We start from the raw sequence: 55,966 nt of genomic DNA on the forward strand, positions 1-55,966 counted from the left end.
CTGAAATAGATCCTTCCCCTATTACACTGCAGTTTTCCAAAGTTATTCCATATGCATTACCAACAAAAGCACCCATGTTATTTTTACCATTTGAAACAATGTTAATATTTTCAATGGTTAGATTTTTAATAACTGAATCTTTAGCAATTGAAAATAACCCTCTAGATTCATGGGTATTTCCTGTGATCTTGAGGTTTTTAATAGAATGATCATTTCCATCAAGTGTACCTGTAAATGGAGTAGTGCTACTGCCTATCGGCATCCATTCTTCATTTTCTAAGTCAATATCTTTCAATAATATATAAGATGCACTTAAATTGTTTTTTATATTTTTCAAATCCTCTTTAGTTATAATTGGTATTATACGAGACATTTTTTCCCTCCTTTTATTTTTAGAAAGTAGCTTGTCAAAACTACTTTTATATGCGTACTATTTAAAATTTGTAGTTTTAAGGCTCAAGCATTTAATTCTATATTTTATTTTATAAACAATATCGTCTTATAAAATATGAATATCTTTGCTCCAAGCATTTTAACTTTTTACACAACATTTTTATGCTTTGTCTATGTTCTTCAAGATCATAAATTAAATGATTTATAACATCTTGATTAGATGAACTCTTTATAGCAAAGTTATGTTCATCTTCCTTTTCTCTTAATGTGACGATTTGTCGCATTGTGCGTAATATAGATTGTTTTAGATAGTCATCTGTATAATCTTTACCGTATATATTTAGTAAATTTTTAATACAGTGATAATCATTTCTACAGGTATACACCTCCATAAAAAACCTCCTAAACAATTTAACTATTTTCTTTAAAAGAAGAGTTATTCTCTTTCAACTTATTTAAGCTAGTCGTAATAAATCTAGGCATAGGAACACCTAAGATAGTCAAATTTTCAGTAATGGATATACCTTCATTAGCAATATAAAAATAACACACCATTGTTCTTAATATGGGTGTGTCTTTAACAAAGATATAATCAAGTTGATTAGCTAAAATAACTACTACAAAAATCGCACCTTTTTTTAATATACCAATAAAACCTACTTGACTATCTAATTGTTTTAGTTTTATAGATCTCATTACTCCTGACATATAGTCTAAAATAATAAAAATAGCTAATATATTAATTACATAATCCCACCCTCCTATTAGACAAGTAAAACTTGTACATAATACTGTCATTAAAGTCATAAAAAAACTTTTTAACTCCATACTCTATCTCCTTTTTCTCATATCCCAAAAATCATATTTTCTTCCTGCCTTATTTACTAATGTTTCTCTAACATCTAAGTGCGTAAAGGTTTCATAAATGCCTATGCCTGTAAAACCTAGTAATATACCTGCTGATGCTACTTTTTCAGGTGATATTCCTGGTACAGTAATATCTACGGCCTTCCCTAATAGATGTTGACTTTTGGAACTCCCATCAATTTTTTTATTATACGATGGACTACGATAAGCTGAATTAATAATCACTTGCTTATTAAAATAATCTCTTAGTTTTTGTAGCGTATCTAATAATTTTTCATCAATGACTACTTCATTCTTTCCTTCTTTACAAACAAATTCACTAAGTTTAAAATTTTTGCATACTTTAAAATCCTTAAATACTTGAATCATTTTATTCCCTCCCTTCTTTAAGTAAAATATAGTCGATTGTAAAATTCATAAACCACTATTATCAAGGATTCCAGAATGATATGTTGAAATTTCACCTCTTCTCGTTGATAAGTTTTTAATATTTTTTTATTCAAAACCTTGCTATTACTATGGTCTATTTATACAATTCTACAATCGTCTATTAAGTAACATATATAAAAACTAGGTATTAAACCTAGTTTTATTTATAGCTGAAATTTTTTTAACCTATCTTTTTCTTTGTACTTCTTCTACTAACATTAAGTACACTTATCATTTTATCTAATGCCCTATTTTTGATGTCTCTACATTGCCTTTCTTCTATATTTACTTCACAAACAATAATTCTCCAAATTTTTTCATCAATATATTTTCTAGTTACTATTTGTTTTTCTAGCTCTGTTAAACTATTCAAAGCATTGTAAATTCTTTTTATAACTCTTTCTAAAATTCTTTTTTCAAGCTCTAATGTTTTTATCGTTTCTTTTATTTCTAAATTTTTCAACATGTGATTTTCTGTTTTCGAAAAAAGATTCGAATTTTTTATAATTTTTACATAACTAGCTCCACTTCCTCCAAATTGTTGCAAATCTTCAAGTTCTTCAATCTCGAATTCCATTTCTTTAATTTGGGAGTTGATTTCTTTTAAATTTTTAAATATGATTTCTAATTTTTTTCTATTTAAATTGAAGCCTTCCAAGTAAGTTGTTAAACACGGTATATGACCTTTATACATATTTTCACCTCGTATGCAAAATATAAATTTTTGTGTTAGAACTTTTTGTTCAATATAATAAACTCTTTGTTAATTTACATTATATTGTAATTATTTATAAAAAACTGGCTTATAAACGGCAGTTTTCAGGATGTTTTTCAATAATTTCAAAATTAGTATAATAATACATATCGCAGGATTTAATTTATACTATTTTGAATCTGCTTTGCACCCTGTGGCAGCTATGCTGATACTAGCCCGTTTAAGCTTCTTTTTTGAATACATAATTTTTCGTTTCTTCTTCATCTTATTTTACAGCTTTAATAATATTAAAATTTTGTGTTACATTGGATATAATGTTTTGATACTTTAATTCTGGTTATTCTTAGCTTAGATATCTTTTCTGTTGGTTTTTAAAATATAAGAACTACTGTTAGTACTGTCCTTATACCTAGACTGGCGGCTAACTCTATGATCTTTTCTTCCAATCCATTCACCATCACCTCCTATAAAAATTTTCCTTAAATTATTTAAAGCTCTATTTTTGGCTCTATTAACGGCTTGTCTACTAATTTTTAATATTTGTGCTATATCTTTTTCAGAAAAACCATGTATAAACTCCATAGTAATAATATCTCGTTGCTGCCTAACTAAGGATTTAATCAATATGAATGTTAAAACAGTATTTTCTGTATCAGCTATGCTTTCATCTGCTAATAGATCGTGGTTTATTTCGATATATTCATTGATCTTGTTTTCATTCTTTTTTAGTAAATCTAGCGTTCTTTTTCTCAAATGCATGTGTATATATTTAGCGATTTGTTTATGATGTGAATCCTTAAATTTTTCGATATTAATATTTTTTATTAATTTTAGCAGTTCAATAATTAAATCTGTTTCTGCTTCTTCATAGTGTAAACTATTGCTAAGTTTTTTTAATGTAGCACTAAAATCTTTTATAATTTTATAAGTAGCATTCTTGTCATTGTTCTTAGCTCTTTTAAACAAATCATATAATTCCATACTAATCCCCCTTTTACAAAAAAAATTAATCATATACTAATTCCAAGCGAATTTGTTACTGTATTTGTAAACGGGTATAATTTGACTTTTTTTGTATTTTTTCGCTAATGTAGTATGTGTCTAGGATGTAGATGCAATTTATTTATAAATTAATTGTAATTTTGTTAAATACATAACATATAGGATTATATAAAAAGTAATTTTGCCGAATATATGCTTAAATAGACTCTGCTTTGTGAAATCTATCGTTAATTTCCAAGTTAAACGCTATGAAAACCAAATTTAGAACTATTATCCCTAACAGGACTCGTTTTATATGTCTGTCTGCTATACTCGATTAATGACTCGTAAAAAAGCTAAACAAAAACATGATCTTGAAAAAATCACCGAAAAATATGATGAGAACACATCTCAGCCAGCTTTTACTCAAAAAATAAACAGATCTAGCATTCCATACAAGGAAGTAGAAAAAATTTTAGATGTTCTTGTAAAAAGAGAGAAAGATCACACAGCGTTTATTCTGTGTGATCTTTCTCTTATTTTCCATATGTAAATTTCCTTATATTTCCTACTTTATATTTTTCTTTTTCCTTAATTGTTTTCCAACTTGTTCCTGTAGCAGTAAGTAATTCTAATAGTTTTTGTTTTGTATTTATATTTTTTTCAAATATTAATTTTTTGTGTGCTTTAATAAAAAATCGTGCATTTCATGTTGTATATACCGGTTCTGGTGCAAAAAAAATATGATATGCTATCATAGTAAAAAAACAAGATCAAGAGTTGTTCATCATGGTAGCAAATTCTTCCGAATGAAAAAATTATCCATTAGAAATAATTTCATTATATGTTTGATGGTATATAAAACTTCCTTTGAGTTATACAAATTTGAAAGAAATGATGCAAGAAAGAGGATTGCATATCAATCATACAACGATAATGAGATGGGTTCATCAATATATCCCTGAGATAGAAAAGAAAATTAGAAAACATCTGAAACAGACTAATGATTCTTGGCGAATCAATGAGGCATATATTAAGGTTAAAGGAAAATGTATGTATTTATATAGAGCCGTTGATTCTAGCGGGAATACAATAGATTTCATGTTAAGTGCTAAAAGAAATACAAGGGCTGCTAAACGATTTTTCATAAAAGCCTTGAGATCTCCACATAATAAAGGAATTAGCGTACTCACTACTGATAAAAATAGGGCTTATCCTAATGCTATCAATCAATTAAAGAACAATGTATATTTAAATAGCAATACAAAATTTAGGAAAATCAAGTATTTCAATAATATTGTAGAACAAAATCGTAATCACTTAATCTTCTTTTATCACTCTATATAAAGTAGATCGTGATATTCCTAGCGCTTTACATATATCCTTCACAGGAATATTTTTAGCAGCCATCATCGTTTTAGCCATAGCTACCTTTTTACCATCCATTAACTTTGGACGCCCACCAACTCTTCCTCTAGCTCTTGCAGCTGTAAGACCCGCTTGCGTTCTTTCGCGTATTATATCTTTTTCAAATTCAGCAAGTGCTGCAAAAATATGAAATACTAATTTCCCTGTACTCGTTGTCGTATCGATATTCTCTTTCAAGCTAATAAAGCCTACTCCATCTTCATCTAAATTTTCTACCAACTCTATAAGATGTTTTAATGATCTTCCTGCTCGATCTAGTTTCCAAACAACAAGTGTGTCTCCTTTTCTTAATTGATCTAAAGCTTTATCAAATTCTGGACGTTCTTTTTTGGCACCTGTTATTTTATCCGTATATATTTTTTCACAAGCATTTTCTTTCAGTGCATCAATTTGCAAATCTAAATTTTGATCTTTAGTAGAAACTCTTGCATATCCGATTTTCAAAATCTCATCCCCTTTTGTATAATTATCAAGTATATTGTATCAAAATATAATCGTTTTTGAAATATAGTTTTTGAGATGAGTTTTAATACATTTTCTTGCATTTTTTGTGTTAAATTTGATATGAAAATCAGTTGTATCATAATCGGTCGTTTTTGGTGCACGTAAAAATACTGTTTCAAATTTAAAAAAATATTTACATGTATTATTTATCACAACATTGGGTAAAAAATAAATAGAGAGAATTATCATTGATTGATATTTTCAAATTAGATACTTGACTTATGATTAACTCAATGATAATCTTTAGTTAATAAAAGCATTAAGTTGGTTTTTCATGTGCGTGGTAAAAAAAGAGATACAGGAAGGGGTTCCTGTATCTCATTCTTTTTTGTAAGCTTCTACTTACTCCACAATCGTTATATAAACTGACCTGCTGTGTGGTATCCAGCTATTTAAGTCCTTGCTATTGGGTAGATAACATTATAGACTTCATGTAGAGTTTTCAAAGCTTCATCTTCCTACTTAAGCATTAAATATAGCATTATGGCTGCTATAATCATGCTTATAATAGTACTTGTATTAGCTATTATTTGCAAATTACTCAGCCACTGCTTTTGGTTTTTCATATAAACCACCTCTTCTTTAGTTGAGGTAGTCAGTAGGACTTCCAAAATACAAAATATGTACTTTGTAAAAGTATCTTACCATTGATAATTTGTGATGTCAAAATAAAAGCATTACAACATGCGTTAAACACACGGTTTATGTAAAAAATAAATAAGTTATAAAAAAACAATTTAAAAATCTTTCAGCAAAATATTTTTCTGTAATATTTTGCAATTTTTGTATTGTTTTGTATTGTTTTGTATTTTTTGGAATACATCGAGTGAAATATGTTATATTATATTTAGACAAAATCAGCGATAAGTGAATGGATTTAAAAAATAAGGAGGAATTATTATGAAAAAGAAAATTATATCTTTGTTTTTAGTACTAACGTTTGTATTTGCTCTTAGTATTACTTCTTTTGCTAGTTCTCATTACGCAGATGTTTATAGTTTTAGCAATATTCAACCTCGTGAAGAACGAGTTGTTAAAACTCTAGAAGCTAGAGATCTTCAAAAGTTTAAAAGCTACAGCAATATATATATTGGTACTGTTGAGGTAGAAGGCAACAATCTTAAATATGATTTACGGCTAAAAGGACCAAGTCTAAGTATTGGCACTGACTATTTCGCAACGCCATATAGTATGCATTATTGTGGACAACCATTCGATGGTAATGGTCCTTACCGCCTAATAATAAAAAACAAGGGGGGTTCTCCGATTTCAGGAAGACTAATCTTAATAGCAAATTAATATTTAATCCAATATCGTTGATTTTGTTAAAACCAAGAATGGCAAGTTCCTTCCATTCTTTTAATTCCTGTTCTTTTTCTAGTTTTTCTATTTTCTGTTTTTGTGTCTCTTTTGCCATTACTCCCCCTACTTTCATAAATTAATTTATGAAAAAAGATTAAAGCTTTGGGTTGTAAAAAAAGAGTATGATTTTATCCTACTCACATTTGCTAAATTATTCTTTAATGCTATTATCACAAATTTTGCTATATAGACACTTCGTAATTTAAGAATATTATAAATTAACCATATTGCTTGATATTTTTACCTAAATAAATAAATCCATTTGATTTATTACCATTCATTGTTGTATATGTAACTGTTTCGAATTTTATATTATTAAAATCTAATGTAATTGCTTCTATCCAACTTGAATAGTGATGCCTAAGCACAGCTCCCTCTGGCAATTCAAAAACACCATATTTCTTATATTTATCTTTATATATTTTATATCTTTTCACATTTCTTTCATCTGTATTTAGCAAAAAATCATTTATATATAATATTCCATTTGGCTTTAATACTCTTTCTATTTCATTAATAAGAAAAATTTGGTCATTATCATCAGCTATACAAGTTAATACAGCAAATAAAATTATTGCATCAAAGCTATTATCTTCATATGGTATTTTTTTATTTTCTTGTACGATTAAACTTAACCATGGAAATTGTTCTCTTCCTCTTTCAATCATTCTGTCTGAAAAATCTATTCCACATAAATTTTTAAATCCTTTAGAATATAGTTCATTTAATGTTCTTCCATAACCACATCCAACATCTAAAATTCTATCTTCAATATCAACAAAATCGGCAAATAATTCAGTTTGAAATGGTGTTGTAAACTCTTTATCATTAGCTACTTTATTCCAATAGTCTTTTTGATTTTTTATTAAATCCATTACGAAAGTCCTCCTTATCATAACATTAATTCATAATTGGTTTAGATATTTTTCTAAGAATTGTGAAATTATTCCAATGAGTAATTAACAGAAATTTCATTATATAATTAGTTCGAAATATTCTACAACGAATTAACCTAACAGTTAATGCTATTTTTTATATTCCTATTCTTATTTTCTTAATAATAAATGTAAATAAGCAGGGAATAATCCCTGCTTATCTATGTTAAATAAAAATCATCAATAACTTAAATACACTAATGTTTTTTGAATATCTTAATTGAAATTAATTAAACACTCGTGGTACAAGTAAATATTCTTCTTTAGAGTAGTCCCCAAAAGGAGCTTTAATTCCTATATAATATTTTTCTCCTGCTCTTACATCATATAAAATCAATTCATATTCGCCTGTGTCATTTTTAGAGCTATCAATATAAGCGCCATTTTCGTTATATAGATAAAGATCATAATCTTGTTCTTTAGGAACTTTTAAATAAATATCACCTTCTCCACTGTGCTCAAATTCAATTACATAATAATCAACATCGTGGTCAGTTCCAATTGTACCTCTTATTCTATTTCCTTCATATATTCTTTGTGCATTCAATAGATCATCATTACTCTCATTCTCCGTTGCTGCATATGAACTAACAGTAAGCGCAAATACAAATATAACCACTAAAAATAAAGAAAAGATTTTTTTACTTTTTAACATACTTTTTCCCCCTTCAACTTTTTTGTATAATAAAGTATACATTATACAAGGTAAGAAAAATGTAATAATTTGTATTTTGTCCCAAAAAACTATTCGTCTTTTTTCTACATTTTAACCTACGTTAACTAAAATTTTCATTCATAAGAAAAAAGCAGGAAGAACTATTAACTTATCAACTCTGTTTTTAAATCATTAAATTCTTCATCACTAATATAGCCTTTATCTCTCATCTCCCCCCCTCAATATTCATAGTAGTATAAAAATCTCCGTATCTTGAAAAATATAAAACATCTTCTATAGCAGTTGACAATTCACTTAAATTTTTAAACGCTCATTTATTTTATAAGATGATTGTATGGAAATTGCTGAATTTTATTGTCTTTTTAGCGAATCGTTTTATAATGTCACTCTATCCTGTCGTTCAATAGTTTTGTTTCACTGCGTCGTTTTAAATGACTATTCAACCGACACTTATGAACGACACATCACAGCGACATTGTAAAATATTGAAATTTAAATAACTATTTGACTTTAAGAAAATACTAATTTATGAGGGGATTAATTCGGGAAACGACTGCTTGTATATCCTATCTAAAAATATATCTAAAAAATGTACCTGCGTTAACCACACGCTAAGGTATAAAAAAATCATCCTATTACTAGGACGATCATTATTTTTACTTATTCACGATTTCTTTTAATGTTTTTCCTGCCTTAAATACAGGAGCTTTACTTGCTGGAATATCAATTACTTCTTCTGGGTTTCTTGGATTTCTACCTTGTCTTGCTTTTCTTTCTCTTGCTTCAAATGTTCCAAAACCTACTAATGCTACTTTATCATCATTTCCTAATGCTCCTTCTACTGACTTTACAAATGCATTTAATGCTGCTTCTGAATCCTTCTGTGTCAATCCACTTTTTTCTGCCATGCTTTTAACTAATTCTGCTTTATTCATTTTGTAATCACCCTTTCTTTCCACTTTCGAATTATTATATTGTAATTTAGACGATTTGACAAGGGTCTATAGTTCTAAATGGGTACTTTAATCTAACATTTAACACTATTTCTTATTGAAATAGCTGAAAGAGACCTAACTGATAAATAATTACTGAAAACAAACCTGCTTGTATAAAAGCAGGTTTGTTCTATTGTGCCAAGCCTAAGCATCTAATCCCTTCATTCTATGTTCGTAGATTCTATAAGTTTGTAAAAATGGTATAATATTGATAGGAAGTAAGTCGTATGGGTTGAATATTGTGAGAGAGTCAGATAGATGCATAAATGGTAAAAAGAATTGATCATATTTGAAAATGGAGGTTTGAAAAATGGCATTACGGAATATTAGGCTTTTGGGAGATGACATATTAAGGAAAAAAAGTAGACAGGTAGAAAGTATTGATGATAGAACTTTGACTTTACTTAAAGATATGGAAGATACATTGCATAATACCGAAAATGGAGCCGCACTGGCAGCACCACAGATTGGTGTCTTAAAAAGAGTTGTTGTAATAGATATGGGTGAGGGGATCATCTATCTGATTAACCCAGAAATAGTTGGAATTGAAGGAAAGCAACAGGTTGTAGAAGGGTGCTTGAGCATTCCAAATAAATGGGGCAAATTAATAAGACCTAAAAAGGTTAAAGTAAAAGCGTTGAATGAAAAAGGAAAGGAATTTATTATAACTGGAGAAGGAGATTTAGCAAAGTGTTTGTGTCATGAAATTGACCATTTAGATGGGATACTTTTTATAGATAAAGTAACAGCATTTATATAAAAAAATATGAAAAGCATTGCAGTGAATACCTATACGCTATAATTTTATAAAAAGATAAAATACATACTATACAATAGAAAAAAATGCGACATATAAATGATATAAACAACTCAATAAATTGAAATTTGAAAGGGAGGTATTTTATGAAATTTAAGAATCCTATGTTGGTTGTAACTGATATGGAGAAATCAAAAATATTTTATAAAGATGTTTTAGGATTAAGGGTTATTATGGACTTTGGAGCTAATGTCACTTTAACTGGTGGTGTTGCTCTGCAAACAAAAGAAAGTTGGAAAGAGTTTATTCAGAAAAATGATAATGAAATAATTTTTAGTGGCAACGATGCTGAACTATATTTTGAAGAAGACAATTTTGACAGCTTTATTGAAAAACTAAATGCTCTTCAATATGTTGAATACGTACATCCTGTTTATCAACATAGATGGGGACAAAGAGTGGTTCGTTTCTATGATTTAGACAAGCATATTATAGAAGTTGGCGAAAACATAAAAACTGTATGCAAACGCTTTTTAGATAGTGGGCTTACTGTAGAAGAAACAGCAAAAAAAATGGATGTTCCTATTAAATTTGTTCAAGCATGTGCGAAATAAATTCTAATTTGCTATTGACATTGAGCCTCCGTAAGTATGGTTGCTTGAGCCTGTGCGTAGCCATCTAAAGAAGGTAACGCCCAAAGCAGGCTACCATACTTACCCTCAATGTAAATAGTTCACTTCGTCAAACCTAGTCTATCCACTTAATTTAGCATCTGTATGTTCTTTTTCTTTAACGGGGTTCAATGCAACCGTTTCTGGAAGTTCCCAATTTCATATCACTAGACCATCTTTCGGGATGTTGTTCTTTTGCTTTTTCATAAACTTTTTTCCGCTTATCCATAAACTTTTTTCCGTTACCATTATGTCTATCATTTGGTGTCATGTAATTAATGCCACTATGATAGTGAATAGTATTATACCAACGGACGAACTCTTGCACCCATTCTCGTGCATATTCTAATGATACAAATCCATTTTTAGGATATGTAGGGATGTTACCATATGCCTATTTTTTAAAGTTCATAAAAACTTTGTAGAAAAACAAAGGAATATGTCTAAAAAAGGTAGAATTCAAAAGAATGTACTATTTTTTATTTACTCTAAAAAATAGTATAAAGAAAACTTAATATTTGTAGTTTTCCACTTTTTAAATAATTTCCATAATAAAAGAGGAATATCTGTACAAAATAACCCCACTAGCAAAGGAGTGATATTCATGCACATTTAAATTGTTATCAATACCAAACTACAAATATTTTGTTAGCTTCATTTGGTGTCTTTTAGTAACTGAAGGAAGAAAGACTACCAGAAATATTCATAGATATTGTTTTTTTTACAAGAATCATCCTTTACTAATTATCTATAAGATCATTTTAGCACTAGGATATCTCAATTAAACACAAATAAAAAAAACTATATTTAGACATTAAAATGATGTGTCTAAACATAGTCTACGAGGAGGGTTTTTATGAAATTAAGAATGAAAATACTTATTCCAATTATTACAATCTTGATTCTTTCAATAACGAGTTTAGGTGTATTTGGATTTATAAAGGTAAAAGATATTGCCATAAAGATGTTGAATAATGAACTAGTGAATGCTTTGCGTACAGTTGAAGGAACTATGAAAGAAAGATTAGATATTATGGATATTACCAAAGAATCATTAAATAACAAAAATATTTTTCTTGCAAAATCAGTAGCAGAAATTATTGCTTCTGATAATAATATGCTTACTACAAAAAATATGATTCAATTGGCTAAAGAGCTAGGTGTAGATGAGATTCATGTAACGGACAAGGATGGGAAACTTGCATATGGAACGAGTGAAGAATTTTTTGGTTTTGATTTTCATTCAGATGAACAGACAAAGCCTTTTCTAAAAATTCTTGAAGATGAAAATTTCACCATGGCACAAGAACCAACGAAGAGAGGTACTGATGGGAAACTCTTTCAATATATAGGGGTTTCAAGGATTGATCAACCAGGCATCGTACAAATAGGTGTTAGGCCAGAAGTTATAGAAGAATTGATGAGTAAAATGGATCTTCAAGCTCTCGTAGAGAGGATAAATATTGGAGAAGATGGCTCTGTATTTATTCTAGATAAGAATGGAATAGAGATTGCAAATCCTATCAAAAAGTATATAGGTATAGATGTAGGGAAGTATGACTGGGGTAAAGAGATTATGCGTAAGGGTGAAGGAAGTATTCGATATGAACTTGATGGTATGGATAAACATATACAATTTAAAAGGGTCAATGATTATATTATAGTGGCTACTATACCTGCTTCAGTGTATCTTATACATATAAATGAATTAAAGAGTAATATGATTATCATACTTATTACTTCAATCGTATTAGCAGTACTGTTAATATCCGTCTTTACAAATAAAAATGTAATAAAACCTTTAAAAGAATTAGTAGCTGCAATGGAAGGAGCAGGTAATGGAGATTTTAGGGTAACCTTAAGCGTGAAATCTAAAGATGAAATTGGACTATTAAGTAGTAGCTTCAATAAAATGACTGAGAATATAAAAAAATTGGTAAAAGATGTTCAAGAAATAGCTATAAACTCAGAAAACACCTCTCAAATCATAGCTGCTACAGCAGAAGAAATGGGGATATCTAGTACAGATGTTGCAAGGTCGATTCAAGAAATTGCTGCTGGTGCAACTAGTCAGGCAATAGAAGCAGGGGAAGGATTAAATGTAATAAATATATTAGCTGAAAAAATAGTGGCTATTTCTGATAAATCCCAGATTACTGTGTCAAATGCTACAAATATGAAAGACAAAAATGAATTTGGAATTAAGACTGTAGCAGCGTTGAAGGATAAATTTGGTGAAAATAATAAAGCAACGATGGAGGTAGCAGAAAAAATACAGGAATTATCATCTAAATCGCAATCTATAGGAAATATTATAAATGCCATTAATGGGATTGCAGAGCAAACAAATCTATTAGCATTAAATGCAGCAATCGAAGCCGCACGTGCAGGAGAGGCTGGAAAAGGATTTGCTGTTGTTGCAGAAGAAGTTAGAAAGCTTGCCGAAGAATCTAGCGTTGCTACAAATGAAATACAAAAAATTATAGAAGCAATTTCACAGGTTATTATAAATACAGAAAAAACAATGGATCATGCGAGTCAATTAGTAGAAGAGGTGGATAGTTCTTTAGAAGATACATCTGAGGCCTTTAGTGAAATAAAAATATCAGCACATGAAGTATTAAACAATATTGAATTATTAAGCAATGATGTTGACGAAATAAATACATCAAAAGACAAAGTAATAATGTCCATAGAAAATATTTCTGCAATCACAGAGGAGTCCGCTGCAGCAACACAACAAGTTAGTGCTGCAGCAGAAGAACAAACAGCATCTATAGAAGAGACGGTATCAGGCATACAAGAACTAGATTCTATGCTTAAAACATTATCTGAATCTGTTAAAGTTTTTAAAGTTTAGTTTGTTATATTAGCTTCTCTTTATTAATCAGAGTCTGTAAATAATTTTGTGTAAACAGAATAAATAATACTCCTTCTTAGCAATAATTGAGATAAATTAATTCGAAAAATATTGTAAGGAGGAGTATTTATATGTCAAACATTGCGAAAGAAATTTTAAGAGATTCTATCAAAGAGCAAAATTTTGCAAGAGAAGTTGGTTTTATTCAAAGACAGGAAAAAATTCAAAAGGCTCTTAAACCGTATTGCTTTGTCAGATTCTAAGATTTCTTCAATATGGGATAAACACTTTGATAGAATTAAAAGAAATATTCATAGGCAGAATTGAAAAAAAAATGGGCGAAAATCACACCGAAAAGGCATGTAGATTCTACCCTAATAATATATAAATGATTTTATTTAATTCAAGCTATCAAAACCGTATTGAAGAAATCAAGTTTTTTTCAATAGCTTCATATTCTATTTTTTTGCTTTTTTTAATGCCTGTTGAATATCCATCAATAAATCATCGATATTTTCAATACCGACAGAAAATCTCAATAAATTTTCTGTAATACCAATTTGCTCCTGCAATTCTTTTGCATAGGATTCATGCGTCATGGATGCAGGATGACATACTAAAGATTCGACCCCACCAAGACTAACTGCTAAATCAAATAGTTTCAGTTCATTGCAGAATATCGCATAATCATATTCTTTTTTTAATGCAACCGATAATACAGCCCCATCGCCTTTTGCTTGTTTCCTTTGAATTTCATATCCTTCATGGATTTTAAGTCCTGTATAGTATACCTTCTCAACTGCACCAGAATCTTGAAAATAATGCGCTACTTGCATTGTGTTTTCCAGATGTCTGTCCATTCGAACCGGTAAAGTTTTTATTCCACGTGTTAATAAAAAAGAATCAAATGGACTTAAAATTGCGCCAAGTATCTTTTGATGGAATTTCAACTCATCATAAATCGCATCATCATTAACCATTACAAGCCCTGCTATAATATCAGAATGTCCTGCATAATATTTTGTGGCCGAGTATACAACAATATCGGCGCCTAATTCTAATGGCTTTTGTAAATAGGATGTCATAAAAGTATTATCCACAATTACACGCATTCCTTTTTCTTTTGCTTTCTTCGATACGCCTTGTATATCGGTAACATCCAGCAAAGGATTTGAAGGTGTTTCAATAAAAATCGTGGTTGTCTTTTCATCTGCTTGTTCAAAATCATAAGTATTAAAGTTTGTTACTATTTCATAATCAATATTTCTTTCGTCAAAAACTTTTGATACATAAGTCCATGTACCACCATAAACATTACTATTTATTAAAACCTTTTCTCCTGGTTTCAACAACGAAAATGCTAAAGCAGTAGCCGCCATTCCACTAGACATTGCCAAACCGTATTTTGCGCCTTCTAATTGTGCAGAGAGAACTTCAACATTATTCCTTGTTGGATTGTTTGAACGGCTATACATAAATTCACTAAAATCATCTAATTTATCTTGTACAAAAGTAGAAGACAAATATAGCGGATAATTTACACCTTGAATGTCTGCTTTATCTTTTCTACCTCCGTGTATTGCTAATGACTCGTATTTCATAAAAAATCCTCCCTTCTAGTTATTAAAATGCAGGTATAACTGCACCATTATATTTATCATGAATAAAATTTCTTACATCATCTGATTGTAGAACAGATACTAATTTTTTAATAGCTTCGCTATTTTCATTTCCTTCTTTTACACAAATTACATTTGCAAATATTGAATCTTGACTTTCTTCTCGTGCAAGATAATCTGCTGGGTCAAGGGAAGCCTCAAGCAATCTATTTGTATTGGTTATGTATGCATCAAAGTCAACACGTGTATTCAAAATAACATCTGCATTCATTGCTACAATTTCTAAGGGTTTATTATATTTAGCTATCATAGAAACATCTGCATTAGACATTGTGATTTCATCAGATAATTCTATTAATCCAGCTTGTTCTAATAGCTTTAAGCATCTATACTGGTTAGTAACGTCTTCTTTGATAGCTATTACAGCATTTTGGGGTAAATCTTCAATACTATCATACTTTTCAGAACACATAACCAATGGTTCTAAATGAATTCCTCCTGCACCAACAAGATGGCCATTATTTGACTTATTCCATTCATCTAAATAGGGAACATATGCGTCATAATGAAAATCAACTGTTCCGTTTTCAACTTGTTCATTCCATGTTGAATCCCATACCTTTGAAACAATATTCAGTTTAATTCCTAACTTTTCCAAATCCTTCTCTGCATATTCTAAAATCTCTGCATGCGGAGTCGTGTCTGCTAAGCAGACCAATGTTTTCATATTTGTTTCATCACTACTAGCTTTTTTACTGTCTTGATTACCACATCCCGCAACCAGTGCAATCAATAATGTTAGCATAAACATTACTTTTAAAATTTTTTTTGTCATAACTTTTACCTCTCTCTTTTTTGATTTATTTAAATGTAAATACATTTAAAGCAAATGACGTTTCTTTAAAATTAATTTTGCACCAAAATCTCCTGCCATTTGAACAATTTGTGCAAATATAATCAATACAAACACGGTTGCAATTAAAATATCATATCGAAATCTATTAAACCCATATTGAATGGCAATATTACCAATTCCACCTGCTCCAAAACTTCCAGCTAAAGCAGTCATAGAAATGATAGCTATAACAGCAACCGTAAAACTTCTTACAATTGATGGTAATGATTCCGGGAGTATTAATGTAAATAGTATTTTAAAATTATCAATTCCCATAGATTTTGCTGCTTCAATTTTCCCTTTGTCTACTTCTAAAAGGCTATTTTCTACTAATCGCGCATACATGGGAATACAGCTAATCGCAAGGGCTATAATACAAGCATTTGCGCCATATCCTTTTCCCGTAATCAATCTTGCTAAAGGCAATGTAAGAATGATCATAATCATAGATGGAAGTGATCGAAGCGCATTAATAACGGCTCCTAAAATTCTATTTAAAAAGGGGATAGGCGTTAAACCATCCTTATCAGTCATTACCAAAATAGCGCCTAGAATAAGTCCCACAATTAAAGTTAGGATTGTTGCTATTCCAACCATATATAGCGTTGAAATCAAAGCAGGAAATAATAATCTCCAAGTCTCTGCACTAAAAGCACTTTTAATGATTTCTGTAAACGAATGCGTATAAAAAGTCATTAAACAACGCCTCCTTTCAAAATCCATTCCTCTTTAAGTTGTTGTTCCACTTTCGTAAAAATTTTCCCTGTATCGCTTTGAGGATTTTGAAGAACTGTTAATGTACTTCCTTTTTCCTTTATACTTCCATGTTCAATAACTGCCACATGATTACATGCATACTTTATAACTTCTACTTCGTGTGAAATCATTAAAATAGTGATGCCAAACTTTTCTTTGATATCTATTAGTAGATCCAAAATAGCAAGGGTTGTCTGAGGATCTAATGCAGATGTTGCTTCATCACATAGCAATACATCAGGTTTATTTGCCAAAGCTCTTGCAATACCTACTCTTTGTTTTTGACCACCCGATAACTGTGAAGGATAGTCATACGTTTTTTCAGTTAACCCTACCAATTCAATCAGTTCAAGAACGCTTTTCTTTCTTTCCGATTTATTTTTATGAGATGACTTTAGTGGATATTCAATATTCTGAAATACTGTTTTTGAATCAAACAAATTGAACGTTTGAAAAATCATCCCAATTTTCTTTCTTTCCTCATTTAATTCACTTTTAGAGAGCATAGTAATGTCTTTGCCACCTATCAAGATCTGACCACTATCAGGCGTCTCCAATCTATTAATACATCTTACCAACGTTGACTTTCCTGCGCCACTAAACCCAATAATTCCATAAATATCTCCTTTGGCAATTTGAAGGTTAATATTTTTTAATACTTCTATCTTCTTGTTTTGGGTGTAAAACGATTTTGTCAAGTTTATTACATGAATGAAATTTTTATCCAAAAAAAAATCCTCCTTTGTCTGGGGTATGCAATAACTTTCTTACACGAAACGCTCCTTTAAAATTTTAGACAAGAACATATAACGACAAATATTGATAAAACAATGCTAAATTCACACCCAGAGATTCTACCACATATCAAAATATAGGTAAAATAGTTTTTATCTATAGTTATGAAAATTGTATAATAAAAATTTATATGCAACTTTTAGTGGCAAAATATAAACCCACTTGAATAATTTTTTTGAATACATAATTTAAAATTTCAGATCACCAGTTTCCAAGTAAATTAAGCTACATCTTTGGCATAAAGAAAAGATACACTAGCTTTAGCAACACCAGCATAAATTTTAGTGCTTTTGAGTGAATTTGCAAAACCCTCGAAAATCAATTCTTGCGTAAAAGCATTGGAAATAAACAATCAATTACTTGTAAAGTGGTGGTTTATTTTTATAACCCCAGTAAAATATATTCTGATAGTGTCATTAGGGTATACCCTTACAAGACATTTCACTACTACCTACTCTTTGTCTATTTAGGATACTTTTTAGATTTCTTAGGCAACTTGTAAAGAAACACTTGACGTTTAGACAATCTCAAATTAGAATTTATCAAAAATGTGGAGATGATTACTATGAATCTAGGATATTTAAGAGTTTCCTCACAAGGTCAAAATTTAGAATCACAACGAACTGAGTTATCTAAACATAGTATAGATAAATACTTCATAGATAAAGCTACAAACTAAAAATGTATCTCTTATCTCTATCAAAGAAAACCTTGCCACTACTACAAAATCTGGCTTATTCATGGTGCAGATTCTCGGGGCTATTAATGAATATCAGATAAACCTACAGAGGGAAAAAATCATGAATGGCATAGCTGAGGCTAAAAAGAAAGGTCTTTATAAAGGTAGAAAGAAAAAAGAAATTAAAGATTTTGAAGAACAGTATGATAGATACAAAAATCGTGAAATTAAGACAAAAACAGAATTAGCGAAAACTCTAGGTATTAGTAGGCAAACTCTGTATAATCTTATTAGTGAATATGAGAATTAAACAAACCACTAGTGATAAAAAGCTTCAAATTCTAATTAGATTATGATATCATATTAAATTAGGGAGTAACACCCTAATTTAATATATGGCTAAAAAGAAAAAATTAAATTTAGTTACTGTTGATGATGCAAGGTTCAATGACGCAGTAGAAATGTACTTTCTCTGGAAAGAATTAGATGCAAGAATTAGAAGTTCAGCTACAAGAGGTGTGAATTTCCCTGAGACTATATCAGAGGCTCTTTGCTGTTATGTCATGGGGTTTAAGTGGAATAAAGGTAGTGGTGGAGATGCTTTTGATGAAACTAATGAAAGAATCATAGAAATGAAAGCTACTTCAAACTGGGACCTTGATACAACATCTTTCTCACCTACGGAAGAATTCAATGATTTATTCTTTCTTAGATTAAATAAAAGAACTGATGAACTGTTTATTTATGATACAGGTATAGATTCAGATGCATTAAAAAAGATAAAAGTAAACAAAACTCAAACTTTAGAAGAACAACAAAACGCAGGTAGGCGACCTAGATTTAGTGTAATAAACTTTATACTAAATCCTATGGATTTAGAGCCAGTAGCAAAACTTAACATTAGAACATTAAAGATTGAAAAATATTAAGGAGGTAGGGTGTTACCCCTATATCCTTTTGACATAATAAGTGCGGCGTGCTGCACTATCTAGGAGGATTACTTATGACTATTAACTATACATGTGCAGGCTTCTTTACTGGTGCTGGTGGTATCGAGACTGCCTTTGAAAATCAAGGATTTAAAACTATTTATGCTAATGAAATAGATAATTATGCTGTTACTACATATGCAGCTAATCATGAACTAAATGCTACATGTAAAGATATAAGAGATGTAAAGTGTAATGAAATACCTAAATTCGACATTATGTTAGCAGGCTTCCCGTGTCAGGCTTTTAGCCTTGCTGGTTATAGAAAAGGTTTTGATGACGAAAAAGGTAGAGGTACTTTATTCTTTGAACTAGAAAGAATTTTTAAAAAGAAAAAACCAAAAGTTATCTTTCTTGAAAATGTTAAAAACCTTGTAGGACATGACAATGGTAATACTTTTCAAGTTATTTTAGAAAAATTGGAGCATGCAGGTTATCATGTGAAACACAGAGTACTAAATGCTACAGAATATGGTAATATCCCTCAAAATAGAGAAAGGATATATATAGTAGCTTTTAGAAATAAAAAGGTATATCAAAAATTTGATTTTCCTAAACCTATACCACTTACTACTAAGTTAAGTGATGTTATAGATTTTGAAAATAAGGTAGAGGATAAATACTACTATACTGCTGATAAATGTAGTTTCTATGATACCCTTAAAGAACAAATGACTAATCCTAATGCTATATATCAATGGCGTAGGGTTTACGTTAGAGAGAACAAAAGTGGTGTTATTCCTACACTTACTGCTAACATGGGTACCGGTGGTCATAATGTACCTTTAATTTTAACAAAACATGGTATTAGAAAATTAACCCCTTTAGAATGTTTTAGAGCTCAAGGTTACCCCAACAACTTCATTATACCTGAAGGTATGTCAAACACTCGTGCCTACAAACAAGCGGGTAATTCTGTTGTTGTACCAGTGATTACAAGAATTGCAGAAGAAATTAAAAAAGTATTATAATCTGTTAAAGTCTTACCGTACCTAGGTTTTAAGAACCTAGGTACTTATTTAAATCATTGTAAGAGTCAATTCCAGTGCACATTTAAACTTAATAGTAACCATGATAAAATCATCTCAAACTAATAAACGAGGTGATTTTTTTATGGCACGAAATTCTAATCCAGAATACTAGAAACAAATCCTAGCAGCGCAAATGAATAGTGGATTAACACAAACCAAGTGGTGTGAAGAAAATGATGTAAGGCATTCATAACTTTCGCTACTGGAAAAATAGACTTAAACAGAAGGATAATCTAGGTGAAAAATCGTTATCTCCCACATAGACACTACTCACTGCTAAGACACCAAACACAGCATTTACTGATATTGAGAATAAAAAAGGAGAAATCATTGTTCAAGAACAATTTAACCTTGATCCCTTTTCTAGAAATTTGTATGTCTTTTGTAATCGCAAACGAGATAAGATTAAAATTCTCGAGTGGGATACCAGTGGATTTTGGCTTCACTATGAACGTCTTGAAAAAGATAAATTTAGATGGCCTGATGAAATGAGAGGCACGATTATCACTGCACCTATGCCAAAGCCTGTACTGCCAGGTTCTATGGTAAGTCCTTCACTTCTTGCAACAATCATTGACATGAAATACAACAAGATGATGCCGCTGTATAGGCAAGAGCAGTCGTTTGTAGACTTTGGGATTGATATCTCAAGACAAAACATGGCATCTTGGGTTGTTAAAGGCTCAGAGAAGTGGCTAAAACCATTGTTTCTTCGCATGCGCGATTACCTTATAAAAGAAGATATCATTCATGCCGACGAAACGGTTTTAAATTGTCTAGATGAAAAAGATAATAAAAACAACTACATGTGGCTTTACGCAACTGGAGAACGTTCGACTCATAGAATTTATCTTTATGATTATCAGAAATCACGTTCTCAAAAGCATCCAAAAGAATTCTTAGATGGATTTAGTGGATATCTTCAAACTGATGGTTATGCGAGCTATAACAGTGTACCAAATGTTAAAAATCTTGGTTGCCTTGCCCATGCAAGAAGGTACTTTACTGATGCCCTTAAAGCTCTACCAGAAGATGCAATCTCTACAAAAACAAACGCCCATTCTTGATGAACTTTACCAGTGGCTAGAAACTGAAAGTAAAAGAACTTTGCCTAAAAGCAAACTTGGCGAACGTGGGATCAAACCGTTCGTTTTGGCAAGAAAAAATTTCTTGTTCGCTAAATCACCTAAAGGTGCTACTGCCGGTGGGATTGCTTTCAGTATCATCGAGACTGCTAAAGCCAACGACTTAAAGCCGTTTCATTATTTGAATTATATTTTTGAAAAGCTTTCAAACATCGATCTAGAAGATTATGATGCGTTGGACGCTTGTTTACCATGGTCAAAACCTCTACCCAATGAAATCAGGAGAAAGACTGATACTGAAGAAGAGAAATAATATTTCACAACTGCTGGAAACGATCTTCTTTATTATAGGCGTTCTTCTTATGTAGAGCACTAGGTGTACTACATTTTACGCTTACGTTTTATTGAAGTTTCTATTAAATATACTATCTTCTCCATTTTTACTTTCCTTTCTTAAATATATAAATATTATTACTTTTTCCATCTGTAACATAGTAATTGCCAGTTTTATCTTTTGTAATATGTGCAGCTACTGATTTATCTAAATTAATTTCTCCTATTGAATCTATATATTTGCCATTAGAATTCATTCTAATTAAATTATAAAAACAACCAGATATACTTACAACTTCTTTATTATCAAATATAAAATCATAAGAATTTAACCCAAAAGGTAGTTCATGTATCTTCTTTAATCCTTTTTCAGTAACACGCATTAGATAACTTTCACCTGTCATCATTCCCCATTCTTTTTTACCTGACACGAAAAAAATCCCAGAATTTATAGCATAAATTTCTCCATCTAACTCCGTTAAATATCCATCAAAATACTCATTTATCCAATGACCTTTAGTTTCATTTTCTTTATAGTATAATATCCCTGGATTGTCTAAAACACCTCCGGAAACATATATGGTTCCATTTTTATCTACTTCTATATCTTGAAAAGAAAAATTAGGATTATCTTCTTTTCTTTCTAATTTTATTTCTTTTATATAACTTAATTTTTCATCTAATATCTGAATCCTATCATTCTTACCATCTATAATATAAATTTTTTCATCTTTTATCTTTATACCTGTTGGATTAGAAAATTCTAATGGTCCACTTCCTGTATTTCCAACTGTTTTTATAATTTGCCCATTGTAATCTAATACTAAAATTCTATCCTCATTTCCATCTAAAACGATCACGTCTTTATCTCTAGCTACTATACCAGTTGCTAAATTTAAATCTTTAACTTCATATTTCCAAGTACTTTTTTTATAGCTATTATTTAGCTTAGTAGCTATCCTATCTGTATTTTCTAGTTTTTTTTCTAAATCTGCTTCATGAAAGACTGGTAAAGTTGAATTTTTAGATTTTTCTACTATTTTATCAACTTCTTTGTTCGTACATCCTTGAATAGAAAGCATAGTTCCCAAAATTATAATCAAAGTAGCTATTATACTAATTTTTTTCATTTTTTATCCCTCTCACTTTAATAAAATTTATTTTTACAATCTTCTGTTTAAATCACTTGTTAAGTTAATAAGTATGTAAATTTTCAAATTTCACTAACTAACAACAACCTCGTACACGCTTTTTCTTTTTTGTATCATAATATATCTGATTTGATGAGGAAACACATTTTCTTTTCATATATTCATATTGGAAATGTGTTCTAAGTCCTGATCCAGGTCCACAATCATATACTCTTGGGCATACAGGTGTTGTAGCAGAAGCTACGTACCATTGACCACAACCTGAACCACAATTTTCTTGACAAACTCCATTTACGCTTACGTTTTAAATATTTAAAATATTTGGGGAGTGCTGAACCTAATAAAAGAAAAATTAATCATTCATATGAAATACATCCATATTTTGTTTTCTGCTTTTTTGTTATTATTTACAATTTCTATTTCTACCTTCACTAAATTTGAAGTTCTCATCAATTTTATTATTAAATTCCATATATCCCCTCGAAAAAGTTCCTATAACATATAGTATAATAACTTTTATTCGCTATTAGTTTACAATATCCCTCTAAAATACTTCACTAATTTACAAGTAAATTAAGCTACATCTTCACCATAAAGAAAAGATGCAAGCAACACAATATAAGAACCTTGGAAGTATTAGAGATTTATCAACTTGAACGCCCACTTATAGACGTGGGCATCTTACAAAAAGATTAAAAAATCCAGCAGCTATGATGGAATGCATCCGTCAAGCAAAATCCTTTGAAATTCCAGCTAAGTATGTTTTATTTAACAGTTGGTTTACCATTAGGGTATACCTCATTGCAACCATTTTCATATACCTTCCATGTTCGTAGATTCTATAAGTTTATAAAAATGGTATAATATTGATAGGAAATAATTCGTATTGGTAGAATTATGTGTAATAAAGATTTATTTTAGGAGAAGTGATTAGATGAAATTACTACCAAATTGTATATCGTTTAGTAGAATAATTTTTTCTCTGCTTTTAATTTATACCAAGCCATTAAGCTTAGCCTTTTACTTAATATATATAATTTGTGGATTAAGTGATATTATAGATGGATTTATCGCCAGAAAGACAGGTACAACAAGTAGTTTTGGTGCAAAGCTTGATTCAATAGCTGACATGATAATGGCAGGTATATTATTATTTTTAATTTATCCGATTACAAATTTTACAAATAAAATTGTCATTTGGATTATTTTAATTGCCATTATTAGATTAACATCCATGTTTATAGCCATGAAAAAATATAAAACTTTTGCAAGTATTCACACTTACGGAAATAAAATTACTGGTATAGTTTTGTTCCTTTTTCCTATATTGCTTCCATATATTAATACAACTATGTTAATGTATATAATTTGTGTTGTAGCAAGTATATCAGCAATCGAAGAATTGATTATTCAGCTCACATCAAGTCAACTTGAATTAAATAAACAAAGTATATTGGTAAAATGAGTATAATTTACAATTTAAGTCATTCACATTATTCTTATATTATGAATCAAAATCTATCTTTCTCATTTTTAAAGGATCGGCTTAAAATATATGCTAGCGTAATATTTGTATTATTTGATTACATTCTAATTGTCACAAAGAATTTCAGAAACGTCTTTAAAAAGTATTTAAAACGAACACCGATATATTCAAAATTCTTTCCGAATATATCTATGTTCGTTTTGAAATATCTGTCTTAACGTGGTAAATTTACGCTTTTGGGTTACAAATGACGATCGACGTGAAGTAAAAGAATTGGCACCTAAAACGTTCTCACTATATGTATAAAAATACCACCATGTTTTGGTGGTATTTTTTTACCCGCAATTAACCAATTCAGGCAAGAAAATTTATAACATCTGCAAGTGCAAATTCCTTTATTTCACGTCTCCCATCATTTGCAACTTCTTCTTTTCCTTTTGTTCTTTATCGCTATTTTTTTCTTTCTCTTCTACTGTTTTTGTATTTTCTTTCTCTTCTACTGTTTTGATATTTTGTTTTTGTTCTTTTTTTATTTCTTTATTTATATCTTCTAATTGTCCTGACATTCTTTTTTCAATATTCACAAGTTTATCATTAAGTTTGGGTAATCTATCTGCTTGATATTTGGAGGGACTTTTGCTACTGTTTGCTTCTCTTTGTGCTACATTAATTTCTCCCTTGAGATGTGTTCTTAGTTTACTTAAGTTTTGATACTGTGAATAATCATTGCTTACCTTTAGTAATCCATCCATGCTTGGTGTATAGATCACACCTTTTTCTTCCATTCTTTCCCTTTCGAGCTTTTCTTGTTCACTTTCCTTTTTTTGATTTGCTTCATTTTCTTTGGGTTCAACTTTATTTTCCATTTTTTCAAGTTGGACCTGTTTTATCTGTGTATCAATTTGTTTTATTTGATTTTGCAGCTCCTTTATTTGAGCATTTTTTGTTTCTATATCTTTATCACTATTCTTGATGGTTTCCATTCTTTGCTGAATTTGTTGCTTTTGCTTTTCTAACCCCTGTATCTGTTTATCTGTACTATTATTAGCAGGGGGCTGATACGTTTGTGTAGAAGTAGCAGATGAAATATTCATATTTTATTCTCCTTTCTATGGGTACGGAAATGATTCGCGTAAAAATAACCTCCGCAGTGTAAGTTAAAGCACCTACAGGAACTTTAAATGATTCACTCTTTAATATATGAAATATCCAACTCTATTTTAACATTATTGGTTAAATATTACTATATTGTATATTTTTATTTGAATTCTAATGACTCCTCAAATATATGTTCAGCCATAGTCAAGCTCCTAGTGTGTAATGATTTAGAAGCTTCTTACGCTTTTTAAAAGCAACCCCTTCATACCAAAGGTAACTTAAATATGGTCATAATTTTAGTTTTTGCATCGTTAGTAGCGCAGGAAGATGAAGATTTTAAAAGATATCGATTAGCAGTAAAGGATCTCATAGAAAAATTAGATATGTATCCTAAAGATGCATATAGAGAATTAAAAAAATTAACTTGAAATATGAAGAATCATAGTTACTTTTGTCATATAAAAAATAAAGGGAAAATTGTTAAAAAAAGAGAATTAAAAAGTAAGCACGATTCTAAAGATGTTTATTTTTTAAAAAATAGATTTTCTTTTTAAATTTTCTACGATACGTTATACGATCAAATAAAGGGTGGAGGCGTTAATATGCAGATGTGTCGTGTCGCCGAGATCATAGGCAAGGAAAATACCCAAAAGTTGATTCTTGAATTTGGAGGAACGATTCTGTACATTCCAAAAGAAGGGTTTAAATCTGAAAGAGATCAAAAAATCATTGCTGAATATGATGGATACAATGCCAAAAAATTGGCTAAAAAGTATGCACTGTGTGAAAAACAAATAAAAAACATTGTAGAAAGGAGTAAGAAGTGAAGAAAACAAGAAAGCGGGACGAAGCTATCCTTCACAGATCCATCTTAATCCCGTAGTTTTTAAGCCATTCACGGCGTTTTTCATAATCTGGCATAATACGTTCTACTAAGCTCCAAAACGCTTTAGAATGGTCCATATAAACCATATGACAAAGCTCGTGCACGACAATGTAATCAAATACCCAAGTAGGCGCCATCGTACACCGCCAATTGAAGTACAATTCACGTTTCGCAGTACAACTCGCCCAGCGTTTCTTTTGTTCCTTCACATTTACTGCTGTTGGGGTTTGATCAAAGAACTTGAGATAATAATCCATTCGATCCATTACCTTCTCAAGCGTTTTTTGTCTATACCACTGTTCCATAGATTTCTTTAACTTGTCTCGATCTCTTGTGGGTGTATGGATATAGAATTTACCCTGATATAGTTTGGTTACAGGTTGCTTAACCCATGGATCATCCACAATCTGTAACGAATAATTCCGCCCCAGGTACATAAAGGATTCACCATTTATATATTCCTTTTCCAATCGTCTATATTCAATTTCATGCATCTCAAATAACTTCTGAACAATCCATTTTGCCTTACCCCCTACAAGTTCTAAAACAACTGCATCCGCTGTACCATAAGGTGCAACAACAGTTATCCTATCAGGGGGTTCAACACCGATTTCAACTGTTTTTCTCCTACGATATTGCACATCAAATGCAATCGTTTGTGTACCAAATTCAAATTTCATCCTGATCCCCCCAACCGCATCAAGTAGAAGTTTATGCATTTTTTTAAAAAATTTCTTAGTCATGATCTGTTGCATAATGACGTTTTGCCAGTTCAAGTAGTGGATTTATTAATTGCTTTAACTTATTATACCCCACGTGAAAATATTTCTTGCTTAAGATTTTAAAAATAGCGCGTTCAACTTCATCAGCTTTTGCTTTATTTGTTGCAAATCCATCTAATCGATTCGCTTTAATCGTGTGCACAATATCATTTGTCATTTCTTTGTAAAGTGCTATATCTGCATCGGTTGTATAAGATACAGTATTTTCTGCAACTTGGTTTTCTGCTGGTTCTTCTTCGTTTAAAACTTCTTTGATCTTGAGATAGAAAGCATACTCTTTGTTTGACGTAAATCCAAGCTTCCCGGCTTCATCCTCCTCACTAAGTTCTATTTCATTGTCAATAAATTCTTTTAACCGTGCACGGCGTTCTTCCCAACTTAATTGGGTCTCATCAAGTAATTTCTGCAATTTTTCAAGGAGTGATGTAAAATGAACCGGGTTATCCTCCATCTTCACACTAATAATATGTTTAATGGCATGTTCCATACTAGAAGCGATTGCCTCATCAGATTTTAATGTATCCATGGTTTCTTGAAAATCATCACTAAGCAAAGAAATAGGTCTAATCCACTGCACTACCCCTTTAGCTTGTAAATGTTCCGATATGATTTCTCTCGCCTTTTGTCCACAATCAGCAATATCTAGTGCCTTTTCAGGTTCAAATCTAGCCTTAGCCCCAGCCCGTACATAAGCCATCCACTTTAGATCATTCAAATCATCCTTGCTAACATGATTCGGCATCAATGCTTCTAAACTTGTAGCATAACGCTTATAGGCCATTTCAAATTCTGCTCTTTTATTTTCAGGTTCAATGACGCGCATAACTGCATCAAGATCTCTACGGTCAACCCCCATAAACATTCTAAGAACTGCTTCTTTATAATCCTGCATCTTTTTATATAGTGCATCAAGGCTTTCCATTTGCCCATCAATATCCGACTTGTCAAAAACCTTGAGGGCTTCTTCTAAGTGATGCATAATGCCATAGTAATCTACTATAAATCCATATTTTTTAGGGGCTGAATTTTTTTCTTGGATATACGTTCTATTGGTTCGGGCGATCGCTTGTAAGAGTGTATGTTCTTTAAGCGGGCGATCTAAATACATCACCTGTTCAATCGGTGCATCAAACCCTGTAAGCAACATATCTTTTACGATTAAAAAGCAAAGTCTATCTTTTTCAATCGGTTTTTTGAATCGATCGATCATTGCATCTTGTTCGGGCTTAGTTGTTTTGTGAATTTTAAGCTCTGGCACTTCATTATTGTCACAACTATAGATGACTTTGGCTTCTAGGGGTTCTTCGAAGAATTCTGTCATATGTTTATTCAGCGCTTTATAGTATTTCGCACAGGCACGCCTGCTCACACAAACAATCTGTGCTTTAAAACCATTGGGATAAATATTTTCCTTATAATGCATCAATAGATCACGCGCGATCTCATCAATGCGTTCATCTGCTTCAGCAATGGCTTGTTTGTTTGCATACTTCGCTTTAATGGCTTCACGTTCTTCTTCTGTATATGTTGAGAACCCTTCTTTAAATATCTCTTCTAAAGTATCTACCTTAACTTGAAGTTCTGGTTTTCGTCCTTCATAGACGATGCCAACCGTAGCACCATCTTCAACGGCTTCAGATAATGTATATTGATCAATCTTTTTGCCAAAGGTTCTATACGTATCTTTATCATCTTTTTCAATCGGTGTACCCGTAAATCCAATGAATGCAGCACTTGGAAGGGACATACGCATATTCATTGCAAGGGATGAATATTGGGAACGATGCGCTTCATCCGTCATGACGATGATATTGGATTTATTAGACAGTACTTCAACTTCTTCTTCAAAAAATAGACTTTGGTTGATCACATCATCTTCAAAGATGACTTGGTCAGCGTTTTTGCTTTGGAATTTATGAATCGTGGTCATGATAATCTTTGGTTGTGCTTTTGATAAAAGATCTTTCATAGCTTTCACACTCTTTACCCGTACCAAAAGCTTGTCTTCATCTTTTTGTCCTAATGTCAGTTCTGGAAATACCCTGCAAAATGTATCATAGATCTGTTTATCAAGGTCAACCCGATCGGTGATCACCACAATGGTTGAATCTTTAAGGGATGGTGTTCTTCGAATCAGTCTTGCAAGCATGACCATAGAGAGTGATTTACCACTTCCTTGCGTCGCCCAAATAACCCCGCCACGATCTAATGGGGTCTTTCCTGAATCAATTCGATCTAATGCCTTATTTACAGCTCTAAACTGCTGATACCTAGCAACCTTCTTGATTTTATTGCCACTTTCTTCTTCAAACAAGATAAAGTGCTGCATGATCTTTAGGAGATTTTCTTTTTCAAGGATGCCTTGTATGAATATATTTTGACCATTGTTTGCAACGTCTTCTATATCCTTTTTCTTATAGGGGTAAGGGTCTTTCCATTCTAAGTAGTGATTATATTTAGAACTGATGGTGCCTACATACCCATGGTATTTATTAAAGATTCCTGTAATGAAGTTGGTATGAAATAGTTGATCAATCCCTTCATCCATCTGCGCGCCACGCAAGTTCATATACCTTCGTAGTTGTTCATATCCATCTTTTTTACCTAGTCTTACCTTCGATTCTTTTTCTTTAAAGGGTGACTTGCACTCGATCACCACAACAGGAATCCCGTTGATGTAGATGATTAGATCTGGGATACAGTTCTCATTCACCCCTTTGATCTTTAGCTGAGATACAACATGAAATGTATTGTTTGAAACATTTTCAAAATCTATGAATTTTACGGTGTTGTATTGTTTCTTTCCAGAACCATCGATGTCTTGTTCTAATGATAATCCTAAGTTCACGATCAAGTGATATAGTTTTTCATTGATTACGTGTAGTGATGTGCCGAGCTGTTCACCGTGTGATACGGTATAGATGGCTTTAGTTAAATTAGAATGATTCATCCATGGATTTAGTTTTTTTAACCCTGATTCAAGGTGCTTTACCAATATAACCCCACGACTACTTTCACGTTCTCCAGTTTCAGCAGTAAGTTTTGTGCCATCCAAATAAGTGTATCCAAGCTTATTTACTAAGTAATCAATGGCTGGTCTTTCGGCTAAAGTATACTCATTTCCTAGATAAGACATGGTGTTATCCCCCTAATTATCATTTGAATGTGATTAATATTAATAATCTAAAATTTCCCCTTTTAAATAACATTCCGTTAAATATCCCAAAACACTATAATATAATGATGAATTAAAGTTTGTAATCTCGTATACTAACCATGAACTTAATACTTCTATGGTTTTACTGATTAAATCTTCTTCATCTTTTAGTAAAGATAATATTAATCTACTATATAATTTCCCTATGGATAATGCTCTTGGTGGTTTTTCTTTGCAATATACAGAAAGATCATAATCACCGTCTGTAATCTTACATTTTTCAATAAATTCATCGCAAACGGCATCGATTGCTTCACAATGCATAACCTCTGCATTTTTATATATAAATTCAATATTTTCTCTTCCTAAAAAATCAACAATTGTCTTTCTTCTATTTTTAGTCTGTCTACCTAACATTTCAACTACATAGCACAGATAATATAGATTATCTTTCTGGGTATTATTTAGTTGCATTATTATCAACTCCTGTAATAAATTCAGAATCTACATATGTTAAGCATTGCAACGCTCTTGGTGTATGGAAACTTATTTGGTGTGTTGGGTGTCTAAATTTTACTAATTCCCAAAAAGCCGCTCTACTGATTGTCCCCTCTAAAAAATCCGATACCCAATCCCAAACGACGTCATCTGCCATAGCACCTTCAACGATATCGTAACCATGTTGATTGCCACTTCGACAACGCGCTATAAAATCTAACCATGCATCCGTCATCTCTTCAAATTTTAATATCTTCAAATCAGTATTTTCAACATAGTTATACTTATTTATTACACCTCTTTGATTACTTCTTCTTATTGCCCATTTAACTGCCTGTTTTCTAATGTCTGTGCAATAAAAACCCCAACCAAAATCTTTATGAAATTTCGTAGCCCTCACAATAGGCTCTGTTACTATATCTGAACTTCCGTGATATAAAATTTTACTAGGCACATGTTTCCCTCCTTATTCATTAGATTTTCACTCTTGTTTTTCCTGTTAGGAGTTGTTGCATTAGGGCTTTTTTGAGTTGTGTAAGGTCTTCTTTTTCTTTTTCGTATATTTCAATTCTATTATCTACAGATGATAAGATGGATGCAATTTTAGATTGTTCATTAATTTGCGGAACTGGTATCATAAGTGTCTTAACATCATTACTATTAATCGCAGTAAAGGTACTCCCTTGTGCTAATTTACTCCAATTATCTTCAAAATTAATTAAATATTGGTATATAAATTCACCACTATTACTAGCATTAACTCTGATTGCACAAACACCACGACCTATACATGCATTATGATTACATTTACTTATTGCACCAACTGGAGCTCTTACAGTCATAATAATATCGCCAACATCACAAAGTTTAGTAATTTGAGATGTAAATACTCTTGGAACAGTTTTTCTGTGTTTACAATCAGCATTTCCTTGAATTAATGGTAATCCAATACCTTCTTCATTATAGCTTTCAGATTTTGGTGATTGTCCCATAATAATTTTTGAAGCATTATCCAACTGCTTCACTTCCCACGCCACAGGAATCCGACCAACCTCACTATCCTTAAATTCTGTATGTCCAATTCCCTCAGTCAAAAGCTTTTGCATCAACCCTTTTTTTAGTTCTTTAAGGTCTTCAATCATGCCATCCACTTCATCTATATGCTTATCAACGGATGATAGGATGGTTGCGATTTTCTTTTGTTCTGGGAGGGGGGGGAATTGCAATTGATATGACTTTAAAAATTCTGTGGATACACGTTTTTGTCCAGCTGATCCTGTCATATTTGCTTCTCCACGAATTTTAAATGTATTTAAAGAAATAAATTGATATAAATATTCTGATATAAGGTTATTATTTCCTCGTAACACATGAAATTCTGTACTACCAAATCCATAGCCATTTTTCAACTTTGTAGCTAAAGCTCTTTTACCATTTTCAAAACACGGTGTAATCTTCGCTAATAAAACATCATTTTCTTTAAAAGAAGTAAACCCTTTTGAAACTTCATAATATGATTTAACATTTCGATTAAGTATTCTGCCATCGTTAGAAACATCCGCCATTGCTAAAAAAGTGATTTCAGTATCTTTATCTAATTTTTCCGACCTTGGATTAATTTCGATTACATTCGCTAGTTTTTCGTAATGCCAATCTTCTATTCTCTCTCTCATCCCCATCACCTATATCTCCCCAAATCCAAGTTCTCTCAAAAACCCATTAATCTGAGTCCTCGACGCTACCAATCTACCTTCACGCTCTTTAATTCTTTTAGTAACTGCATTGATATCTATCTCTGGTTCTGCTTCTGTAGTATCTACATAACGGCTGATATTCAAGTTATAATCATTCTCTCGAATATCTTCAAGTGAAACAACTTGGGCGAATTTTTCAATGGTTTCAAATTGATTGTAAGCATCTACAATCCCTTGAATATCTTCTTCACGAAGTTCGTTCATATTTCCATTCTTTACAAAGTGATCACTGGCATCTATAAATAAAACATTTCCTTTTCGATCTACTGGTTTGTTTTTGTTCAGAACCAAAATGGCTGCTGGGATGCCTGTTCCGTAGAATAGGTTTGATGGGAGACCTATGATTGCTTCAAATAAATCGTCTTCGAGTATCCCTTGACGAATCTTTCCTTCAGCGCCACCTCGAAACAAAATACCATGCGGGACTACTGTTGCCATTTTCCCTTTGCTGTTAAGGGATGCGATCATATGCTCAACAAATGCAAAATCCCCATAAGATTTTGGGGGGACACCATAACTAAATCTATGGTATGAATTATTCTCAGCGGTTTCTATTCCCCAATTTTTAAGTGAAAAGGGTGGATTTGCAATGACTTTATCAAATGTTTTAAGCGTTGCGCCTTCTTTGTTTTGTGGATCTCTAATGGTATCCCCTTTCCAGATGATCGAACCTTTTGCATCATGTAGTAGCATATTTAATTTTGCAATCGCCCATGTTGAAAGGTTTATTTCTTGACCGTATGCTTGTACGTTTCTATGGTTTTTACCTTGTTTTTTTACATATTCAATCGCATTGATTAAAAATCCTGCACTTCCTGTTGTAGGGTCGTAGATACTGTCTGTTTCTTTCGGTTGAAGGACTTGTACCATGACTTCTTTGATGCCTTCAGGGGTGTAGAATTCTCCACCTTTCTTACCCCCATCATCCGCAAATTGCTTCAAAAGATACATGTATGCATCCCCAAGAATATCAGGTTTTTCTAAACCTTCATTCGATAGATTGATGCTATCAAATATTTGTAGGAGCTGATTGAGTTTTGCATCGGGTACTCTTTCTTTATCGTTATAGTTCGCCGTTGTAAGAACGCCTATTAACTCAGTGTTTTTGGGTTCATCTTCAATGGCTTTAAATGCTTTGTCTAGTTCTGGCCCAATGTTTAAGTTAAGGTCCTTTAGTTTTTCCCATCTTGCTGACTCGGGTACGAAGAAGGTTTCATAAGAGGTTGCGTCTTCTATCATTTGTTCAATAAATTCTTTAGGAATCTGATCATTGTCTTCTTTTATTTTTCTTGATTCAAGATCAAATTGATCATTCATACGCTTTAGAAACATCATCCCAAAGATATAATCCATATATTGTGAAGAGCTAAGGGTACCACGCAGTACATTTGCACAGTCCCAGAGTTTTGTTTCCAGTGTTTGTAGATTTAATTTATTCATTTTTTATTCTCCTATATTTGTATTTTTATCTGACTTTTTTCTTCTTATAGTTACACGCCTTTAAGAGATAGTATCATTATACACTTTATGCATAGCCCTTGCCATCTAAAGGACTACATAAAGTAAACAAATCCATTGTTAAGAAACATATTTTTTTGGTGATAGCTTATTCGTTGAAGATGTAACCAATTTTATTATGCATTCATAGATATGGATAGAGAAAAGACAAGCATCCATTTTGCGTTCTCAAATAAAACAGTGGGAGGTGTGATTTTTTCACAAAATGGATCTTGTTTATATGCATCCCAACACCACCCTTAAACATAAGGAGGTGAAGAGATTGGAAAACATCATATTAAATTTGGTTTCATCTCAGGGGGTATGGGCGGCTTTAACCGCTGGGCTTATTTTTTATATTTTAAAAGCCCAAGAGAAAAGAGATCTTAGACAAGAACAAAGAGAACAAAATTACCAGAAAATCATATTAAAACTTACAGATAAATTAAACCTTATTGAAGATGTGAAAAAAGATGTAGAATTTATTAAAGATTATGTGTTTAAGAAAGAAAATAAAGACTAGTTAAATTGTGCACCTGTGATATGTTCACAGGTGTCTTTTATTGTATAAAAACGTTAGAATCCACAAGACCTATGCTAACCGTTATCAATGCTCAGGAAACAAAATCCATGCCTAATTTAAATATATTGGACATAAAGAAAGAGAAAAAAAATGCATTTCACTATCTTTCTTTTGACAAAAGTTATAACTTTGTTGTAAAATAAGTAATGGATTATTGTAAAACCATTAATTTAGGAGGGCTTATTCGTGAAAGGAAAAATCGTATTTCAAAGGATTCGTGAAAGGCGTATAGAAGTAGATTTTACACAACAATATTTATCTGAATTAAGTGGCATCACCTTAAGTTTAATAAAAGCTGTTGAAACTGGAAGAAGTGAGACAAGCTATAAAAACGTAGTGAAAATTGCTAATGCCCTCAAAATAGATATAGATGAAATTTTTATAGAAGGCTTTAGAAATACAAAAGTCATAGCAGTTGCAAACAACAAAGGGGGCTGCGGGAAAACTTCTGTTGTTTCAAGTTTGAGTTATGCCATAGCCGAGATGGATAAAGACACTAAGGTTTTAGTCATAGATAGTGATATGCAAATGAACCTTACACGCTCTTATGGACTTGATCGTGATTTAGAAAAAAACTTAAATACAGCTTTAGTCAATGAACAGAATTTAATAGACTTTATAATCCCTACAGAATATGAAAATATAGATATTATTGTTTCAGATCTTGGACTATCTACTATAGATATGTTGTTGTTTACAAAAAAATTAAGAGAATCTGTATTTAAAAGAATCCTTCAGCCAATAATCAATAAAGGGTTGTATGATTATATCATCATTGATACAAATCCAACATTAGGATTACTTAACTTTAATATATTAAATGCATGTGATTATGTTTTAATTCCAGTGGAACTTACTTCTTTTGGAATACAAGGGCTTGAAATTCTAACAGAATATTTTGATGAAGTAAGAACGATTAATGATAAGCTACAAATTCTTGGTGTCCTAAGAACAAAGGTGGATAAACGTGAAAACATCACAAAAGAAGCAGAAGAAATTTTAGTAGACGTATTTGGAGATATTGTGTTTGAAAGCTACATATCCGTAGATACAAATGTAAAAAAAGCGCAATGGGATAGTCTGCCTTTAAGTATCTACAGTAAAAATAGTAGAGCGGCGAAACAATATAAAAGTTTGGCAAAGGAAGTGGTAAAACTTGCAAAATAATATGAAAGAAAGATTAAAAAAAGCGAAAAATAGAATAGATTCTAAACCAAGTCATTCTACAAGTTTTAATTTTGATGTAATAAAAGGAGATACAGGGGTACGTGAAGTTGAAATCGAAAAGTTGATTTCTGCACCCGCGCAGTGGAACTTCTATAAACCCCTTCCTGATAACAAGATGACAGAACTTATCGATAGTATTCTTTCTAAAGGACTATTGACCCCGATCGTCGTATGGGAAAAAGAAAATGATCAATACATGATTTTAGCAGGTCACAATAGGGTACAAGCCTATGAAATGCTTTATTTATCTACAAAAGATAATCAATTTTTAAAAATTAATGCAGTGATAAAGAAGCTAGATGAAATAGATGAAATTGAAGCAAGAGAAATCATCATAGATACCAATTGGGTACAACGTCAATTATCAGATATAGAGAAAAGTATGTCTATTAATTTGAAATACGGCATTTTAATGAATAGCAAAAAAGGCTATGACGGGAGTGGTCGTGTTAGAGACATTATTTCAAAAGAATATAATATATCTGGTAGACAAGTTGATAATTATAGAAGATTAAACAACTTAATTAAAACACTAAAAGATATGATCAATAACAATACATTAAAAGCAACCTATGCTTTAAAACTAGTCTCTTATGATGAAGATATGCAACATTATATATACCATAACTTTAAAGATAAATTTATTAGAAAATACATGAAGAACTTAAAACCAAGCATGACAAAAGATGAAATCACTGAGGTTTTTAAAGATGATGAAGATCCTCTTATAGAGTTAAAGTTTAAAGTACCTACCCATTTAAAGGATTTAATCAATCAAAAAGTTAAAGAAATACTTGAAAATAACAAATAAAAATTTGAGGGAAATTAATTTCCCTCAAATTTTTATTTGTTACAGATGGATATGTATCCATGCGGATCAGCCCTAAAAAAATCAAATATCAAATAATTCATTGACTATATCCGTTTCTTCAAAGCCTATTTTATAATAACGTCCAAGTTTTTTAATAAAATAGCTAGTTCAGAAAAATTCATCTTAATATCTTCACTTTAATTAATCTTATAATTTCTTTTTCAATATCATTCATCTTCATAGTTATACGCTTCCTTATTATTGAAGTTATATAGGATTATTCGGCGTATTTCATATAATACATTAAAACCTTACAAACGGTTGTATTGATAATTCATCGTAGCACAAAAAGATTAAAAACAACGTAGGAATTTGCAGAATAAGAAAGATTGTTATATTTAAAATATCCAGGGTCTTTTACCTACCGATCTGCTGATGCAACATAATAGCAGTTTTTTTACGCTTACATCTAAACGAGTTTACTGATATGATCAAATAGCTTAACTTATTGCTAATAATATCATCATGCTAAAGTTTTGCTAATTAGAAGGAAAAAGAAGAAAAATATCGAAAATAGTAAGCATGCGAAAGGAGGATTTATCTTAAAAATTTAAATCTTGTGTCTTAACAAGCGTGTACATTATAGTTTACGAATATACCTATAGAATAATCAGAAAAATATTCTGATTATTTTTTATTACCACAAATTGTAATATAGACTACAGAAAAAACTTTTTTTTCATATAAAATTCAAATACCGACAAAAAATAAATTATATAGTCTCGGAATAAAAACTAAGTTTTCAAAGAAATCGGAATAAATTAACTGGTAATTGTATGAGATGTTTATTTATAAAGCTGTAAAACATATTTTTAGTAAAAATGGGCACAACAAAAAGACCCTTGCTATTTTGAAAAAAATTTTAGCCAAAGATGATTTCTTTAAGATTAAAGTTACCTTTTAAGTGTGAATACCAAGCATCGATGTGTTGACACATCATAATGCAATAAAGACGAATAGAATGCATTTTAGTAGATCTATGTCTACCGGCCTCTAAGTGGTAATCAACTTTTTCACGCTTATTTGACCTTTCAACAGAAGTCCGTCTTTTGTAAATATGATTCCATTGATCTGATGATCGAGGTGTTTTAGTAAATATACGTAGATCATTTTTAGGTAAAGTATGAAAAGTACGCCCGTAAGCAGCTATAGAACAGGGGTTTTCACAAGAATTTCTTTTGCCTTTTACAAGAGGACAACGCCATTTTCTTCTGTTTTTAGCTTCTTCAAAGCCATTCTTTTTCATTGGCAGCCCTTTAGAACATATGGGAATGTCTTCATTTGAAATAGAAATATCACAATCCGTACTAAAGTTATGTTTGGTTCTAGGATTAAGATCGATAAAGGCTTCTATATCGTTCGCATCTAGAATTTCATAAATAGCTTTCGCATCATGAGCAGCATCAAGAAGAATTCTCTCAACAGGACTCAGGTTATATCTTTGAGAGAAATCCCTTAATGTAATAAGCAAGCTAATAGAATCGTGTCTAGAAGCTGGATTCAAGCTTGGATATAACGGTAAGTCATAGTAGCTATCACAGGCAGATAACATATACAAATGATAGCCGTTATAGTATTTTTCCCTAGAACTGTCCCAACCGGAGTTGCAGTCTGGTTGGGAATAGATTCTAGGATGGTTACATTTAGTAATGCCTTTTGAAAAGCAATCACAAGTGCTTTTGCTTCTAGGAAAACGCTGGGTCTCAAAAGGTGTGCCATCACCAGCAATGCTAAGGCTTTCAAGGTCACCAAGTAAGCCTAAATTGGCAGACACAGAAAGAAACTGAGATTGGAAAAGATCAAATAATAGATCCGTTGATAAATCTTTTTTATCAGAACCATATTTGAGAAACCTATCGACTAATCGCTTAACAACACCAGGTTTTTTAAGAGGTGCTTTTTCACCTTTTTTATACTTTTTCTTTTTCTTCTTTTTCCGTTTAATTTTCTGTTTGAGTTTTGATTTTTTGTTAGATTGATCGCTATTCCATAGACGTTCAAAGAAATCGTAAAAAGTACCAATCCCTGGCACGTCTCCAGGTTCAAAGCCACTGAGAATTGCATATAATGGCACCCGGTGTAGTTCATCTACCCATTCAGTGATACCAATGGCTGGACGCGTTAATAAGAAAATTAAGTAAGAACGCATCATAGAAGATGGATCTCTTGGTTTAGGCCTTTAATGGAATAAGAGCTATAAAGTGACGTTGAAACATAAGAAAGATCTGTGAGCCATAATTTTTGAATTAGAGCCCAATCTTTGTTAACGAGGACTAAAATACCATCGGTGTAATGTTCTTTTAGTTGTTTCAAAAGAAAATTTTGGTAAGATTCATGAGGAACAAATCTTGGTTTCACAAACTGCCTCCTAGTCATAAAATTCAAGGTAAAAACCCTTTCAAATTCATTGTTAGGAGCCGTTTCAGATGTCAAGTGTTTTGAGAAAAAAAGTTTTAAAATATGAAATTATTTCATTATTTCATTGAATAATTACCAATTTTTAAAACAAAAAAAGAAAAAACCTCCTACTAAAAAGTGGAGGGTGAAAATAAACGTGTTTATGTAAAGCCTTGAAAAAACACGCTTGGTTTATTCCGAGAGGCTATTATAAATAAGGGAGGAACATATTTTATGAGACATTCTATAAAAGCTAAATTAATTCTTTCAATCGTTATACCGGTCATATTAGTTGGTATTATAAATGCTATTTTTACATTAAACTCAATTTCAAACTTAAATGAGGCTCTATTGGATTTAGATGGGCTTGGTGTAGAAGGAACATCTCTAATTTTAAATGGTGATAGGGACTATTACCAAGCTCTTACAGCTGTACAAAGGATGATACAGTTAGAACCTGGCAGTGAAAAATATAATGAAGAAAAAGAAAGTTATGTTGAAAATGCTGGGCAAGCTTATGATAGATCTACTAATGCAGCAAATACTGCTTTGAATTTTCTTAAAACACATAATAGAATGGATTCTGAAACTTCAAAAACTATAAGTGAGCAGTTGGAGAAATTCCAAAAAAATTTTGATTTGTGGAAAAGCTCAATTGATTTACAGCTTTCAAATCATAAAGGAGATATAACTGTAAAAGAAGTTGCTGGTTTAGAATATTTTAATGCTGCAAGAAATTCACTTGATGTAATTGGAGAAAAAATGAAAGCATTGGCACATGAAAGTATTATTGAAAAACAAAATGCCGTACAGTTTACTAATATACTTCAAATTGCTATTTTATTTATTACTGTTTTAGTATTTGGAATATATGCTTTTATTTTCAGTAAAATAATTGTTAATACGATTAAAAACCTAATGGAATTAATGTCAAAGGTTGAAAAAGGAGATTTAACTGTACAAGCAAATATAACTAGCAAAGATGAACTTGGTAGCTTATCAAAGAGTTTTAATATAATGGTTGAAAGTGTAAGAAATCTAATTGTACAAGTATTAAATAACACTGGAGAAGTAAGTGCATCAAGTCAACATCTTAGTATTACTATGGAACAAATTAGTTCTCAAACGAATACAGTGAATACGAATATAATTGAGATAGCAGCTGGGATGGAAGAAACAGCTGCTGCTACTGAAGAGGTGTATGCATCTAGTAATGAAATAATGACCTCTCTAACATCACTTCTTGATAAAGCTAATAATGGTAATGAAGCAGTTAAACAGATAGAACAAAGGGCAAATAAAATGAAAGAAAATGCAGAAAAATCAAATGATGAAACACAACAAATGTGCAAAGAAAAGCAAAACGAAATTATTAAGGCTATTGCTGAGAGCAAAGTTGTGTCTGAAATTGATGTCATGGCTAATGCGATATTTGCAATATCAGAACAAACAAATTTATTAGCATTAAATGCTGCTATAGAAGCGGCTCGTGCAGGTGAGTATGGAAAAGGATTTGCAGTAGTAGCAGAAGAAGTAAGGAAACTAGCTGAACAATCATCACAAACTGTAGAAAATATTCGAAGCCTTGTGAAACAAGTTCAAAAAGCGTTTGATAATTTATCACAAACATCAAATGGCGTATTAGAGTTTATTGATAGCAAAGTAGTAAAGGATTATCAAATACTAGTTGATACAGGCGTACAATACCTAAATGATGCCGAATTTGTAGGAAATTTGATAGGAGATTTTACAAATAGTTCTGAAGAGATATCAAATATAGTTAATCAGGTAAATGCGACGATAGAGAATGTATCCGCTTCTGTAGAAGAAGTAACGGCAAGTTCACAAGAAATTGCAGATAGTACAAACGATACTTCAAAAGCAGTAGAAGAGGTAGCAAAAGTTGCAAAAACTCAAGTGGATTTAAGTGAAGAATTAAATAATCAGGTTAAGAAATTCAAAATATAAGTAAGCGTAAAATCTAGCACACATACAAAACTAAGATGTTTAACACTAAAGGGACTAAATTACATTGAATGTTGTAATTTAGTCCCTTTAGTTTAGCGTTTTTCACCAGGCCCTACTATTGTGTTGCATTGAGATTTTATGTATTGATCCTTACTATTAAGTGTCTCGCCAACATTTCCGACAAATCCCACACTAAACAATTATATAGCAAACAAAATCAACAATATGCTATGAAAGTTTACGGTAAGGTAACAGTTTATCTAAAAATAATCTTAACAAGGTAGTAATCTTTTATATTTAAGAATATGTATATTTAATTTAAATGACAAACCCGCCATTTGGACTTATAATTTGACCGGTTATGAAATCTGCATGATGGGATGCCAAGAAAAAAGCACACCTGGCGATATCATCAGGACTTCCTAATTTCATTAATGGGGTATTTTCTCTAAGAATATTTAACTGTTCTTGATGATGTGAGGAAAGCATGTCTGTTTGAATAATACCAGGTGCAATACAATTCACTTGTATATTTGATGGTCCCAGTTCCTTTGCTAATGCCTTTGTAAGGCCTATTAAACCTGCTTTTGCAGCAGAATAATGGACTTCACAAGAACCTCCAACCATTCCCCATATGGAAGAAATATTAATGATTTTCCCCTTCTTTTGAGGAAGCATATATTTTAAAGCTGCTTGCGTACAGAAAAAAGCACTTTTTAAATTCGTATTTATCATTTGATCCCAGTCATCATCTGTTATATCCGTAAATAACTTTTCTTGGCATATCCCTGCATTATTGATAAGGATGTCTATGCTCCCGAATTGACTGATACAAAATGATATCATATTATCTACTTCTTTTCTTTTAGATACATCCGCTTTGAATCGTTGAACAGAGCATTTCTTTTCTTTTAGATTGTCATATAAAGCAACTGCGTCTTTTTCTGATTTATTAAAGTTGATCAGTACATGATAACCTTCTTGCGCAAATGCTATAGCGGTTGCTTTTCCAATTCCTTTGGATGCACCAGTAATTACAACGGTTTTTGTATAATCCATAATTCATAATCTCCTTTATTACAACAAAGTTTCATTAAATAGTCTTATACTCAGATCATTGGTTAGATATTCATTTGAAATATCATCAATGATTGGTTTTCAATTTTATTTTTATATGCACTTTACTCTTTTGGTTCCACTTTCTTACAGAAGAAAAAGTATAAACCCCAAGATCTAACCAAATGAAGATAAAAGCTACAAAACATCCGTCGAATTAAATCCATATTTTTCTTTCACAGCGTTAGGTGATGTTAAGCCTTATATTTTTTTCTTTTAATAAGCTATCCACTTTTTCTTTATCAATTTATTATTGGTAATATCAGCTAAGGTACTTTTTTCGCTAAGCACTTCAAGTACCCTCTTAGCTTTTTATTTATCTGCATAGCACACAAAGAGAGTGCGTTTTTCCAAACCCACTCTTCTACTTAAAAACTTAAGGTTTATGCATTAAAAGTTAAATACTGTACTCCAGTTAAAATCCCCAGATTCCTCAACATTTTTAGGCCAATTGGAACACCATTCTGGAACCAATGGATTTTCTACTCTATCAAGACTAGGTGTGTATGGTTTAATATCCAAAATAGGCGTTCCATTATCAGCATCTATATAGGCTAAACCAATAATCCCGTTTTGATAATCAACATAGGTAACATAGCTACAAGTTAGTGCAATAGGGTTTGGTCGTTCTGGAGAGCGTGTTGCAAAAGTTCCTAATATCTCCGGGGCATTTTTGTAAGGACTTTTCTCAATGAGCTTTGTTCTGGATTCAGAATTATCGCATTTATCAAACCACCAGAAAACATTGATATAACCAGAATCCTGAAAATTTGTAAGGGCAGGAATATATTCCTTATCTAATACTAATCTCATCCCTTTGTCATCTACATGAATTTTACCAATTGATTTCAAATAAAATTGTTCCATAAATAAATCTCCTTTTTATTTTATTTTATTTACGGCGCTGTTACTATCAGTATACTGATATTATTGAACACTACAAGCCTTTTTTGAAAAATAATTTAAAGTAGAATTTATTATGTTTTAAACATAATGAAATGAAAAAAATGTAAAGTAAAATCCCCTTTAAGAACTAGCAGTAAACTAAGCAAACTGAAAACGCCTTACAGAAACTATGAAATTTGGAAAAATAGAGAAGGGTTTGTAGAATAAACATAGAAGTGTAAAAGTAGACAGAAACGATAGTGGTTCTATCAAAATATCAACAGATAGTAAAACTATTAAAAAATTATTGAGAGACAGAAGGGTGGTTATTTTCATGAAAGATAAACAATCAGATCAAGTTAAACGGTATCATAGCATTAAATTTAAATTGATCATTGCGATTGTGATAGTACAATTTCTTAGTTCTACAAGTAGGAAATATTATCAACTCCCTCATTCTACAATCAAAGGAAATATTAATTTGTGCTTTGTTCTTGCCCACAGTAAATAGCGTTGAGACTGTAAAATTCCTTCTTCCATTTATGTATTACAATATGGACATTTCATATTTAGATCCTCCTAAAATTCCGTTTGACTGAGTGCTATATACATTATCCTTGTTTCACATAATTTTACTATTGTGTAATATCTTTCCTATTTATTTTATTTTCTTTAATAGCATTTTGCTATTGCACATACCGTATTTGGACTTTCTGATGTCCTGCATGAATTGTGTAGGATATTAGAAAGCCCATGTTAGCCGAAGCTATTTTTCAATACTAATTTAAACTTTTTCTTATTTGTTCTATTTTTTCTTTTTCTAAACCTGTTGCATTAACTATAAAATCTATATCCATTTGCATAACTAATAGATTTTGTGCCGTTTTTTCTATTCCTTCTTCTCTAGCACTACTTATCATATTTGCTCTTTCATGTAATGCTTTTTCTCTAGCCTTATATATCTCTACAGTTTTTGGGTCACTACTTAAATATTCTAATCTTTCTTCAGCCCTTTTAATATCCTTATCCATATATCAGATATGTCATTCCTAAAATAAGACCAACAGACCTTCTTTTCCCTAACTCCAATACTGGCAAATTATTGACATCTCGTACAATTCAGCAAGTGTTTAGTGACAAACGTGATTAGTCCTATGTGAAATCTAATTCATCTATTTTTAAACCCTAAATAAAACAATTGGAAACCCAAAGGTGTTTCAGCAAACTCTTATGATAGTTAATTTCTATCATTATTTTTTTGGAGTTTCAGAAACACCGCTATATGTTATACGATGGATGGTGCGGAATTAACCACTATACTTAAAAATAACCAAAAATACTATTATTTCACTTTAATGTATCTATTAGTGCATGTAAAATAATACATGGTGTTAACGACTTTGTGGATAAATAGATTTTGCCAAATAAGTATCCTAAGAATACTTGAAAACTTATTACTAAAAAAGAAATTATAGAAATTTCTTTAAAGCCCAAAACATGAATCACCCCAAAAACAATTGCCTGAATTATGTTAGATTTATCTTCTCTTACACCAAAAGCTAACAACCCACTTAATAAATACCCTCTAAAAATCACTTCCTCTACTATACTGGGATAATATATCTGTTGTACAAAATTCTTTATAAAGTAAGTGGGTGTACTCTGCATTAAAGACTTCATATCATAGAATAGAAAATATGTTAAATATAAAATATAGACTAATACAACTACAAAAAGAGCTCTAAAAGTTATACTCCAATTAAAATCTTTTAATCTAACTCTTAGTAGATAACCTAAAAAAATAGTCATCGTTAATGGTAATTGAACTAATCTATATTGATTAATTGTATTTATTGTATCCAATAAATTTATGTAATTATAATATAGATTTATCCCCATATATACGAAAATAATAATAATGAACGCATACAAAAATTTTTTTTCATTTTTAATTTTAATTTTGTTGCTTGTCATTTGATACTTGAATATAATTAGCGCGTATAGCATAAGTATAAGTGGCAAAATTCTACTGAAATTATTAAAAAATAAAACTAAAAATAGACATATGGTAATAAAAAACAATTCCATTAATGAAATATCATATAATCCTATCCATTTTAAAAAACCAATCTTCTCTTTAGAAAATACCCTATATACTATTCCTGGTATTCCAATAATTGAAAAACAGATTAAAACTGTATATTGAATTATTGTTATTATTATTTGTTCCTGCATAACACATACTCCTTTAATATAAATTATTAATACTATTTCTATAGCATTCAAAACGTAGTACCATCTGTCTTATAATGGTTGATTCCCGATATTGAAAGTTCGTTTTTTATACCTTTTAGGGTAGTATTTGCGAAGCAAGGTTCGGTAATCTTTACTTATACAAGATGATTCTATCGTACAACAATATAAAAAATTTTACAATTTTATTCCAACTGATGCGCAACAACCCTTTTTGTTGTTGTTTTAAATATTTTATATATTGTTTTAAATATTTTAAATGTTTTCGGAGTACTGAACCTATTGCAATTACTTCGATAAAACAAACAAAAGCAACTTAAATATGGTTAAAAGCAACTTAAATATGGTTAAAGGTAACTTAAATATGGTCAAAGGGCAACTTAAATATGGTTAAAAGCAACTTAAATATGGTCAAAAGGCAACCTAAATGTGGTGAAAGGTAACTTAAATATGGTATAAGATAACTTGATAAAAAAAAAGTTGCTTTTATGGGTACTTCTTTGTATAATTTCAATGGAAGTACTTTTTACAGGGGGATAAAAATGGGAGAAGCCATAGTAAGAGAGAATTATCTAGTAAAAAAAGCGAATAGCTTAATTGAAGCATCATATAAATTAACGCTTAATGAGCAGAAATTGGTTTTAATATGTGCATCTTTAATAAAAAAGGAAGATGAGGACTTTAAAACATATCAATTAAGTGTAAAACACTTGGCAGATATGTTAAACATGGATTATAAAATTGCATATAGGGAACTTCAGAAACTCACAGCAAATTTGATGTCTAAAGTTTTAAAAATGTATATTCCAAATAGAAAAAAACCAGACAAACTAGATGTTTTACAAATTAGTTGGTTTTCAAGCGTAAGATATCTAACGGGGGAAGGAATTGTTGAAGCTCGTTTTGATCCTGGATTAAAGCCTTTTATGATTAATCTAAAGAAACATTTTACATCGTATCAATTAAAAAATATCGTTTCTCTCAGAAGTACTTATAGCATTCGAATATATGAAATATTAAAACAATATCAAACAATAGGAGAAAGAACAATAAAAATAGAGAAGCTAAGAGAAATATTAGGAATAGGAGATAAACAATATCCTAGATATTCGAATTTTAAACAGAAAGTTCTAAAAGTAGCCTATAAAGAAATCAGTGAAAATACAGATGTTTCCTTTGAATTTGAAGAAATAAAGCTAGGAAGAAAAATCGATAAAATCAAGTTTATAATAAAATCTAAAAAAATGGTTTCACCCAATACAAATAATTATTTAGAAGAAATTGCTGTAGACATGGAAGCGTATGAAGATGAAAAAGTGCTTTGTAGCAATCCTTACATAGAAGAACTAAAGAAAGTATTAAAAGAAAATCTAACCCAAGACGAACTAGAAGCCATATTAAATGTTGCTAATAATAATATAGAAAAAATAAAAGAAAAATATGAGATTGCAAAGGTATCAAAATATGAAAATCTAGTAGGTTTCCTTATCAGTGCAATTATAAAAGATTATAAAGTGCCCCTCAAAAACGAAAAACCTAAAAATGTAAATAAATTCAATAACTTTGAACAACGCTCTTCAAAATACAGCAAAGAAGAATTAGAAAAACTGTTTAGGAATAATAAATAATTTTACCCCTAGATCATACCCTAGGGGTTTTCTTATCCCCTAAACCCTAATTGATTTCATCACACAGCCTTATAAGATTCGTTTTAAGGCCTTTTTTTAACGCGACAATATATTTGTATAGTTTGCCGTATTTTCGATCGTTATAGGGGCGAAAAATAGGTTTTAAATTTTATATCGATATCGAATAATAGATACGCGTATTCAATTTTTGTGGAAACATAAAATCCAACTTGAAATATGTGTATTCATATCTTTTTTTGTCGTATGAAAAATAAAGGAAAATTTGGTTTTATGTTTTGGTTTGTTTTGAAAGGGTGTTCCTATAAATGAATCATGTGAATGTTAAAGTTGATGTTAAGGTAGAAGATGTTAAAGCATAAGATTTAAAGAGATTAGATACATTTAATCATTTGCAAATACTACATGAAAATTGGGATGGTTCGATTACGTTAGCCTTAAAAATAGATGACGAGCACACTTGCAGCTATCGTAGATGCTTAGATCATTAACAAAATTTCCGTTGCTCAAAAAGGCCCACTACAGGGTCTATTTTTGTTCCGAGTAGGCAAGAACTATTGCACTATATATTAAAAAACATTTTTGAAATATTTAAGCAGCCGAAAAATAAGGTTTCATCACTTGCATTGCGATATAATGAATACGTATAATAAGAGAAGACGAATAAAAGATAAATTCTTTAAACAAATAGAAGAAGCAAAAGAATTTATTAGACAGTAACAGACCACTTCTAGAGTATACAGTAAAGCGTATTCGTGAAAGTCTATTGACTGGAATGGACATATAATTCAAATGCGATAGAAGGAATTACAGTAGGCGCAAAAACTTTAAGAGAACATTTGTATGAAACAAATGTACAGAAACATAAATTAAAAGGAGGACGTTTGTTATGTTTAACCCGAATTTTTCAAATGCAGTAAAAGTAATAGATCAGTCAATCAGCAAAAATGGTACAGTTTTTGAAATAATAGAATACATAAAACCTAGAAAAGGACATACGCTTGAAGAGAAGTTTGGTAGTGAAAAGTTAAGACAAGTTAGAATTAAAATGAATGATAGTGGGGTGTTAGTACAACCCGGAGATCTACAGTGTATGAAAGGTCCAATCCGAATTGATGTTCAACAAAATGCGCCATCACCATCAAAAGGTTTTTTTAAGAATGTAGGAACAGGAGAAGCATCTTTTACATCAAGGTATTCAGGCAAACACGGCGAAATATATTTAGATCCTTCTTATAAATATTTTTATATGCTAGAATTATCGGATGAAACACTTATTTTAGGGGATGGAATGTTTTATTGTTGTGAAGACAGCATTGAAGTTTCTGTGCATGTGAATAAAGATGTTGCAGTAGGCGTACTAACAGCAGATGGCTTTAGGCAACCCAAATTAAGTGGAAGTGGCATTGCTATTTTAGAAAGTTATATTCCATTTGATGAGGTTTTAATCTACGAATTAAATAATGATACATTAAAAGTTGATGGGAATTTAGCAATGGTTATAAGAGGAGCTATAGAAGTAAAAATAGAAAAATCTAAGAAAGAAGGATATTTAAAGACATTTACTGGGAGTGGTGAGGTTTGGCTTGCGCTCACTAAAAAACATCCGCCTATAAATATTTAAAAACAGGAAATTAAAAACGAGTACTTTTTACACGTATCTTAGCGTGTAGCCATTTATGCGTCAATCATCTCAAATGAATCACTAAATATTTGTATCCGTCAAATTTAATTAATACCAATTCATGGTATAATTTACATAAGAGTGGGTTCACATTTGTAGGATTATGTGAAGATTACTTATATTTTGTAAAGAAAGGGACGTAAATAAAATGATCCAATCGGTTGTACACATTGCTTTAGTAGTCAAAGACTATGATGAAGCCATTGAATTTTATACAAATAAACTTCATTTTACATTAATAGAAGATACATACCAACCAGAACAAGATAAACGTTGGGTGGTAGTGTCTCCACCAGGTTCGTCAGGGACCACAATATTACTTGCAAGGGCTTCTAAACCTGAACAACTACCATTTATTGGTAATCAAGCAGGAGGACGTATTTTTCTATTTCTTGGAACCGATGATTTTTGGAGAGACTATAAAGAAATGATAGCAAAAGGCATAGAATTTGTTAGAGACCCTAAAGAGCAATCATATGGTATCGTTGCAGTATTCAAAGATTTATATGGAAACTTATGGGATTTGGTTCAATTTAAAGAAAATCATCCAATTGCTAAACGGGTAAAATAAGTATAATCTGCAATAAACTTATGACACAATTTTCTTATATTGTGCAACAACGCAATAGCATTCCATGAACGCAATACCATAAAAAGCTGTTGGATTACACAATTGTAAAAAAAAATAAGTGATAGAGGAGCATTTACAATGAAAAAACAAAAACTAAAAATAGAAAATATTCCTGCGATTTTGTGGGGTGACAAATCAGATAAGTTATTTGTAGTGGTGCATGGTAATATGTCAAATAAGGCAGACGATGCAATTGTTGTATTTGCACAAGAGGCAACAGCAATAGGTTATCAAGTGCTTAGTTTCGATTTGCCTGAACATGGTGACCGTAAGGATGAAAACTATGCTTGCAAAGTTCAAAACTGTGTTCAAGACCTTAATACCATTATGCATTATGCACAATCATTATCAAATAATATAAGTGTATTTGCTTGTAGTATGGGCGCATATTTTAGCCTACTAGCATATAGCCATGAGCCGTTGAAACAATGTTTGTTTCTCTCTCCTGTAGTAAATATGGAACGTATCATAAATAATATGATGATATGGTTTAATATAAGTGTGCATAGACTAAAAACAGAAAAAGAAATTTCGACACCTATTGGACAAACACTCTATTGGGATTATTACTGCTATGTGAAAGAACACCCTATTGTTGCTTGGAATAATCCAACTTCCATTCTCTACGGTTCAGAAGATAATTTATGTGAGTTTGATGTGGTATCTGGATTTACAAAACGCTTTAACTGTGATTTGAAAGTCATTGAGCATGGAGAACATTATTTCCACACCCAAGAACAACTGGAAATTTTCAGACAGTGGCTGAAAGAACATATCTACGTTAAATGATCATAAAGCATCGTAAATCTAATGAATACTATTCTAATATTGGACATTAACCCAAAAGGGCGCAAGGCCTTTTTTCTTTTTCTTAGATTGAGGATAAAGTCCTTTTCAATAAAAAATAAAACCCAAAGGTATAGTCCCCTTGAGTTATTAATCTAGTAGTTTAAATGCTTTTACCCTGATGAAAAGATTCAAGCGTATTTAAGCATATTTTTTATAAGCAATTATTTCTTTACGCTCTCTATTTTCGAGTTTTACAAGAATTTTCTTTATGATCTCAATCGTTTTTTTATCCATCTATAATACCCCCTTTACCTACTTGATTCGATAAAAAAAATGATATTCCTACTTAAATCGTTCGACATAAAAATACATAGCCTTCTTTGATATAGTAGAATAATTTTGGAAGATTTATTTATCATTTTGTAGAAAAACAATATTCTATATACTCCTTAAATTATCTATGGCAAAAGTCCATGGAACAGGCATGGATTGAAGAAATAAAATTATAAAAAGGGATAGTTTGATGGATTTATACAAAATTTTACATAAAATAAACAGTATTTATGGATGATCAATAAATACTGTTTATTTTATAGAATTTACATTTATGTACTCCTGCTATCGTTTTTTATACGAATCGTTTCTGTACCCCCAGCTCATATTTTGAAAGTTTTTTCGAATATATTAATTTTTCCATTAGTATTGCAACTATAAATCCGATTGTTTCAGATGTTAAAAATCCAAACCACAAGTATTCTAATCCAAAGAATCTCCCTAAAACATAGGATACGGGTATTAATACGATAAATTGCCTTATTATTGATAAAAACATACTATAGTGTGCCTTTTCCATACCTTGAAAAGCATTTGATAATACAATTGTAATTCCTGCCATCGGAAATGATAAACTGCTCACTCGAAATGCTCTAACTGCAATCGTCGTCAACTCACTCGAACTATTAAACATAGCCAGTAATTGATATGGAAAGATTTGAAATACAATGAATCCAAACGTCATAAAACTTATTGCCCATAAGCAACCCGTCTTTATTGTTTCACTTATTCTATCTTTGTTTTTCGCGCCATAGTTATAACCTATAATAGGTAAAATCCCTTGACCTAACCCAATGACTGGTAAAAATATTAATGATTGCAACTTATAATATATTCCAAGAGCCGTACTTGCTAAATCATTATATCCAGCTAAAATCCAATTCATTCCAAACAACATGACAGACATTACGCCTTGCATAATACATGCTGGAATACCAATCTTTAGTATTTGTTTAATAACAGAAAAACTAAAACTAAAATCTCTAAGATTTAGTTTAATATAATTTTCTTTTGTAAAAAGAATGATATAAATATAAACCATAGATAAAATCTGTCCTGTAACTGTTGCAATAGCAGCTCCTGCCACTCCCATAGCTGGTAATCCAAAATATCCAAATATTAAGATGGGGTCTAGTATAATATTGGATATAGCCCCTATTAACTGAGCTTTCATAGGATGTAGCATATCCCCTGTTCCTTGAAGGATACTCATACCTGCTTGCGCTAACATACATCCAAAGGAAAAATTCAAAATAATTCTTATATAAGTTATTCCGTAATCTACAACTATTTTGTTATTAGAAAAGTTATTAAACATTTTATGTGAAAATAAAAATGCAATCACTAAAACGGCTAAGTAGACTAAAGACATAATCAAAATACCATGTTCAGCAACATTATCTGCTTCTTTATTTTTACCTTCTCCTAATTTTCTAGAAATAACTGAATTAATTCCAACGCCTCCACCTACACATACTGCAATAATTATCATCTGTATAGGAAACGCCAAAGTAACTGCACTTAAAGCGGCTTCATTCACCCTTGCAATAAACAAACTATCCACAATATTATAACAAGCTTGTACTAGCATTGCTAATATTGCTGGCATAGACATCGTAAATAATAATTTTTTTATAGGGAGTTTACCCATTTTATTTTCTTTATTTAAATCACTCATTTTTTTGCTCCTTTTTCATCTTTTATATTCGCTATTGTCGTTTTATTTTTTTCAACCATTGTACTTAATTGCTGAAATAATATAGCTTTCTCATGATCATCTAATGCGGTTATCCATGATTGTTCCCATTTATTTATGTTTTCAATTAATTGATCCTGAATACCCAGCGCTTTATCTGTTAAATATAATTTTTTTGCACGTTTATCATTTTTACACGGTTTTCTAATAATATATCCTTTAACCTCTAAGTCTGTTACAGCTCTGGTAACTGCCGCTTTATCAATAAAATTTTTTTCCCCTATGGCCTCTTGCGTCAAACCTTCCGTTTTATAAATGTTCATTAAAAAAATAAACTGGGTATAATTTATTTCATATTTTTTTAATCTTCTATTCATATACATCGAAGATTGCCGACTTGCAATAGATATTAATCTACCAATGCTACTTGGCTCAACCACTAAAAAATCACCTCCTAAAAAATTTATACTGCGCAATATAATACACTTTAGTTGACGTGTCAACAAAATGTATTATATTACATTTTAGTTGATGTGTCAACTAAAGTGCAAGTAATTAAAATCTCTACCCCCTTTGGGTTGAAGAAATATAATTTTCACCTTAGAATAACATGGGTTGAGCTAACGTTTTATTTTATGAACTGCCTTTAAGGTTTGGGGTTGTGAGATCGAATGATACACTTGCACATTACACGCATTTTACTGAGCACTATTATTTTCCATATAGTGCCCATGAGCAATTCGCCAAGTATTTTAAAAAGTCAGCACAGTTGTATGCATGACATAAGACCTGTTCACAATAGATTAACATCCATAAAATTTTAGATATTTTTCAATATTTGATTGTATATATGCAACACTGTGATTACCAGGGAATATATGATTTTGAGAATCTACGCCTTTTTCTTTCAATATTTCATGTAAAATTGAACAGCCTTCATAAAATCTACCTTCATCCTTATCTCCAGCATCAAGATAGACATCAATATCAGAAGAAATATTTTTGTTGCTTGCAATATATATTGGATCATATTTTTCCCACACACCCATGTCTTTATAATATGGCTTGTCTTCATCTTCAAGTTCCAGTTCTAAAGCAGGCATATGCCCTCCTACTTTTGAAAACATATGCTGATGTCGAAATGTATTGTGAAGAGCTACATAGCCCCCAGCAGATACACCTCCTATATATCTTCCTTCTCTATCTTTTATCGTATTAAAAGTTTTATCTGTTAAAGGTATGATCTCTTTCATAAAGTAATCTTCGTACATTCCTAAGTTTATGATTCCATTATTATCTCCATGATCAGGTACCTCTTTACAGATTAAGGATGAATTCAATCCCCGACTGTTTTCAATTCTCGGACACGCAATGATCATAGGCTTAATTTCCCCATCTTTTATCATTCGGTCAGCTTTCGTGTTTATATCCATTTCAAAGACTACATTTTCACTCCCACTTCTTCCATGTAGAAAATATAATACAGGCAGAGGCGTTAAACTATTATAGCATTCAGGTAAATATACCAACATGGACATTTCTTTACCAAGTACATCACTATAAAAATTTATTTTTTCTACTTTTGATTTATTCATTTTTGTACCCCCTCATTTTAAATTTTGAACGTAAATTGCTCTATTGATAATATCATAATTAACTATATTTGTAATAAATTATCAACCCCTTAATTTATTGTTGCTGTTCTCTAATTAAATCCTATAATTTTTTTAGATCTTTTTTTGTTTTTTCTATTTGTTGCATATCTTCAGCTGATATCACTGCATTTACGAATATATAAATGCTTCTATCCATACTCGTTTCACACTATTGTACAACTACGTATTACTTATCTTACCATGATTGATTTTTCGTTCATCTACTGGAAAACATGCTATAGATCCAGTAGAAACGTGCAAAAAACACATAGGTTGATTTAAATAGCGTCTTATGGTAAAATTATCTTATAAATATTGAAAATTAAAAAGTTTAACATGGTTTTCTAGGGTTCCACAGTTTATAACTGGATAGGTCCAAGAGAAAACGCACAGTTTACTGTGTACACGGAAGGATAAAAGCCTGGGAGATATTAAAACAATATTTCTATAGGCTTTTTTATTTTAATTTATTTTTAAAATTATACCAATACGGATGAAAGAAAGGATGGAAAGAAAAGATGTCAAAAAAAATATTAACCATGAAATTATTAAAAGAGAAATATGGCGTTTGTAGGTTGGACAAATTTGATTCAATTCCTCCCTGGGCAAAAGATAGTGATTTTTTTTCTATAACAAAAACGTCAGATGAATTATCCATCGTATGTGCGCAACCCGATATTCCTGATGATATAAAGTGTGAAAAAGATTGGAGAATTTTAAAAATTCAAGGGCCATTGGATTTTTCTCTAATTGGCATTCTTGCTTCAATTAGTACAATATTAGCACAAAAGGGAATAAGTATATTTGCTGTTTCCACCTATGATACAGATTACATTCTTATTAAAGATAGGGATATCTATAATGCTATAGAAGCATTCGTTGATGAAAAATATGAAGTTATAAATTAACTTGTTAAGACGCTTGGTCGTCCAAAGGTAGCAACTATATCGTCTGATGTAATTCCTACCCTTTTCCATGAAAAGATGTATTGCGCATAACTTCTTCAAATGACCACCAAGTGGTTTTAGGTATTCCTTGTAAACTTAATGTACACAGAACGCCTATCCTAAATTATATTTTAACGATAATGTATCTTATTTTTTAATCTTAAATTTTTCTGGTTTTTCTACTCTCATAGAGAGAATATGACCACACGCTGTACAAATATCTGCTATGATTGGAGACCTTTTAAAGATACTCCCAACGGGGATCATAGAAGCATGACCTGATTGCTCACCTTGCTCAATCTCTTTACATCCACACATTGGACACTCTTGAATATTTTTCATAAAACCCCTCCGATATCTAGTTTATATTATAGTTCTTTATAACACCAAATTAACAATTCGTATTGTTTCTTATTATCCTTCATTGCACTGTACCAATTAAACACATTGAGAATCTAACCGCTATAAGATATTATTGGATGACATAATTTATATTTTTCAATTATATCCATATTATATCATTAATGTAATTATATTTATATTAATTTCAATCTTCATAATTCAATGTACATTTCCTAGCTAAAATTTTAAGAAAGGGTTTTACCAGAAAAGATGTCATGAAGGGCAAAGTAGATTACAAATAATGTAAAATAAATTCACTCAGATGTATCACAATCATGCTTGAGTTACTTTGATTTTAATTGAATGATTTTTCATCGGATCTTGTCTTTTCAACGTGTTCATTTTATTTATATGTATACAACGTGATCTATGTTTTTATGTTGTACTAAGATGTAAAAATCAATAGAATTTTTTTCCTGTTGTAGGGTATACGAGTTGGTAAAATATTACCAAAATATGATATAATATGAAAAGAATGTTTAATCTACCTAGATTTTTGTGAACCCGATTCGCAAACTGCCATAGTTATCTGCAATATCAAAGCACCATAAAGAAGATGAAATGGCTATTAGTTAACTAACGTAATATTGTATTTGTTAGAAATAATAAATAATATTTGGAGGAGTGATAATTATGTCAGAAAACAAAGATAAACTCGTTGTACTTTGGACAAGTGGAGATCGAGAGGTTGCATTTAAAATGGTGTTTATGTACACATTAAATGCTAAATTGAAAGGCTGGTGGAAGGATGTTACCTTAATTGTATGGGGACCATCCTCAAAGCTATTAAGTGAAGACGCTGAAGTACAGGTTTATTTT

56 protein-coding genes, 2 pseudogenes and 1 riboswitch are annotated in these 55,966 nt (G+C 31.0%); of the genes and pseudogenes, 25 read left to right on the top strand and 33 right to left on the bottom strand.

Annotated features, from left to right (window positions below):
* The 6 genes from EV214_RS14280 to EV214_RS14305 all read right to left on the bottom strand — a co-directional run.
* A partial coding sequence (locus EV214_RS14280; RefSeq protein ID WP_279233136.1) for a ZmpA/ZmpB/ZmpC family metallo-endopeptidase-related protein occupies positions 1-373 on the bottom strand: 373 nt, incomplete at its 3' end.
* Between the two features lie 109 nt (positions 374-482).
* Positions 483-785 carry a hypothetical protein gene (locus tag EV214_RS14285; protein ID WP_132246938.1) on the bottom strand — a complete coding sequence of 101 codons (303 nt, stop codon included), beginning with the start codon at positions 783-785 and terminating at the stop codon, positions 483-485.
* Between the two features lie 19 nt (positions 786-804).
* Positions 805-1,221 (bottom strand): phage holin family protein, encoded by a 417-nt coding sequence (locus EV214_RS14290; protein ID WP_132246940.1) that lies wholly within the window; start codon positions 1,219-1,221, stop codon positions 805-807.
* 3 nt (positions 1,222-1,224) lie between these two features.
* Positions 1,225-1,629, bottom strand: a complete 405-nt coding sequence (locus tag EV214_RS14295) for a YcbK family protein (RefSeq protein WP_132246942.1) — start codon at positions 1,627-1,629, stop codon at positions 1,225-1,227.
* Between the two features lie 241 nt (positions 1,630-1,870).
* Positions 1,871-2,383, bottom strand: coding sequence for a sigma-70 RNA polymerase sigma factor region 4 domain-containing protein (locus tag EV214_RS14300; RefSeq protein ID WP_132246944.1), 513 nt, complete (start codon positions 2,381-2,383; stop codon positions 1,871-1,873).
* Positions 2,384-2,752: 369 nt separating this feature from the next.
* Positions 2,753-3,385 (bottom strand): RNA polymerase sigma factor, encoded by a 633-nt coding sequence (locus EV214_RS14305; RefSeq protein WP_165916383.1) that lies wholly within the window; start codon positions 3,383-3,385, stop codon positions 2,753-2,755.
* 852 nt (positions 3,386-4,237) lie between these two features.
* Between EV214_RS14305 and EV214_RS14315 the strand changes: the two are divergent.
* A pseudogene (locus EV214_RS14315) lies at positions 4,238-4,708 on the top strand (IS6 family transposase); the annotation flags it as partial.
* Here EV214_RS14315 and EV214_RS14320 read toward each other — a convergent pair.
* A complete protein-coding gene (locus EV214_RS14320) occupies positions 4,706-5,257 on the bottom strand; it encodes a recombinase family protein (RefSeq protein WP_132246952.1) in 552 nt (183 codons plus the stop codon). The pseudogene EV214_RS14315 and the gene EV214_RS14320 sit on opposite strands and share 3 nt — an antisense overlap.
* A gap of 960 nt (positions 5,258-6,217) precedes the next feature.
* Here EV214_RS14320 and EV214_RS14325 point away from each other — a divergent pair.
* On the top strand, positions 6,218-6,616 hold the full coding sequence (locus tag EV214_RS14325; RefSeq protein ID WP_132246954.1) for a hypothetical protein: 399 nt from the start codon (positions 6,218-6,220) through the stop codon (positions 6,614-6,616).
* Positions 6,617-6,897: 281 nt separating this feature from the next.
* Here the strand turns inward: EV214_RS14325 and EV214_RS14330 are convergent, their stop codons facing one another.
* The 3 genes from EV214_RS14330 to EV214_RS14340 all read right to left on the bottom strand — a co-directional run bounded on the left by EV214_RS14330 (position 6,898) and on the right by EV214_RS14340 (position 9,225).
* Entirely contained in the window at positions 6,898-7,554 is a 657-nt protein-coding gene (locus EV214_RS14330; protein WP_132246956.1) for a class I SAM-dependent methyltransferase, read from the bottom strand.
* Between the two features lie 286 nt (positions 7,555-7,840).
* Complete coding sequence (locus tag EV214_RS14335; RefSeq protein ID WP_132246958.1) at positions 7,841-8,269, bottom strand: hypothetical protein; 429 nt, start codon at positions 8,267-8,269, stop codon at positions 7,841-7,843.
* Between the two features lie 677 nt (positions 8,270-8,946).
* Positions 8,947-9,225, bottom strand: coding sequence for an HU family DNA-binding protein (locus EV214_RS14340; RefSeq protein WP_132246960.1), 279 nt, complete (start codon positions 9,223-9,225; stop codon positions 8,947-8,949).
* A gap of 370 nt (positions 9,226-9,595) precedes the next feature.
* Between EV214_RS14340 and def the strand changes: the two genes are divergently transcribed.
* Positions 9,596-10,045, top strand: coding sequence for a peptide deformylase (gene def / locus EV214_RS14345; protein ID WP_132246962.1), 450 nt, complete (start codon positions 9,596-9,598; stop codon positions 10,043-10,045).
* 143 nt (positions 10,046-10,188) lie between these two features.
* Positions 10,189-10,656 carry a VOC family protein gene (locus tag EV214_RS14350; RefSeq protein WP_132246964.1) on the top strand — a complete coding sequence of 156 codons (468 nt, stop codon included), beginning with the start codon at positions 10,189-10,191 and terminating at the stop codon, positions 10,654-10,656.
* Between the two features lie 175 nt (positions 10,657-10,831).
* Here EV214_RS14350 and EV214_RS19730 read toward each other — a convergent pair whose 3' ends face one another.
* Positions 10,832-11,095, bottom strand: a complete 264-nt coding sequence (locus EV214_RS19730) for an integrase core domain-containing protein (RefSeq protein WP_132247035.1) — start codon at positions 11,093-11,095, stop codon at positions 10,832-10,834.
* 474 nt (positions 11,096-11,569) lie between these two features.
* Between EV214_RS19730 and EV214_RS14360 the strand changes: the two genes are divergently transcribed.
* Both EV214_RS14360 and EV214_RS19405 read left to right on the top strand, forming a co-directional pair.
* Positions 11,570-13,573 (top strand): methyl-accepting chemotaxis protein, encoded by a 2,004-nt coding sequence (locus EV214_RS14360; RefSeq protein ID WP_132246966.1) that lies wholly within the window; start codon positions 11,570-11,572, stop codon positions 13,571-13,573.
* Between the two features lie 131 nt (positions 13,574-13,704).
* Positions 13,705-13,836, top strand: coding sequence for a hypothetical protein (locus EV214_RS19405; RefSeq protein WP_279233137.1), 132 nt, complete (start codon positions 13,705-13,707; stop codon positions 13,834-13,836).
* Positions 13,837-14,031: 195 nt separating this feature from the next.
* On the opposite strand, the gene EV214_RS14365 is transcribed toward EV214_RS19405, so the two are convergent.
* Genes EV214_RS14365 through EV214_RS14380 form a run of 4 tightly spaced genes read right to left on the bottom strand, consistent with a single transcriptional unit; the run spans position 14,032 to position 17,571 of the window.
* Complete coding sequence (locus EV214_RS14365) at positions 14,032-15,174, bottom strand: trans-sulfuration enzyme family protein (protein ID WP_132246968.1); 1,143 nt, start codon at positions 15,172-15,174, stop codon at positions 14,032-14,034.
* Positions 15,175-15,196: 22 nt separating this feature from the next.
* Entirely contained in the window at positions 15,197-16,027 is an 831-nt protein-coding gene (locus EV214_RS14370) for a MetQ/NlpA family ABC transporter substrate-binding protein (protein WP_165916385.1), read from the bottom strand.
* A 45-nt stretch (positions 16,028-16,072) separates the two neighbouring features.
* Positions 16,073-16,783 (bottom strand): methionine ABC transporter permease, encoded by a 711-nt coding sequence (locus tag EV214_RS14375; RefSeq protein ID WP_132246972.1) that lies wholly within the window; start codon positions 16,781-16,783, stop codon positions 16,073-16,075.
* Positions 16,783-17,571, bottom strand: coding sequence for a methionine ABC transporter ATP-binding protein (locus EV214_RS14380; protein WP_132246974.1), 789 nt, complete (start codon positions 17,569-17,571; stop codon positions 16,783-16,785). Before EV214_RS14380 ends, EV214_RS14375 begins: the two co-directional genes overlap by 1 nt.
* Positions 17,572-18,300: 729 nt before the next feature.
* Here EV214_RS14380 and EV214_RS19410 point away from each other — a divergent pair.
* From EV214_RS19410 to EV214_RS14405, 6 genes and pseudogenes are all read left to right on the top strand, one after another.
* The gene (locus EV214_RS19410) at positions 18,301-18,627 is read left to right on the top strand and encodes a recombinase family protein (protein WP_132246976.1); all 327 of its coding nucleotides are present in this window, start codon (positions 18,301-18,303) and stop codon (positions 18,625-18,627) included.
* Between the two features lie 85 nt (positions 18,628-18,712).
* Positions 18,713-19,246: a Bsp6I family type II restriction endonuclease gene (locus EV214_RS14390; protein WP_132246978.1), complete on the top strand. Its 534-nt coding sequence runs from the start codon at positions 18,713-18,715 to the stop codon at positions 19,244-19,246.
* Between the two features lie 74 nt (positions 19,247-19,320).
* Positions 19,321-20,277, top strand: coding sequence for a DNA cytosine methyltransferase (gene dcm, locus EV214_RS14395; protein ID WP_132246980.1), 957 nt, complete (start codon positions 19,321-19,323; stop codon positions 20,275-20,277).
* Positions 20,278-20,666: 389 nt separating this feature from the next.
* Positions 20,667-20,819 (top strand): annotated as a pseudogene (gene tnpB, locus EV214_RS19735) (IS66 family insertion sequence element accessory protein TnpB); the annotation flags it as partial.
* A gap of 6 nt (positions 20,820-20,825) precedes the next feature.
* A complete protein-coding gene (tnpC, locus tag EV214_RS14400; protein ID WP_165916386.1) occupies positions 20,826-21,404 on the top strand; it encodes an IS66 family transposase in 579 nt (192 codons plus the stop codon).
* Positions 21,346-21,735, top strand: coding sequence for a transposase domain-containing protein (locus tag EV214_RS14405; protein WP_165916387.1), 390 nt, complete (start codon positions 21,346-21,348; stop codon positions 21,733-21,735). The genes tnpC and EV214_RS14405 overlap by 59 nt, the downstream gene beginning before the upstream one ends.
* A 127-nt stretch (positions 21,736-21,862) precedes the next feature.
* Here the strand turns inward: EV214_RS14405 and EV214_RS14410 are convergent, their stop codons facing one another.
* The gene (locus tag EV214_RS14410) at positions 21,863-22,885 is read right to left on the bottom strand and encodes a 6-bladed beta-propeller (protein ID WP_132246984.1); all 1,023 of its coding nucleotides are present in this window, start codon (positions 22,883-22,885) and stop codon (positions 21,863-21,865) included.
* Between the two features lie 955 nt (positions 22,886-23,840).
* Between EV214_RS14410 and EV214_RS14415 the strand changes: the two genes are divergently transcribed.
* The gene (locus EV214_RS14415; RefSeq protein WP_132246986.1) at positions 23,841-24,371 is read left to right on the top strand and encodes a CDP-alcohol phosphatidyltransferase family protein; all 531 of its coding nucleotides are present in this window, start codon (positions 23,841-23,843) and stop codon (positions 24,369-24,371) included.
* 416 nt (positions 24,372-24,787) lie between these two features.
* Here EV214_RS14415 and EV214_RS14420 read toward each other — a convergent pair whose 3' ends face one another.
* A complete protein-coding gene (locus EV214_RS14420) occupies positions 24,788-25,486 on the bottom strand; it encodes a FlxA-like family protein (RefSeq protein WP_132246988.1) in 699 nt (232 codons plus the stop codon).
* 288 nt (positions 25,487-25,774) lie between these two features.
* Here EV214_RS14420 and EV214_RS18805 point away from each other — a divergent pair, with 288 nt between their 5' ends.
* Both EV214_RS18805 and EV214_RS14425 read left to right on the top strand, forming a co-directional pair.
* On the top strand, positions 25,775-25,918 hold the full coding sequence (locus tag EV214_RS18805; protein ID WP_165916388.1) for a hypothetical protein: 144 nt from the start codon (positions 25,775-25,777) through the stop codon (positions 25,916-25,918).
* 174 nt (positions 25,919-26,092) lie between these two features.
* Positions 26,093-26,317: a Mor transcription activator family protein gene (locus tag EV214_RS14425; protein ID WP_132246990.1), complete on the top strand. Its 225-nt coding sequence runs from the start codon at positions 26,093-26,095 to the stop codon at positions 26,315-26,317.
* Between the two features lie 31 nt (positions 26,318-26,348).
* Here the strand turns inward: EV214_RS14425 and EV214_RS14430 are convergent, their stop codons facing one another.
* The 6 genes from EV214_RS14430 to EV214_RS14455 are packed head-to-tail and all read right to left on the bottom strand — an operon-like array spanning position 26,349 to position 34,007.
* Entirely contained in the window at positions 26,349-27,056 is a 708-nt protein-coding gene (locus EV214_RS14430; protein ID WP_243116680.1) for a M48 family metallopeptidase, read from the bottom strand.
* Positions 27,057-27,111: 55 nt separating this feature from the next.
* On the bottom strand, positions 27,112-30,294 hold the full coding sequence (locus EV214_RS14435) for a type I restriction endonuclease subunit R (RefSeq protein WP_132246992.1): 3,183 nt from the start codon (positions 30,292-30,294) through the stop codon (positions 27,112-27,114).
* A 39-nt stretch (positions 30,295-30,333) separates the two neighbouring features.
* A complete protein-coding gene (locus tag EV214_RS14440) occupies positions 30,334-30,789 on the bottom strand; it encodes a hypothetical protein (RefSeq protein ID WP_132246999.1) in 456 nt (151 codons plus the stop codon).
* Entirely contained in the window at positions 30,776-31,267 is a 492-nt protein-coding gene (locus tag EV214_RS14445) for a DUF3990 domain-containing protein (RefSeq protein ID WP_132247001.1), read from the bottom strand. The genes EV214_RS14440 and EV214_RS14445 overlap by 14 nt, the downstream gene beginning before the upstream one ends.
* A 19-nt stretch (positions 31,268-31,286) precedes the next feature.
* Positions 31,287-32,492 carry a restriction endonuclease subunit S gene (locus tag EV214_RS14450; protein ID WP_132247003.1) on the bottom strand — a complete coding sequence of 402 codons (1,206 nt, stop codon included), beginning with the start codon at positions 32,490-32,492 and terminating at the stop codon, positions 31,287-31,289.
* Between the two features lie 3 nt (positions 32,493-32,495).
* Positions 32,496-34,007: a type I restriction-modification system subunit M gene (locus EV214_RS14455; protein ID WP_132247005.1), complete on the bottom strand. Its 1,512-nt coding sequence runs from the start codon at positions 34,005-34,007 to the stop codon at positions 32,496-32,498.
* Positions 34,008-34,347: 340 nt separating this feature from the next.
* Here EV214_RS14455 and EV214_RS14460 point away from each other — a divergent pair, with 340 nt between their 5' ends.
* The 3 genes from EV214_RS14460 (at position 34,348) to EV214_RS14470 (ending at position 36,685) form a co-directional block, all read left to right on the top strand.
* On the top strand, positions 34,348-34,587 hold the full coding sequence (locus EV214_RS14460; protein WP_132247007.1) for a BhlA/UviB family holin-like peptide: 240 nt from the start codon (positions 34,348-34,350) through the stop codon (positions 34,585-34,587).
* Between the two features lie 246 nt (positions 34,588-34,833).
* Positions 34,834-35,814 (top strand): AAA family ATPase, encoded by a 981-nt coding sequence (locus EV214_RS14465; RefSeq protein WP_132247009.1) that lies wholly within the window; start codon positions 34,834-34,836, stop codon positions 35,812-35,814.
* Positions 35,804-36,685, top strand: a complete 882-nt coding sequence (locus EV214_RS14470) for a ParB/RepB/Spo0J family partition protein (RefSeq protein WP_165916389.1) — start codon at positions 35,804-35,806, stop codon at positions 36,683-36,685. Before EV214_RS14465 ends, EV214_RS14470 begins: the two co-directional genes overlap by 11 nt.
* A 922-nt stretch (positions 36,686-37,607) precedes the next feature.
* Here EV214_RS14470 and EV214_RS14475 read toward each other — a convergent pair.
* Together EV214_RS14475 and EV214_RS18980 are read right to left on the bottom strand one after the other, a co-directional pair.
* A complete protein-coding gene (locus EV214_RS14475; protein WP_207669700.1) occupies positions 37,608-38,897 on the bottom strand; it encodes a transposase in 1,290 nt (429 codons plus the stop codon).
* Positions 38,894-39,103, bottom strand: a complete 210-nt coding sequence (locus tag EV214_RS18980) for a hypothetical protein (RefSeq protein WP_207669701.1) — start codon at positions 39,101-39,103, stop codon at positions 38,894-38,896. The genes EV214_RS14475 and EV214_RS18980 overlap by 4 nt, the downstream gene beginning before the upstream one ends.
* Positions 39,104-39,376: 273 nt before the next feature.
* On the opposite strand from EV214_RS18980, the gene EV214_RS14480 reads away from it, so the two are divergent.
* On the top strand, positions 39,377-41,110 hold the full coding sequence (locus EV214_RS14480; protein WP_132247013.1) for a methyl-accepting chemotaxis protein: 1,734 nt from the start codon (positions 39,377-39,379) through the stop codon (positions 41,108-41,110).
* 318 nt (positions 41,111-41,428) lie between these two features.
* Here EV214_RS14480 and ymfI read toward each other — a convergent pair whose 3' ends face one another.
* From ymfI to EV214_RS14500, 4 genes are all read right to left on the bottom strand, one after another.
* Positions 41,429-42,169, bottom strand: a complete 741-nt coding sequence (gene ymfI, locus EV214_RS14485; RefSeq protein ID WP_132247015.1) for an elongation factor P 5-aminopentanone reductase — start codon at positions 42,167-42,169, stop codon at positions 41,429-41,431.
* 447 nt (positions 42,170-42,616) lie between these two features.
* Positions 42,617-43,093, bottom strand: a complete 477-nt coding sequence (locus EV214_RS14490) for a TrmO family methyltransferase domain-containing protein (protein WP_132247016.1) — start codon at positions 43,091-43,093, stop codon at positions 42,617-42,619.
* A gap of 797 nt (positions 43,094-43,890) precedes the next feature.
* Positions 43,891-44,142 carry a hypothetical protein gene (locus tag EV214_RS14495; protein ID WP_132247017.1) on the bottom strand — a complete coding sequence of 84 codons (252 nt, stop codon included), beginning with the start codon at positions 44,140-44,142 and terminating at the stop codon, positions 43,891-43,893.
* A 316-nt stretch (positions 44,143-44,458) separates the two neighbouring features.
* Positions 44,459-45,397: a CPBP family intramembrane glutamic endopeptidase gene (locus tag EV214_RS14500; RefSeq protein WP_132247018.1), complete on the bottom strand. Its 939-nt coding sequence runs from the start codon at positions 45,395-45,397 to the stop codon at positions 44,459-44,461.
* 509 nt (positions 45,398-45,906) lie between these two features.
* Between EV214_RS14500 and EV214_RS14505 the strand changes: the two genes are divergently transcribed.
* From EV214_RS14505 to EV214_RS14525, 4 genes are all read left to right on the top strand, one after another.
* Entirely contained in the window at positions 45,907-46,992 is a 1,086-nt protein-coding gene (locus tag EV214_RS14505; RefSeq protein ID WP_165916390.1) for a replication initiation protein, read from the top strand.
* A 907-nt stretch (positions 46,993-47,899) separates the two neighbouring features.
* Positions 47,900-48,634, top strand: a complete 735-nt coding sequence (locus EV214_RS14515) for an AIM24 family protein (RefSeq protein ID WP_132247020.1) — start codon at positions 47,900-47,902, stop codon at positions 48,632-48,634.
* Positions 48,635-48,842: 208 nt separating this feature from the next.
* Positions 48,843-49,265 carry a VOC family protein gene (locus tag EV214_RS14520; protein ID WP_132247022.1) on the top strand — a complete coding sequence of 141 codons (423 nt, stop codon included), beginning with the start codon at positions 48,843-48,845 and terminating at the stop codon, positions 49,263-49,265.
* 138 nt (positions 49,266-49,403) lie between these two features.
* Positions 49,404-50,114, top strand: coding sequence for an alpha/beta hydrolase (locus EV214_RS14525; protein WP_132247024.1), 711 nt, complete (start codon positions 49,404-49,406; stop codon positions 50,112-50,114).
* A gap of 628 nt (positions 50,115-50,742) precedes the next feature.
* On the opposite strand, the gene EV214_RS14530 is transcribed toward EV214_RS14525, so the two are convergent.
* From EV214_RS14530 to EV214_RS14540, 3 genes are all read right to left on the bottom strand, one after another.
* Positions 50,743-52,125 carry an MATE family efflux transporter gene (locus EV214_RS14530; RefSeq protein WP_132247026.1) on the bottom strand — a complete coding sequence of 461 codons (1,383 nt, stop codon included), beginning with the start codon at positions 52,123-52,125 and terminating at the stop codon, positions 50,743-50,745.
* On the bottom strand, positions 52,122-52,583 hold the full coding sequence (locus tag EV214_RS14535; RefSeq protein WP_132247027.1) for a MarR family winged helix-turn-helix transcriptional regulator: 462 nt from the start codon (positions 52,581-52,583) through the stop codon (positions 52,122-52,124). Before EV214_RS14535 ends, EV214_RS14530 begins: the two co-directional genes overlap by 4 nt.
* 363 nt (positions 52,584-52,946) lie before the next feature.
* Entirely contained in the window at positions 52,947-53,738 is a 792-nt protein-coding gene (locus EV214_RS14540; protein ID WP_132247029.1) for an alpha/beta hydrolase, read from the bottom strand.
* Positions 53,739-54,131: 393 nt separating this feature from the next.
* Positions 54,132-54,228: riboswitch (guanidine-I (ykkC/yxkD leader) on the top strand.
* Between the two features lie 88 nt (positions 54,229-54,316).
* On the opposite strand from EV214_RS14540, the gene EV214_RS14545 reads away from it, so the two are divergent.
* Complete coding sequence (locus EV214_RS14545; protein ID WP_132247031.1) at positions 54,317-54,706, top strand: ACT domain-containing protein; 390 nt, start codon at positions 54,317-54,319, stop codon at positions 54,704-54,706.
* Positions 54,707-54,892: 186 nt separating this feature from the next.
* Here the strand turns inward: EV214_RS14545 and EV214_RS14550 are convergent, their stop codons facing one another.
* Positions 54,893-55,087: a transcription initiation factor TFIIIB gene (locus tag EV214_RS14550; RefSeq protein WP_132247033.1), complete on the bottom strand. Its 195-nt coding sequence runs from the start codon at positions 55,085-55,087 to the stop codon at positions 54,893-54,895.
* Positions 55,088-55,780: 693 nt separating this feature from the next.
* Between EV214_RS14550 and EV214_RS14555 the strand changes: the two genes are divergently transcribed.
* Positions 55,781-55,966 (top strand): hypothetical protein (locus EV214_RS14555; RefSeq protein ID WP_330571318.1); only part of this gene is annotated, 186 nt, incomplete at its 3' end.

It is taken from the genome of Marinisporobacter balticus (assembly GCF_004345705.1).
Lineage (GTDB): Bacteria > Bacillota > Clostridia > Peptostreptococcales > Thermotaleaceae > Marinisporobacter > Marinisporobacter balticus.

Coding starts and splice junctions, on each gene's coding strand:
- EV214_RS14435 (WP_132246992.1), bottom strand. CDS start 30,294: ATGTCTTATCTAGGAAATGAGTATACTTTAGCCGAAAGACCAGCCATT.
- EV214_RS14330 (WP_132246956.1), bottom strand. CDS start 7,554: ATGGATTTAATAAAAAATCAAAAAGACTATTGGAATAAAGTAGCTAAT.
- EV214_RS14530 (WP_132247026.1), bottom strand. CDS start 52,125: ATGAGTGATTTAAATAAAGAAAATAAAATGGGTAAACTCCCTATAAAA.
- def (WP_132246962.1), top strand. CDS start 9,596: ATGGCATTACGGAATATTAGGCTTTTGGGAGATGACATATTAAGGAAA.
- tnpC (WP_165916386.1), top strand. CDS start 20,826: ATGAGAGGCACGATTATCACTGCACCTATGCCAAAGCCTGTACTGCCA.
- EV214_RS14300 (WP_132246944.1), bottom strand. CDS start 2,383: ATGTATAAAGGTCATATACCGTGTTTAACAACTTACTTGGAAGGCTTC.
- EV214_RS14495 (WP_132247017.1), bottom strand. CDS start 44,142: ATGGATAAGGATATTAAAAGGGCTGAAGAAAGATTAGAATATTTAAGT.
- EV214_RS14390 (WP_132246978.1), top strand. CDS start 18,713: ATGGCTAAAAAGAAAAAATTAAATTTAGTTACTGTTGATGATGCAAGG.
- EV214_RS14295 (WP_132246942.1), bottom strand. CDS start 1,629: ATGATTCAAGTATTTAAGGATTTTAAAGTATGCAAAAATTTTAAACTT.
- EV214_RS14505 (WP_165916390.1), top strand. CDS start 45,907: ATGGGAGAAGCCATAGTAAGAGAGAATTATCTAGTAAAAAAAGCGAAT.
- EV214_RS14340 (WP_132246960.1), bottom strand. CDS start 9,225: ATGAATAAAGCAGAATTAGTTAAAAGCATGGCAGAAAAAAGTGGATTG.
- EV214_RS14290 (WP_132246940.1), bottom strand. CDS start 1,221: ATGGAGTTAAAAAGTTTTTTTATGACTTTAATGACAGTATTATGTACA.
- EV214_RS14490 (WP_132247016.1), bottom strand. CDS start 43,093: ATGGAACAATTTTATTTGAAATCAATTGGTAAAATTCATGTAGATGAC.
- EV214_RS14305 (WP_165916383.1), bottom strand. CDS start 3,385: ATGGAATTATATGATTTGTTTAAAAGAGCTAAGAACAATGACAAGAAT.
- EV214_RS14285 (WP_132246938.1), bottom strand. CDS start 785: ATGGAGGTGTATACCTGTAGAAATGATTATCACTGTATTAAAAATTTA.
- EV214_RS14480 (WP_132247013.1), top strand. CDS start 39,377: ATGAGACATTCTATAAAAGCTAAATTAATTCTTTCAATCGTTATACCG.
- EV214_RS14450 (WP_132247003.1), bottom strand. CDS start 32,492: ATGGGGATGAGAGAGAGAATAGAAGATTGGCATTACGAAAAACTAGCG.
- EV214_RS14540 (WP_132247029.1), bottom strand. CDS start 53,738: ATGAATAAATCAAAAGTAGAAAAAATAAATTTTTATAGTGATGTACTT.
- EV214_RS14545 (WP_132247031.1), top strand. CDS start 54,317: ATGTCAAAAAAAATATTAACCATGAAATTATTAAAAGAGAAATATGGC.
- EV214_RS14550 (WP_132247033.1), bottom strand. CDS start 55,087: ATGAAAAATATTCAAGAGTGTCCAATGTGTGGATGTAAAGAGATTGAG.
- EV214_RS14425 (WP_132246990.1), top strand. CDS start 26,093: ATGCAGATGTGTCGTGTCGCCGAGATCATAGGCAAGGAAAATACCCAA.
- EV214_RS14515 (WP_132247020.1), top strand. CDS start 47,900: ATGTTTAACCCGAATTTTTCAAATGCAGTAAAAGTAATAGATCAGTCA.
- EV214_RS14350 (WP_132246964.1), top strand. CDS start 10,189: ATGAAATTTAAGAATCCTATGTTGGTTGTAACTGATATGGAGAAATCA.
- EV214_RS19405 (WP_279233137.1), top strand. CDS start 13,705: ATGTCAAACATTGCGAAAGAAATTTTAAGAGATTCTATCAAAGAGCAA.
- EV214_RS18805 (WP_165916388.1), top strand. CDS start 25,775: ATGGTCATAATTTTAGTTTTTGCATCGTTAGTAGCGCAGGAAGATGAA.
- EV214_RS14455 (WP_132247005.1), bottom strand. CDS start 34,007: ATGAATAAATTAAATCTACAAACACTGGAAACAAAACTCTGGGACTGT.
- EV214_RS14335 (WP_132246958.1), bottom strand. CDS start 8,269: ATGTTAAAAAGTAAAAAAATCTTTTCTTTATTTTTAGTGGTTATATTT.
- EV214_RS14440 (WP_132246999.1), bottom strand. CDS start 30,789: ATGCAACTAAATAATACCCAGAAAGATAATCTATATTATCTGTGCTAT.
- EV214_RS14420 (WP_132246988.1), bottom strand. CDS start 25,486: ATGAATATTTCATCTGCTACTTCTACACAAACGTATCAGCCCCCTGCT.
- EV214_RS14325 (WP_132246954.1), top strand. CDS start 6,218: ATGAAAAAGAAAATTATATCTTTGTTTTTAGTACTAACGTTTGTATTT.
- EV214_RS14360 (WP_132246966.1), top strand. CDS start 11,570: ATGAAATTAAGAATGAAAATACTTATTCCAATTATTACAATCTTGATT.
- dcm (WP_132246980.1), top strand. CDS start 19,321: ATGACTATTAACTATACATGTGCAGGCTTCTTTACTGGTGCTGGTGGT.
- EV214_RS14370 (WP_165916385.1), bottom strand. CDS start 16,027: ATGACAAAAAAAATTTTAAAAGTAATGTTTATGCTAACATTATTGATT.
- EV214_RS14525 (WP_132247024.1), top strand. CDS start 49,404: ATGAAAAAACAAAAACTAAAAATAGAAAATATTCCTGCGATTTTGTGG.
- EV214_RS14375 (WP_132246972.1), bottom strand. CDS start 16,783: ATGACTTTTTATACGCATTCGTTTACAGAAATCATTAAAAGTGCTTTT.
- EV214_RS14410 (WP_132246984.1), bottom strand. CDS start 22,885: ATGAAAAAAATTAGTATAATAGCTACTTTGATTATAATTTTGGGAACT.
- EV214_RS14365 (WP_132246968.1), bottom strand. CDS start 15,174: ATGAAATACGAGTCATTAGCAATACACGGAGGTAGAAAAGATAAAGCA.
- EV214_RS14475 (WP_207669700.1), bottom strand. CDS start 38,897: ATGATGCGTTCTTACTTAATTTTCTTATTAACGCGTCCAGCCATTGGT.
- ymfI (WP_132247015.1), bottom strand. CDS start 42,169: ATGGATTATACAAAAACCGTTGTAATTACTGGTGCATCCAAAGGAATT.
- EV214_RS14520 (WP_132247022.1), top strand. CDS start 48,843: ATGATCCAATCGGTTGTACACATTGCTTTAGTAGTCAAAGACTATGAT.
- EV214_RS14415 (WP_132246986.1), top strand. CDS start 23,841: ATGAAATTACTACCAAATTGTATATCGTTTAGTAGAATAATTTTTTCT.
- EV214_RS14430 (WP_243116680.1), bottom strand. CDS start 27,056: ATGAAATTTGAATTTGGTACACAAACGATTGCATTTGATGTGCAATAT.
- EV214_RS14405 (WP_165916387.1), top strand. CDS start 21,346: ATGCCCTTAAAGCTCTACCAGAAGATGCAATCTCTACAAAAACAAACG.